Annotated in this window: 55 protein-coding genes, 1 pseudogene and 1 riboswitch (2 of these 57 only partly in view); of the genes and pseudogenes, 33 read left to right on the top strand and 23 right to left on the bottom strand. The window is 53.3% G+C overall.

Annotated elements, in window-relative coordinates:
• Positions 1–1684, top strand: the 3' portion of a protein-coding gene (gene ybiO / locus AC791_RS09065) for a mechanosensitive channel protein (protein WP_049840130.1). 560 nt of this gene lie to the left of the window's left edge; only the last 1684 of its 2244 coding nucleotides appear in the window; its start codon lies off the left edge, out of view; it ends in the stop codon at positions 1682–1684.
• On the opposite strand, the gene rlmF is transcribed toward ybiO, so the two are convergent.
• A complete protein-coding gene (rlmF, locus tag AC791_RS09060; protein ID WP_049840129.1) occupies positions 1681–2607 on the bottom strand; it encodes a 23S rRNA (adenine(1618)-N(6))-methyltransferase RlmF in 927 nt (308 codons plus the stop codon). The genes ybiO and rlmF overlap by 4 nt on opposite strands.
• Positions 2608–2702: 95 nt before the next feature.
• On the opposite strand from rlmF, the gene AC791_RS09055 reads away from it, so the two are divergent.
• The 3 genes from AC791_RS09055 (at position 2703) to ybiJ (ending at position 4278) form a co-directional block, all read left to right on the top strand.
• Positions 2703–3323 carry a flavin reductase family protein gene (locus tag AC791_RS09055; protein WP_049840128.1) on the top strand — a complete coding sequence of 207 codons (621 nt, stop codon included), beginning with the start codon at positions 2703–2705 and terminating at the stop codon, positions 3321–3323.
• Between the two features lie 142 nt (positions 3324–3465).
• Positions 3466–3732 carry a DksA/TraR family C4-type zinc finger protein gene (locus AC791_RS09050; RefSeq protein WP_049840127.1) on the top strand — a complete coding sequence of 89 codons (267 nt, stop codon included), beginning with the start codon at positions 3466–3468 and terminating at the stop codon, positions 3730–3732.
• A 285-nt stretch (positions 3733–4017) separates the two neighbouring features.
• On the top strand, positions 4018–4278 hold the full coding sequence (ybiJ, locus tag AC791_RS09045) for a DUF1471 family protein YbiJ (RefSeq protein ID WP_049840126.1): 261 nt from the start codon (positions 4018–4020) through the stop codon (positions 4276–4278).
• Positions 4279–4410: 132 nt separating this feature from the next.
• Here ybiJ and ybiB read toward each other — a convergent pair whose 3' ends face one another.
• From ybiB to rhlE, 3 genes are all read right to left on the bottom strand, one after another.
• On the bottom strand, positions 4411–5379 hold the full coding sequence (gene ybiB, locus AC791_RS09040) for a DNA-binding protein YbiB (protein ID WP_049840125.1): 969 nt from the start codon (positions 5377–5379) through the stop codon (positions 4411–4413).
• Between the two features lie 26 nt (positions 5380–5405).
• On the bottom strand, positions 5406–7553 hold the full coding sequence (gene dinG / locus AC791_RS09035) for an ATP-dependent DNA helicase DinG (protein ID WP_049840124.1): 2148 nt from the start codon (positions 7551–7553) through the stop codon (positions 5406–5408).
• 258 nt (positions 7554–7811) lie between these two features.
• Positions 7812–9149: an ATP-dependent RNA helicase RhlE gene (gene rhlE / locus AC791_RS09030; protein ID WP_049840123.1), complete on the bottom strand. Its 1338-nt coding sequence runs from the start codon at positions 9147–9149 to the stop codon at positions 7812–7814.
• A 277-nt stretch (positions 9150–9426) separates the two neighbouring features.
• On the opposite strand from rhlE, the gene cecR reads away from it, so the two are divergent.
• The 7 genes from cecR (at position 9427) to AC791_RS08995 (ending at position 18667) form a co-directional block, all read left to right on the top strand.
• Entirely contained in the window at positions 9427–10095 is a 669-nt protein-coding gene (gene cecR / locus AC791_RS09025) for a transcriptional regulator CecR (RefSeq protein ID WP_049840122.1), read from the top strand.
• A gap of 4 nt (positions 10096–10099) precedes the next feature.
• A complete protein-coding gene (gene hlyD, locus AC791_RS09020; RefSeq protein ID WP_049840121.1) occupies positions 10100–11095 on the top strand; it encodes a secretion protein HlyD in 996 nt (331 codons plus the stop codon).
• Positions 11088–12827, top strand: coding sequence for an ATP-binding cassette domain-containing protein (locus AC791_RS09015; RefSeq protein WP_049840120.1), 1740 nt, complete (start codon positions 11088–11090; stop codon positions 12825–12827). The genes hlyD and AC791_RS09015 overlap by 8 nt, the downstream gene beginning before the upstream one ends.
• Positions 12817–13950 carry an ABC transporter permease gene (locus AC791_RS09010; protein WP_049840119.1) on the top strand — a complete coding sequence of 378 codons (1134 nt, stop codon included), beginning with the start codon at positions 12817–12819 and terminating at the stop codon, positions 13948–13950. The genes AC791_RS09015 and AC791_RS09010 overlap by 11 nt, the downstream gene beginning before the upstream one ends.
• Positions 13951–14146: 196 nt before the next feature.
• A complete protein-coding gene (locus AC791_RS09005) occupies positions 14147–15577 on the top strand; it encodes a hypothetical protein (protein WP_049840118.1) in 1431 nt (476 codons plus the stop codon).
• A gap of 417 nt (positions 15578–15994) precedes the next feature.
• Positions 15995–17488, top strand: a complete 1494-nt coding sequence (locus AC791_RS09000; RefSeq protein ID WP_049840117.1) for a hypothetical protein — start codon at positions 15995–15997, stop codon at positions 17486–17488.
• A 72-nt stretch (positions 17489–17560) separates the two neighbouring features.
• Entirely contained in the window at positions 17561–18667 is a 1107-nt protein-coding gene (locus tag AC791_RS08995) for an ABC transporter permease (protein WP_049840116.1), read from the top strand.
• Here the strand turns inward: AC791_RS08995 and AC791_RS08990 are convergent.
• Positions 18629–19039, bottom strand: a complete 411-nt coding sequence (locus AC791_RS08990) for a YbhQ family protein (protein ID WP_049840115.1) — start codon at positions 19037–19039, stop codon at positions 18629–18631. The two genes, AC791_RS08995 and AC791_RS08990, sit on opposite strands and share 39 nt — an antisense overlap.
• 132 nt (positions 19040–19171) lie before the next feature.
• On the opposite strand from AC791_RS08990, the gene AC791_RS08985 reads away from it, so the two are divergent.
• Genes AC791_RS08985 through AC791_RS08975 form a run of 3 tightly spaced genes read left to right on the top strand, consistent with a single transcriptional unit; the run spans position 19172 to position 22136 of the window.
• Complete coding sequence (locus AC791_RS08985; RefSeq protein WP_049840114.1) at positions 19172–19933, top strand: endonuclease/exonuclease/phosphatase family protein; 762 nt, start codon at positions 19172–19174, stop codon at positions 19931–19933.
• A complete protein-coding gene (gene clsB, locus AC791_RS08980; RefSeq protein WP_049840113.1) occupies positions 19930–21171 on the top strand; it encodes a cardiolipin synthase ClsB in 1242 nt (413 codons plus the stop codon). The genes AC791_RS08985 and clsB overlap by 4 nt, the downstream gene beginning before the upstream one ends.
• The gene (locus AC791_RS08975) at positions 21171–22136 is read left to right on the top strand and encodes a lysylphosphatidylglycerol synthase transmembrane domain-containing protein (protein ID WP_049840112.1); all 966 of its coding nucleotides are present in this window, start codon (positions 21171–21173) and stop codon (positions 22134–22136) included. Before clsB ends, AC791_RS08975 begins: the two co-directional genes overlap by 1 nt.
• A gap of 153 nt (positions 22137–22289) precedes the next feature.
• Here AC791_RS08975 and AC791_RS08970 read toward each other — a convergent pair whose 3' ends face one another.
• The 6 genes from AC791_RS08970 to moaA all read right to left on the bottom strand — a co-directional run bounded on the left by AC791_RS08970 (position 22290) and on the right by moaA (position 25755).
• Positions 22290–22997 (bottom strand): Bax inhibitor-1 family protein, encoded by a 708-nt coding sequence (locus AC791_RS08970; RefSeq protein ID WP_049840111.1) that lies wholly within the window; start codon positions 22995–22997, stop codon positions 22290–22292.
• Positions 22998–23056: 59 nt separating this feature from the next.
• Positions 23057–23506 (bottom strand): molybdopterin synthase catalytic subunit MoaE, encoded by a 450-nt coding sequence (moaE, locus tag AC791_RS08965; RefSeq protein ID WP_049840110.1) that lies wholly within the window; start codon positions 23504–23506, stop codon positions 23057–23059.
• Between the two features lies 1 nt (position 23507).
• A complete protein-coding gene (gene moaD / locus AC791_RS08960) occupies positions 23508–23753 on the bottom strand; it encodes a molybdopterin synthase sulfur carrier subunit (RefSeq protein WP_049840109.1) in 246 nt (81 codons plus the stop codon).
• Positions 23746–24231, bottom strand: a complete 486-nt coding sequence (gene moaC / locus AC791_RS08955; RefSeq protein WP_049840108.1) for a cyclic pyranopterin monophosphate synthase MoaC — start codon at positions 24229–24231, stop codon at positions 23746–23748. Before moaC ends, moaD begins: the two co-directional genes overlap by 8 nt.
• Before the next feature lie 3 nt (positions 24232–24234).
• Positions 24235–24747, bottom strand: coding sequence for a molybdenum cofactor biosynthesis protein B (gene moaB / locus AC791_RS08950; protein WP_049840107.1), 513 nt, complete (start codon positions 24745–24747; stop codon positions 24235–24237).
• Positions 24748–24765: 18 nt separating this feature from the next.
• On the bottom strand, positions 24766–25755 hold the full coding sequence (gene moaA, locus AC791_RS08945) for a GTP 3',8-cyclase MoaA (RefSeq protein WP_049840106.1): 990 nt from the start codon (positions 25753–25755) through the stop codon (positions 24766–24768).
• Positions 25743–25874: riboswitch (molybdenum cofactor riboswitch) on the bottom strand. (Overlaps the previous gene by 13 nt.)
• A gap of 201 nt (positions 25875–26075) precedes the next feature.
• On the opposite strand from moaA, the gene yvcK reads away from it, so the two are divergent.
• The 4 genes from yvcK to pmrB all read left to right on the top strand — a co-directional run bounded on the left by yvcK (position 26076) and on the right by pmrB (position 30458).
• A complete protein-coding gene (yvcK, locus tag AC791_RS08940) occupies positions 26076–26984 on the top strand; it encodes a uridine diphosphate-N-acetylglucosamine-binding protein YvcK (protein ID WP_049840105.1) in 909 nt (302 codons plus the stop codon).
• An 82-nt stretch (positions 26985–27066) separates the two neighbouring features.
• On the top strand, positions 27067–28707 hold the full coding sequence (gene eptA / locus AC791_RS08935; protein WP_049840104.1) for a phosphoethanolamine transferase EptA: 1641 nt from the start codon (positions 27067–27069) through the stop codon (positions 28705–28707).
• Positions 28708–29373 (top strand): two-component system response regulator PmrA, encoded by a 666-nt coding sequence (gene pmrA, locus AC791_RS08930; protein ID WP_049840103.1) that lies wholly within the window; start codon positions 28708–28710, stop codon positions 29371–29373.
• Entirely contained in the window at positions 29373–30458 is a 1086-nt protein-coding gene (pmrB, locus tag AC791_RS08925; RefSeq protein WP_049840102.1) for a two-component system sensor histidine kinase PmrB, read from the top strand. Before pmrA ends, pmrB begins: the two co-directional genes overlap by 1 nt.
• Positions 30459–30590: 132 nt before the next feature.
• On the opposite strand, the gene uvrB is transcribed toward pmrB, so the two are convergent.
• Complete coding sequence (gene uvrB / locus AC791_RS08920) at positions 30591–32609, bottom strand: excinuclease ABC subunit UvrB (protein WP_049840101.1); 2019 nt, start codon at positions 32607–32609, stop codon at positions 30591–30593.
• A 729-nt stretch (positions 32610–33338) separates the two neighbouring features.
• Here uvrB and AC791_RS08910 point away from each other — a divergent pair.
• Positions 33339–34055: an ABC transporter ATP-binding protein gene (locus AC791_RS08910; RefSeq protein ID WP_049840099.1), complete on the top strand. Its 717-nt coding sequence runs from the start codon at positions 33339–33341 to the stop codon at positions 34053–34055.
• Here the strand turns inward: AC791_RS08910 and bioD are convergent.
• Genes bioD through bioB form a run of 4 tightly spaced genes read right to left on the bottom strand, consistent with a single transcriptional unit; the run spans position 34021 to position 37645 of the window.
• Positions 34021–34719 (bottom strand): dethiobiotin synthase, encoded by a 699-nt coding sequence (gene bioD / locus AC791_RS08905; RefSeq protein ID WP_049840098.1) that lies wholly within the window; start codon positions 34717–34719, stop codon positions 34021–34023. The genes AC791_RS08910 and bioD overlap by 35 nt on opposite strands.
• Positions 34712–35467: a malonyl-ACP O-methyltransferase BioC gene (gene bioC / locus AC791_RS08900; RefSeq protein WP_049840097.1), complete on the bottom strand. Its 756-nt coding sequence runs from the start codon at positions 35465–35467 to the stop codon at positions 34712–34714. Before bioC ends, bioD begins: the two co-directional genes overlap by 8 nt.
• Complete coding sequence (bioF, locus tag AC791_RS08895) at positions 35451–36608, bottom strand: 8-amino-7-oxononanoate synthase (RefSeq protein ID WP_049840096.1); 1158 nt, start codon at positions 36606–36608, stop codon at positions 35451–35453. The genes bioC and bioF overlap by 17 nt, the downstream gene beginning before the upstream one ends.
• On the bottom strand, positions 36605–37645 hold the full coding sequence (gene bioB / locus AC791_RS08890; RefSeq protein ID WP_049840095.1) for a biotin synthase BioB: 1041 nt from the start codon (positions 37643–37645) through the stop codon (positions 36605–36607). Before bioB ends, bioF begins: the two co-directional genes overlap by 4 nt.
• An 87-nt stretch (positions 37646–37732) precedes the next feature.
• Between bioB and bioA the strand changes: the two genes are divergently transcribed.
• The 4 genes and pseudogenes from bioA to AC791_RS08870 all read left to right on the top strand — a co-directional run bounded on the left by bioA (position 37733) and on the right by AC791_RS08870 (position 41580).
• Positions 37733–39022 carry an adenosylmethionine--8-amino-7-oxononanoate transaminase gene (bioA, locus tag AC791_RS08885; protein WP_049840094.1) on the top strand — a complete coding sequence of 430 codons (1290 nt, stop codon included), beginning with the start codon at positions 37733–37735 and terminating at the stop codon, positions 39020–39022.
• A 124-nt stretch (positions 39023–39146) separates the two neighbouring features.
• A complete protein-coding gene (locus AC791_RS08880) occupies positions 39147–39623 on the top strand; it encodes a kinase inhibitor (RefSeq protein WP_049840093.1) in 477 nt (158 codons plus the stop codon).
• Positions 39624–39641: 18 nt separating this feature from the next.
• A pseudogene (locus AC791_RS08875) lies at positions 39642–40127 on the top strand (AraC family ligand binding domain-containing protein); the annotation flags it as partial.
• A 169-nt stretch (positions 40128–40296) separates the two neighbouring features.
• Positions 40297–41580: a putative acyl-CoA thioester hydrolase gene (locus AC791_RS08870; protein WP_049840092.1), complete on the top strand. Its 1284-nt coding sequence runs from the start codon at positions 40297–40299 to the stop codon at positions 41578–41580.
• A gap of 53 nt (positions 41581–41633) precedes the next feature.
• Here AC791_RS08870 and pgl read toward each other — a convergent pair whose 3' ends face one another.
• Positions 41634–42629 carry a 6-phosphogluconolactonase gene (gene pgl / locus AC791_RS08865; RefSeq protein ID WP_049840091.1) on the bottom strand — a complete coding sequence of 332 codons (996 nt, stop codon included), beginning with the start codon at positions 42627–42629 and terminating at the stop codon, positions 41634–41636.
• 145 nt (positions 42630–42774) lie between these two features.
• Between pgl and AC791_RS08860 the strand changes: the two genes are divergently transcribed.
• Positions 42775–43593, top strand: a complete 819-nt coding sequence (locus AC791_RS08860) for a pyridoxal phosphatase (RefSeq protein WP_049840090.1) — start codon at positions 42775–42777, stop codon at positions 43591–43593.
• Here AC791_RS08860 and modC read toward each other — a convergent pair whose 3' ends face one another.
• The 4 genes from modC to AC791_RS19705 all read right to left on the bottom strand — a co-directional run bounded on the left by modC (position 43594) and on the right by AC791_RS19705 (position 46419).
• Positions 43594–44652, bottom strand: coding sequence for a molybdenum ABC transporter ATP-binding protein ModC (modC, locus tag AC791_RS08855; RefSeq protein WP_049840089.1), 1059 nt, complete (start codon positions 44650–44652; stop codon positions 43594–43596).
• Between the two features lie 2 nt (positions 44653–44654).
• Complete coding sequence (gene modB, locus AC791_RS08850; RefSeq protein ID WP_049840088.1) at positions 44655–45344, bottom strand: molybdate ABC transporter permease subunit; 690 nt, start codon at positions 45342–45344, stop codon at positions 44655–44657.
• Positions 45341–46114 carry a molybdate ABC transporter substrate-binding protein gene (gene modA / locus AC791_RS08845; protein WP_049840087.1) on the bottom strand — a complete coding sequence of 258 codons (774 nt, stop codon included), beginning with the start codon at positions 46112–46114 and terminating at the stop codon, positions 45341–45343. Before modA ends, modB begins: the two co-directional genes overlap by 4 nt.
• A gap of 155 nt (positions 46115–46269) precedes the next feature.
• Positions 46270–46419, bottom strand: a complete 150-nt coding sequence (locus AC791_RS19705) for an AcrZ family multidrug efflux pump-associated protein (protein WP_072094320.1) — start codon at positions 46417–46419, stop codon at positions 46270–46272.
• A 129-nt stretch (positions 46420–46548) separates the two neighbouring features.
• Here AC791_RS19705 and modE point away from each other — a divergent pair, with 129 nt between their 5' ends.
• From modE to gpmA, 7 genes are all read left to right on the top strand, one after another.
• Complete coding sequence (gene modE / locus AC791_RS08840) at positions 46549–47337, top strand: molybdenum-dependent transcriptional regulator (protein ID WP_049840086.1); 789 nt, start codon at positions 46549–46551, stop codon at positions 47335–47337.
• A 65-nt stretch (positions 47338–47402) separates the two neighbouring features.
• Entirely contained in the window at positions 47403–48872 is a 1470-nt protein-coding gene (gene modF, locus AC791_RS08835; protein ID WP_049840085.1) for a molybdate ABC transporter ATP-binding protein ModF, read from the top strand.
• A gap of 212 nt (positions 48873–49084) precedes the next feature.
• The gene (gene galE, locus AC791_RS08830) at positions 49085–50101 is read left to right on the top strand and encodes a UDP-glucose 4-epimerase GalE (RefSeq protein WP_049840084.1); all 1017 of its coding nucleotides are present in this window, start codon (positions 49085–49087) and stop codon (positions 50099–50101) included.
• Between the two features lie 9 nt (positions 50102–50110).
• Positions 50111–51157 (top strand): galactose-1-phosphate uridylyltransferase, encoded by a 1047-nt coding sequence (galT, locus tag AC791_RS08825; RefSeq protein ID WP_049840083.1) that lies wholly within the window; start codon positions 50111–50113, stop codon positions 51155–51157.
• 2 nt (positions 51158–51159) lie between these two features.
• A complete protein-coding gene (gene galK / locus AC791_RS08820; protein ID WP_049840082.1) occupies positions 51160–52308 on the top strand; it encodes a galactokinase in 1149 nt (382 codons plus the stop codon).
• Positions 52302–53342 (top strand): galactose-1-epimerase, encoded by a 1041-nt coding sequence (gene galM / locus AC791_RS08815; protein ID WP_049840081.1) that lies wholly within the window; start codon positions 52302–52304, stop codon positions 53340–53342. The genes galK and galM overlap by 7 nt, the downstream gene beginning before the upstream one ends.
• Positions 53343–53547: 205 nt before the next feature.
• Positions 53548–54300, top strand: coding sequence for a 2,3-diphosphoglycerate-dependent phosphoglycerate mutase (gene gpmA / locus AC791_RS08810; RefSeq protein WP_049840080.1), 753 nt, complete (start codon positions 53548–53550; stop codon positions 54298–54300).
• Between the two features lie 70 nt (positions 54301–54370).
• Here the strand turns inward: gpmA and aroG are convergent, their stop codons facing one another.
• Positions 54371–55423, bottom strand: coding sequence for a 3-deoxy-7-phosphoheptulonate synthase AroG (gene aroG, locus AC791_RS08805; RefSeq protein WP_049840079.1), 1053 nt, complete (start codon positions 55421–55423; stop codon positions 54371–54373).
• A 316-nt stretch (positions 55424–55739) separates the two neighbouring features.
• Between aroG and AC791_RS08800 the strand changes: the two genes are divergently transcribed.
• Complete coding sequence (locus AC791_RS08800) at positions 55740–56129, top strand: YbgS-like family protein (RefSeq protein WP_049840078.1); 390 nt, start codon at positions 55740–55742, stop codon at positions 56127–56129.
• A 116-nt stretch (positions 56130–56245) separates the two neighbouring features.
• Positions 56246–57178, top strand: a complete 933-nt coding sequence (gene zitB, locus AC791_RS08795) for a CDF family zinc transporter ZitB (RefSeq protein WP_049840077.1) — start codon at positions 56246–56248, stop codon at positions 57176–57178.
• Here zitB and pnuC read toward each other — a convergent pair.
• Positions 57175–57671, bottom strand: partial view of a nicotinamide riboside transporter PnuC gene (pnuC, locus tag AC791_RS08790; RefSeq protein WP_049840076.1) — the 3' portion only. Its footprint extends 223 nt past the window's final position; 497 of the gene's 720 nt are visible here — the last part of the coding sequence; the start codon falls outside the window, past its right edge — the gene reads right to left on this strand; it ends in the stop codon at positions 57175–57177. The genes zitB and pnuC overlap by 4 nt on opposite strands.

The raw sequence follows: 57671 nt of genomic DNA, 5'->3' as shown, positions 1-57671 counted from the left end.
GGCTTTTGTCATCGACTTGCTGTTGCTTACGCTAACTCTGTTCGTCGGGCAGATGCTGATTGATAACTTCAACTCCGGTAGCCAGACGATTGCCTTTCAACAAAGCCTGTTTCTCAGCGCCTTCGCGCTAATTGAATTTTTCAAGGCCATCCTGCGGCTGATATTTTGTCCCCGTGTGCCGGAGCTGCGGCCATTTTCAATCGCTGATGGCTCCGCTCGCTACTGGAATCTGCGCCTGAGCGCGCTCAGTAGCTTAATTGGCTATGGACTGATTGTGGCAGTGCCGATTATCTCTAATCAGGTCAACGTCCAGTTTGGCGCGCTGGCAAACGTGGCGATCATGCTGTGCATTACGCTGTGGGCGCTTTACCTTATCTTCCATAATAAACAGGCAATCACCGAAAACGTGCTGCATCTGGCTGAACGCTCGCTCAGCTTTTTCAGCCTGTTCATTCGCGCCTTTGCGTTAATATGGCACTGGCTGGCCACCACCTATTTTGTGGTTCTGTTCTTTTTCTCGCTGTTCGATCCGGGTAACAGCCTCAAGTTTATGATGGGTGCGACGGTGCGTAGCCTGGCGATTATCGGGCTGGCTGCTTTCGCCTCCGGCATTCTTTCCCGCTGGATAGCCAAGCGCATCACGCTCTCAGCTCATACTCAGCGCAACTATCCGGAACTGCAAAAACGGCTTAACGGCTGGCTCTCTACGGCCCTGAAAGCAGCCCGCATTTTGGTGGTCTGCGTGGCAATTATGCTGCTGCTCAGCGCCTGGGGACTGTTTGATTTCTGGAACTGGTTGCACAATGGTGCCGGGGAGAGAACCGTCGATATTCTGATCCGCATCGCGCTGATCCTGTTTTTCTCGGCAGTTGGCTGGACGGTCCTCGCCAGTCTGATTGAAAATCGATTGTCATCAGATATTCACGGTCGACCGCTGCCGAGCGCTCGAACCCGAACGCTACTGACGCTGTTTCGCAACGCGCTGGCGGTGGTTATCAGCACCATTACGATAATGATCGTACTTTCGGAAATCGGCGTTAACATCGCGCCGCTGCTGGCCGGTGCCGGGGCGCTGGGTCTGGCTATTTCCTTCGGTTCACAAACGCTGGTAAAGGATATTATCACCGGCGTCTTTATCCAGTTTGAAAACGGGATGAATACCGGCGATCTGGTAACTATTGGCCCGCTCACCGGCACCGTTGAGCGGATGTCGATTCGCTCGGTAGGCGTGCGTCAGGATACCGGCGCGTACCATATTATTCCGTGGTCTTCGATAACCACCTTCGCCAACTTCGTTCGCGGCATCGGATCGGTTGTCGCCAACTACGATGTCGATCGTCATGAAGACGCTGATAAAGCCAATCAGGCACTGAAAGAGGCAGTAGACGAATTGATGTCTATGCCGGAGATCCGGGGACTGGTGATTGGCGAACCGTCATTTGCCGGGATTGTAGGCCTGACTAACACCGCCTTCACTTTGCGGGTATCATTTACTACTCAGCCGTTAAAACAGTGGACGGTTCGCTTCGCGCTGGACAGCCAGGTGAAAAAACACTTCGATCGGGCCGGCGTCCGCGCCCCGGTACAGACCTGGCAAATTTTGCCCTCTCCCGGTACCGTTGCACAACCGCCGGGGACGATGCCGCAAACTGGTATCGTCCCGCCCCCTGAACCAACGCTTTAGCGAGCGCGGGCAGCAAAACGTCGACGCTGGTCCGCGTCGAGGAAGGTCCAGGCAATAAAGCGACTCTGCTTTTGCCCCTGGGCCATCTCTTTTTTGACCACGTTGACTGCGCCTGCCGCTGTCAACGCCCTGTACAGGGCTGGCAAATTTTCACCGCGAGACACCAGCGAGCTAAACCACATCACCTGGCGGGCAAACAGCTTACTTTCTTCTATCATTTGCTGAATAAAGCGCACTTCACCGCCTTCACACCATAGCTCCTGCTGCTGACCGCCGAAATTGCGGGCATCGGCTTCCTTTTGCCCCAGGTTACGTCGTTTCCGCTCATTGCCTGCCAGCGCTGCCTGCGCGGAATCATGGAAAGGCGGGTTACACAGCGTGGCATCGAATTGCTCGTTCTTGTGAATGATACCGCGGAAAATGTCGCCACCATTTTTTTGCCTGCGCAGGCGAATGCTGCGACTCATGCCCGGGTTACCATTGACGATAGCCTGCGCGCTGGCCAGCGCCGCCGCATTGACTTCAGTCCCGGTAAAGCGCCAGCCATATTCATACGCGCCGATCAACGGATAGATACAGTTTGCACCGACGCCGATGTCCAGAATACTGGCCAGGCGAGGAATTTCACCGCCGGTTTCCGACAGCAGATCGGCCAGATGGTGAATATAATCGGCTCGTCCCGGCACCGGCGGGCAAAGAAAGCCCTGCGGGATATCCCACTGTTGAACACCATAGAAGTGCGCCAGCAGCGCCTTGTTAAGCGCTTTAACCGCCTGCGGCTCAGCAAAGTTAATGGTCTCCTCGCCTGCCGGATTAGTGATAATAAATTCGGCAAGTTCCGGGCACGCCAGACACAGGGCGGGAAGATCGTAGCGGTTTCGATGGCGGTTACGCGGGTGTAAACCCGGTTTCTGGGCATTCATGGCATTCTCCTGTCAATTGCCGCGTAAGATACCCGTTGACGCGGAGCGGGTAAATAAGTGAGTCTGGGTAAATCCGTTTTTTATTGAGGAACGCTATGTATTTCTATCAGCCATCGCAGGGGCATGGCCTGCCTCACGATCCGCTTAATGCCATTATCGGTCCGCGTCCTATTGGCTGGATAGCCTCCCGGGATGCGCAAGGTCGCGACAATCTGGCGCCTTACAGTTTTTTTAACTGCTTTAATTATCGCCCACCCATTATTGGTTTTGCCAGCAGCGGCTGGAAAGACAGCGTGAAAAACATCATTGAAACGAAAGCGTTCGTCTGGAACCTTGCCACGCTGCCGCTGGCCAGACAAATGAATGAAACGTCAGCCACGCTCCCTTCTGGCGACAATGAGTTTTTACACGCCAGTTTAACTCCCGCGCCCAGCCGCATTGTTGACGTCCCGCGCGTGGCGGAAAGCCCGGTAAACTTCGAGTGCCGCCTCTCTCAATGCATTCAGTTAACCACCGCCAACGGCGCGGAGATAGAAACCTGGCTGGTGCTGGGCGAAGTGGTCGCCGTGCATATTGATGAATCACTGCTGGAAGACGGTATTTATCAGACGGCCAAAGCTCAGCCCATACTGCGTGCCGGTGGGCCGTCAGCGTATTACAGTATTGATGAGGCCAATCGTTTTGATTTAGTCCGCCCGGATGCCCGTCAGAACTGATATCGTAGCAAGGTCATATTGCCGCGTATCAGGCGGCTTTGCTGTCTGCCGCGAATGCTCTGAAAACCCTGCGCTACCGCCGTTTCCGCCTAAAATTTGAGTCTGTTTTGCTATAATAAAAGGGTAACCTCAGGAGGTAAAAATGGCATCAGGTTGGGCAAATGACGGTGCTGTGCAGGATCAAATTGACAGCACCATTGAAGATGCAGTCGCGCGTGCACGTCGCGACCTGCCAACGGGCGAAAGCGTCGAATTTTGTGAAGAATGCGATACCCCGATCCCCGAGGCACGGCGTAAAGCGATCCCTGGCGTGCGGCTATGCGTAAACTGCCAGCAGAAGAAAGACGTTAAAAATGCGAAATTCTCAGGATATAATCGCAGAGGGTCCAAGGACAGCCAGTTACGCTAACTATTTCTTGCCGATCATGACAGAATTTTAACGTAACTTTACGAGCACGGATTTCGGGATCCAGAGTGGCAAATCGTGCCATTAAACGGCTGATAACCGTGCTCACTTATTTCCCCATGCCGATAGCTGAAATAATTTATTAATAATCAATAAATTATTCATTCATCAGTTTTTTTGAACAACGTCGTCAATACTCTTCGATTTTATCTCTCGAAAAAAACAGTGATACTTATCACATCGACGGAACATCGTCACTTTAACAGAATAACCTGCGAGAGATTAAACATGAAAACCATCAAATATGCTGTTGCTGCAATTGCCCTTTCTACCCTTTCTTTTGGCGCTTTCGCTGTTGAGGCCGTGAATCCGGCTCAGGCGCAGAACATGAATAAAATCGGCGTGGTTTCCGCTGACGGCGCGACCACCCTCGACGGTCTGGAAGCACGTCTGGCAGAAAAAGCAGCCGCTGCGGGCGCAAAAGGCTACAGCATCACCTCTACCAACGGTAATAACAAAATGAGCGGCACGGCAGTTATTTATAACTAATCGCGGCTTGTGATGACCTGACCCGCCGGCCACCCTCCGGCGGGGCGCTTTAACCCTCATTAACCCTTATTGAATCTGTGTTGTTACCCTTTTTGCCCGTCCGGTCTGGACGGGCTTTTTTTTGCTCTGAATTCAGTAACTCCGGGCAACGCGGGTCATACCGGCCCCCAGCGAATCGACCTCTTCGGCTGCCAGCAGGCAGCAGGCGATCTGGATTTTGATTGAATGCGGCACGGGCTCAGTACCGCTGACGCAGCGCTCGATCCAGCGCGCGGTGACATCAGGATCTTTACTCTCCGGCAGAGATAGTTGATCGGTTGCAAATAATGCCTGGCGTTCATACAGAATTTGCATGCCGCGGGCATCTATCAGACTGATCTGTGGACAGCGCTGCGGGCTGGCATAAACTTCGCCTTCCGTACCGTGCATCAGCACGCCGCGCCCACCGATAGTGCTCAGGAATTTTGCCACCTTCGGAACATATTCCGGGTGCGAGACGCTGGATAACCGCAGCGCGGCATCTTCGGCAAACGGCGTCGCAAGCTTGGCCAGCGTATGGGCGCTGTTACGCACCCCCATTCTCCAGCGCAGCGCCAGCTGTTTTTCCAGCGGCGGGCAAAACGCGCTCACCGGGACATACACCGGCTGGGCACCGTCAAGTTTTGCCTGCGCCTGCCCGGCATGATGGGTAGGCTGAATGCCAAGCAGGGCAAAAATGGTTTCGGTGAGCACGCGACTCGGATCTTCGCTAACGCCGTGGACCAGTACCGGAAAGCCAAACTTATGCAGCAGGATGGCCAGCAGCGGGGTCAGATTAGCCTGCTTACGCGCCCCGTTATAGCTGGGAATAACGACCGGCATCGGCTTTGCCACCGGCGGCGTCAGGCGCATAGTGTGCTGCTGCATGGCCTGATAAAATCCCAGCATCTCTGCCTCGCCTTCTCCCTTAATACGCAGGGCAATCAGGATAGCCCCCATCTCCAGGTCATCTACTTCGCCGTTCAGCATTCGGCTGTACAGCTCCCGCGCGGTATCGAGATCCACATCGCGAGCGTGATTTTTTCCGCGTCCCACTTCTTTGATAATTTTGCGGTAATCCATTAAACATCCTCCGGCGGCTCACATCATTAACGTCGTTTACGACGCGCTGGTTTTGCTTTGGTTTTACTCACTATAACGTCAGGCACCGCAGGTTGGGAAATGGGAAACACCGGCAGCGCATCCAGCAGCCGTTTGCCGTAATTTTTGGTCAACAGGCGTTTGTCATAAATGACGATTTCACCCCAGCAGCTATGGCTACGGATCAAACGCCCCACCTGCTGAATAAGATTGAAAGAGGCACTGGGCAAACTTTGCACTTCGAAGGGATAACGTTTCAGGCTTTTCAGCCATTCGCCTTCGGTAACGACCACCGGGCTATCAACAGGCGGGAAGGCAATTTTGTGAATATGAACCTGACTTAACAGCTCGCCTTTGAGATCCAGCCCCTCGGCAAAAGATTGCAGCCCAACCAGCACGCTTCGTTCTCCTGCCTCTATGCGCTTGCGGTGATGTTCTACCAGCCGATAACGCGGCTGGTCGCCCTGCACCAGCAGCAGGAGTCTCAGGTCTGTGACATGCTCAAGAAAACGCTGCATAGCCCGGCCGCTGGCAAACAGCACCAGCATCCCACGATGCTTTTTGCTCTCCAGCTCCTGGCGGAAAAACGTCGCCATTTCAGCTACGTGCTGTTCTTCGTTTTCGATAAGCGGCTCAAACTGCATTTGCGGGATAATGATTTTGCCCTGCTCAATGTGGTTAAAGGGCGAATCCAGAGCCACGAAGCGATCGCCGGCTTTTTCCTTCAGGCCGCTCATTTCCTGTAAGCGCGAGAAACTGTTTAGCGAGCGCAACGTGGCTGAGGTCACGATGATATGTGGCACGCTACGCCAGAGCAGTTTTTCAAGCTGATCGCTGACCCGGATGCCAACGCAGTGGAAGAACATGTGCGTCTGGCCATCACGGATATCACGCGTTGCCCACTTTGAAACCGGTGCGCCAGAAGCCTGCGCCATTGACGCCAGTCGCCAGAGCTTGCTTTGCGCTTCAAACATCCCCAGTGCCCGGTTCATTTGCAGGATTGCCCGATGCAAACGCACCACGTCATGCGTGCCGGTTTTCTCACCCAGATCGTTCAGAAACGCCTCCGCCAGACTGCGCAGCAGTTCCGTTAGTTTTGCCAGCCGCTGGCAAATCGTCATCACCTCTTCCGGCAGCTCGCCCATAACAAAACGATGCTCGGCCTGCTGGGTTGCCGGGAGATAAAGCGTCAGGATGGCGTTAAGAGAAGCGATCAGCTCATAAAGTTCTTCGCAGTGGGCATTCAGACGCTCAGGCGTGGCCAGCGGCGGCAGCGTTTTCGGGCGAAACTGCTCAAGGCAGGTTGCCACCAGTTTAGTGAAAAGATCGAGCTGAAGCCGGTACCACGGCGCGGTAATTTCAGCGCTCATTTCCAGCGCGTCGCGCGCCACCTCCGGCAGGTGATGGCCCTCATCCAGTACCAGCAGCAAATTTTTAGCTTCTGGCAATACCGCATCGGTTTCCATTGCCGCCATTACCAGCGCGTGGTTTGCCACTACCACTTCCGCTTCCTGAATTTCCCGGCGGGCGACAAAGAAGGGGCATTCACGGTAGTAATGACAGTTGCGGTTCAGGCAGCTGGCTTTATCGGTACTGAGCCGCCGCCACAGATCGTCGCTAATGGCGCGGTCGGTATGATCGCGCAGCCCGTCCCACTTATAACTGTCGAGATCGCCCTTAAGCTTCGCGCAGTGCTGCTGTTCTTCTTTGTTATTGGGCGTCAGATCGTCGTCAAGAAATGCCAGCAGATCCTGCTGAGTCTCTTCGCTGCTGGCGAGCGCGGTCAGGTTACGCGTACACACGTAGCGACCACGGCCAAACGCCGCGGTAAAGCGCAGTTCAGGGATTATTTTTTTCAGCAGCGGGAGATCTTTGGTGTAGATCTGATCTTGTAAGGCGACATTGGCCGTGCTGATCACCAGCGTTTTTTGGTCTTCGCGCGCGATAGCTATGCCGGGGATTAAATAGGACAGCGTTTTTCCGACGCCGGTAGGCGCTTCAATCGCCAGATGACGCCCTTCTTCTCCGGCAAGGGTTTTCGCCACGTCAGCTATCATCTGTCGCTGCGGCAGACGGGAAATGAAATCCGGAATTTGCTGTTGTAGCGCCTTATACCAGGCGGCGATTTGCGCTTTTAACGCGGGAGTAAGGGTCATTGAACAACCTGAAATACTGTATAAACAGCCACTATTGTGACATTTTTCGCCGTGAGGGGGTATGGGTTTTTGGGATTATGGAAGGCAGCTCGCAAATTACGCAGTGTGCCCATTGCCGGGCACGAATACTGTTGCCTGAGAAATGACATCTCTGCGAATGTTGCCGGGTGGCGCTGCGCTTACCCGGCGTACAGACTTCTGCGATATCAGCAGGCTGCGCATGTTACGCAGGACCGGGCAAGCCCAGCAGCGCGCGCATTATGCTGCTGACGGTTTACGCGGACGCGGACGACGCGGCTTCTCTCCGGCCGGTTTACCCTCGCTGCTGCGTGGACTTCTGGCTTTCGGCGCGCCACCGTCAGTGCGACGAGGCTGCTGCTGACCACGACCGCCCTGACCACGACCACCGCCGCCGCCACGCTGCTGGCGACCGTTCTGGATCGGCTCAGCTTTAATTGACGGGTCAGGCTGATAACCGTCCAGCGCAATACGCGGGATCTCTTTTTTCAACAGGCGTTCAATATCGTGCAGCAACTTATGCTCATCGACGCACACCAGAGACAGCGCTTCACCGGTAGCGGCTGCGCGTCCGGTACGACCGATGCGGTGAACATAATCTTCCGGTACGTTCGGCAACTCATAGTTTACCACGTGCGGCAGCTCTTCGATGTCCAGACCGCGTGCCGCGATGTCGGTTGCCACCAGCACGCGAATGTCGCCGGATTTAAAATCGGCCAGGGCGCGGGTACGTGCGCCCTGACTTTTATTGCCGTGGATCGCCGCGCTGCGGATGCCGTCTTTGTTCAGCTGCTCTGCCAGATGGTTGGCGCCGTGCTTGGTACGGGTGAAAACCAGTACCTGCTGCCAGTTACCTTCGCCGATCATCTGTGACAGCAGTTCCCGCTTGCGTTTCTTATCAACGAAATGCACGTGCTGTGAAATTTGCTCGGAGGCAGTATTGCGGCGTGCCACTTCGATTTCCAGCGGATTGCGCAGCAGCTTTTCAGCCAGCGTTTTGATGTCGTCTGAGAAGGTCGCAGAGAACAGCAGGTTCTGACGCTTAGCCGGAAGTTTTGCCAGCACGCGGCGGATATCGTGAATAAAGCCCATATCCAGCATACGGTCGGCTTCATCCAGCACCAGCACTTCGATGTTGTCTAACTTCACTGCATTTTGATGTTCAAGATCCAGCAGACGACCGGGCGTGGCGACCAGGATATCGACGCCGCTGCGCAGTTTCATCATCTGCGGATTAATGCTTACGCCACCGAATACCACCAGTGAACGGATATTGAGATATTTGCTGTACTCACGAACATTTTCACCAATCTGAGCTGCCAGTTCACGGGTTGGCGTCAGGATCAGCGCGCGCACCGGGCGCTGACCTTTTACCGGCGCACGCTGAGAGAGATGCTGAAGCAGCGGCAGCGTAAATCCGGCGGTCTTACCGGTGCCGGTCTGGGCGCTGGCCATAATATCGCGGCCTTCCAGCACAGCGGGGATCGCTTGTTGCTGGATAGGGGTTGGCTCACGGTATCCCTGTTCCGCGACGGCGCGCAGGATTTCAGGACTCAGGCCAAGGGTATCAAAAGACATAACAACTCCACACCGCCCCGACCGTTACCGGTGTAGTTTTCAGGGAGATAGTAATAAGCAGATGACAAAAACCACAATGTCATGAAGGGGCGGAGTGTAGCAGTTTTTGTGACGCGGCGCATAAATATCCCACTGAAGCGGATAACAAAAAGCCGACGGTACACGCGGCAGAATGGGTTCCGAGCGCCGCACAGCAAAACCAGGCGCGAATAGTGGACAATGCTTAAATCTTCGCCATAATATTAATCAATCGATTGATTAATATTATGGGTGAATAATGAACATCACGCCCGCCACCAGTAAAGGCGAACAGGCTAAAAGCCAGCTCATTCATTCGGCGCTGGCCCAGTTTGGTGAGTACGGCATGAATGCCACCACCCGGGACATTGCCGCGCAGGCCGGACACAATATTGCGGCAATCGCCTACTATTTCGGATCGAAAGAGGATCTCTATCTCGCCTGTGCGCAGTGGATTGCCGATTTTATCGGCGAGCAGTTTCAGGCTCAGACCGATGCGGCAGAAAAACTGCTGGCGCAACCTGAACCGGATAAAACCGCGATTCGTGCTCTGATCCTCAATGCCTGCGAACATATGATTGCCCTACTGACCCGCGATGAAACGATGAGCCTGAGCAAGTTTATCTCCCGCGAGCAGCTCTCCCCCACGCCTGCCTATCGGTTGATTCACGACCGGGTCATTGCTCCGATGCATTCGCATTTAACGCAGCTTGTCGCCGCCTGGACCGGTCTTGATGCCACCGATACGCGGACCATTTTGCATACTCATGCGCTGCTGGGAGAAGTGCTGGCCTTCCGTCTGGGCAGGGAAACCATCCTGCTGCGCACCGGCTGGTCGCAGTTTGACGACGAAAAAACGGCGCTGATTTTCCAGACCGTCACCTGCCACATCGATCTTATTCTGCACGGATTATCGAAAGGAGCCTGAAGTCATGAAAAGAGCTGTCGTTATGGCGCTAATTATCGCAATTATACTGGTCGCATCAGGCGGCGGCTGGATGTGGTATCACAGCCGACAGAATCAGCCATTAACCCTTTACGGCAACGTCGATATTCGTACAGTGAATATGAGTTTTCGCGTGGGCGGCAGGCTGGCGAGTCTGACTGTCGATGAGGGTGACACCATTAAAGCCGGTCAGGTGCTGGGCGAACTGGATCGTGCCCCCTATCAAAACGCGCTGTTACAGGCCAAAGCCAATGTATCAACAGCGCAGGCTAAATATGAACTGGCGATGGCCGGTTATCGGGCAGAAGAGATTGCTCAGGCCACGGCGGCCGTAACGCAGGCGCAGGCCGCTTATGACTATGCGCAGAATTTTTATCAACGCCAGCAGGGATTGTGGAAAAGCCGTACCATTTCAGCTAACGATCTGGAAAATGCGCGTTCCGCGCGCGACCAGGCGCAGGCCAGTTTAAAGTCGGCCCAGGATAAACTCAGTCAGTTCCGCGCCGGTAATCGACCCCAGGAGATAGCCCAGGCCAAAGCCAGCGTTGAACAGGCCGAAGCGCAGCTGGCGCAGGCCGGGCTGGATTTGCAGGATACGACGCTTATCGCCCCGTCGGGCGGCATATTGCTGACCCGCGCCGTGGAGCCCGGCAGTATGTTGAACGCGGGCAGTACAGTGCTTACCCTCTCTTTGACCCGCCCGGTATGGGTGCGGGCGTACGTTGATGAGCGCAATCTGCACCTCGCACAACCGGGACGCGAAATCCTGCTCTACACCGACGGGCGCGCAGATAAGCCCTACCACGGTAAAATCGGCTTTGTTTCCCCCAGCGCAGAATTTACGCCAAAGACGGTTGAAACACCGGATCTGCGTACTGACCTGGTTTATCGAATGCGTATTATTGTCACCGACGCCGATGATGCGTTGCGCCAGGGAATGCCCGTTACGCTGAAATTTGACCAGGAACGTGCCGATGAGTGATACCACCATCACACTCAACGGGCTGGAGAAGCGCTTTGCCGGTATGAATAAGCCCGCCGTCGCCGCGCTGACGTGTACCATCGGCGCAGGCTATGTTACCGGGCTGGTCGGCCCGGACGGTGCCGGTAAAACAACCTTAATGCGTATGCTGGCCGGCCTGCTCAAACCCGATAGCGGTAGCGCCAGCGTACTGGGTTTCGATCCCATCACCGATGACAGCGCACTGCACGCGGTGCTCGGCTATATGCCGCAAAAATTCGGCTTATATGAAGATTTAACGGTGATGGAGAACCTGACGCTGTACGCCGATCTGCGCAGCGTTACGGGTGAGATCCGCAAGCAAACATTTGAACGTCTGCTGCAGTTTACCGCGCTCGGCCCCTTTACCACCCGGCTGGCCGGTAAGTTGTCCGGCGGTATGAAACAGAAACTGGGGTTGGCCTGTACGCTGGTCGGCGAACCAAAAGTGCTGCTGCTGGACGAGCCGGGTGTGGGCGTTGACCCTATCTCGCGCCGGGAGCTGTGGCAGATGGTGCATGAACTGGCAGGCGACGGGATGCTTATCCTCTGGAGCACATCGTATCTGGATGAAGCTGAGCAGTGTCGTGACGTACTGCTAATGAACGAGGGCCAGCTGCTTTATCAGGGAGAGCCCACGGCGCTCACGCATACCATGAACGGGCGCAGTTTTTTGCTGCACAGCCCGCAGGAGAATAACCGGCAATTACTCCAGCGCACGCTGAAACTGTCGCAGGTCAGCGATGGGATGATTCAGGGAAGTTCGGTACGGTTGATCCTGAAAAAAGAGGCGGTTGCCGATGATATCCGTAGTGCCGAAGGTATGCCAGAAGTGGAGATTGTCGAAACGGCGCCGCGTTTTGAAGATGCGTTTATCGATTTACTTGGCGGAGCTGCCACCTCTGAATCGCCGCTGGGGGCTATCCTGCACACGGTAGAAGGTACACCGGGCGAAACGGTCATTGAGGCCCAACGGCTGACCAAAAAATTTGGCGATTTTGCCGCCACCGATCGTGTGGATTTTACCGTTCAGCGCGGCGAAATATTTGGCCTCCTCGGGCCTAACGGTGCGGGAAAATCCACTACCTTTAAAATGATGTGCGGCCTGCTGGTGCCGACCTCGGGTAAAGCGCTGGTGCTTGATATGGATCTTAAAGTGAGTTCCGGCAAGGCGCGTCAGCATCTGGGCTACATGGCGCAAAAATTTTCACTGTACGGCAATCTGACCGTTGAGCAGAACCTGCGCTTTTTCTCTGGCGTATACGGTCTGCGGGGACGTGCGCAAAATGAGAAAATTGCGCGTATGAGTGAGGCTTTTGGTCTGAAAAAAATTGCCAGCCATGCCACCGATGCGCTACCGCTGGGCTTTAAACAGCGGCTCGCTCTTGCCTGCTCTCTCATGCATGAACCTGATATTTTGTTTCTTGATGAGCCGACCTCCGGCGTCGACCCCCTTACGCGTCGTGAATTCTGGCTGCATATCAATAGCATGGTGGAAAAAGGAGTGACGGTGATGGTGACGACCCACTTTATGGATGAAGCCGAATATTGTGACCGCATCGGGCTGGTGTATCGCGGTAAGCTTATTGCCCAGGGTACGCCGGATGATTTAAAAGCGCAGGCTGCCCGAGAGGGGCCGGTCGATCCCACTATGGAGCAGGCGTTTATCACGCTTATCAATAACTGGGATAAGGAGCACGCCAATGTCTCATAGCCTCTTTTCATGGCGACGCGTGCGCGCGCTTTGCATCAAAGAAACACGACAGATTGTCCGCGATCCCAGCAGCTGGCTTATTGCCGTACTGATCCCTTTACTCCTGCTGTTTATTTTTGGCTACGGCATCAACCTTGACTCCAGCAAACTGCGCGTCGGCATTTTACTTGAGCAGCGTAGCGAAGAGGCGCTGGACTTTACTCACGCCATGACCGGTTCGCCCTACATTGACGCCACCATTAGTGATAATCGCCAACAGCTTATTGAGATGATGCAGGCCGGGCGCATACGTGGGATGGTCGTGATTCCGACGGATTTTGCCCGTAAGATGGCACGCGATGGCGACACCGCGCCTGTCCAGGTCATCGCAGACGGGAGCGAGCCAAACACCGCTAATTTTGTCCAGGGCTATGTTGAAGGGATCTGGCAAGTCTGGCAAATGCAGCGGGCGGAAGATCGAGGCCAGACCTTTGAGCCGCTGATCGACGTACAGACACGCTACTGGTTTAATCCGGCGGCCATTAGCCAGCATTTTATTATCCCCGGTGCGGTAACCATCATTATGACCGTCATTGGCGCAATCCTCACCTCCCTGGTGGTCGCCCGTGAATGGGAGCGCGGTACAATGGAAGCGCTGCTGTCCACCGAGGTTACACGTACCGAACTGCTGCTGTGCAAGATTATTCCCTATTATTTTCTCGGTATGCTGGCAATGCTGCTCTGTATGCTGGTCTCCGTTTTTATTCTCGGCGTGCCCTATCGCGGCTCGCTGCTGATGCTGTTTTTTACTACCAGCCTTTTTCTTCTCAGCACTCTGGGTATGGGGTTATTGATTTCTACCATTACGCGCAACCAGTTTAATGCCGCCCAGGTGGCGCTGAATGCCGCATTTTTACCGTCAATTATGCTGTCAGGATTTATATTCCAGATCGACAGTATGCCTGCGGCAATCAGGGTGGTGACATATATCATTCCGGCACGTTACTTCGTCAACACCTTACAGAGCCTGTTTTTAGCAGGAAATATTCCGACGGTACTGGTTATAAACGTGCTGTTTTTAATCGCTTCAGCGGTCGTCTTTATTGGGCTTACGTGGATGAAAACCCGGCGGCGACTTGACTGAGTAATATACTTTTAAAATGAATGACCATTTATTGTTGTTCACGTTGCAAAACTTAAAATAGTATAAATTCATTTTTTTGTGACAACTCGAAATGCCAGTTAAATTAACCAAATATAATACCTATTACAATGTCTATCAGCAGGACACTGTTTCCAGCAATGCAGACACGAAACGGCAACCTTCTAAGGTTGCATCCATGCTCGTTAATTTAAAAAATACCTTTGACTTTTCAGGGGGTAATATAAGTAAAAAAACCAGCGATACAAAATCTGACCAGGCATTTAAGCAGGGCATCATCAGCAATAAAATCACTCCTGAAATAAAGGTTCCTGGTAGTAAAATTAATAGGCAAATTAACCTCCTGCAGCAATCAATGGTGGAATTAAAAAATAAACTGGAATCACTTTCCACAAAACTGGAATCGATGCCTACAAAAGTGAACGCACCAGTTTTAAGCGATAAATTAAAATATGCTACAAATAAAGCGTTAAAGGCATCCTGCACTGAAGATAACGCGCTGGGTAAATTATATCTTTCTGTTCTGAATGAAGAGGTAGAGATACTCTCAGCCGGTAAGAAAATCCTCCATTACCCTAATTCTTATAATTCGCTGACACCAGATGAAACGTTAATTGTAACAAAAAACGTTTTGGAAAAGAAGCTGGCCATTATGGACTTTTGCCTAAAAATATTATGTCTGTATGAACAAGCTGGCTGGGTATCATCCATTGAATCCCACATGCATACTTCTCCATGTCATTCCGTTGATAAAATGCTGGATGAAAACATCAAACTTTCTGCGGAGAAACCGATATTAACCAGTAAGCGAGGCAAAGACCCGTCATCAGAGTTGTATCATGAGAGACAATTTTACCTGTCAGGGACCTGTGCGCTTCATGCGAATAATCATTACCTGGCTTCATGGTGTGAGAGAGAGGGTGTGCCTTTTCTGCCACTAACACCACGTCGGCTTGAGATGATACTTTCTGGCCTGCAGCAAAGACTGGTAGCAGAATCAAAAGAGCTGATGATCATGGATCGGCAAGCCAATATCATTCCTGACGATCTGACTAATCCCCTATCGCCGCATCTTAACGACAATGAAAGATATATTATTAATCATAGAAATGATGTTATTAAATATGATATAGAGGCACACAAAAATAAGATTATTGACGTTATAACAACAGGATTCATCCTTAGCTCGAAAGTTAATGAGAAGATAAACCAATTATATGGTATGCCAGCGCAGATATTTGAGGGCGCGAAAAAATTTTCTGACTGGAACAAAGACCTTACAAAAATAAAAAAATTAGAACAGCAACAAGATAGTCTTATCTGCGTACTTGAGTCAGAGCTTGAGGATTATGGTCACGCCATATGCTTTACTAAGAAAAATAATGAATGGTATCTTCAGGATTCCAACTTACGAAAACCTATTAAATGTCAGCCCAGTCAATTCATCCGTTTTATTAACAACAAAGAAACTAATCCTCTGATTAGAGAGAGACTGGATTCTTGTGATTACAAGCAAGATAATAAATTATCTAAAGACTCAATCCTGGCATTTTACCATTATGAACCACAGAGGAGCCAGGAAAACGTAAGCACACAGGTAGTTAACTGACTATAGATTTCAATGCATTATAGTTAAATCGCATAGCGAGGCCCACTGCCGAATGGTAGCATTTCAGGTACCCGTAGTGGGCGAGTAACATTAAATATTTTCACAGTAACGATACTCATGAGCTTATAAGTACGTAAACTACCAGGCCACTTAAAGACATCACCATAATCCATTAATATTCAGGCTAAGTGCATAGAAAATGTTATCACTAAGGCAGGTGAAGCAGCCGAAAAAGAAAAACGCAAGGAAATAAATAACAGACAACGCAAAAAGCAAAATTTATTGACAGCATAATAATTCATACGACCTGACCACTAATCTCAGACATACAGTTTTATGACTAAATGAGTTTTTATGGATTTCCTTATTTTGCGTTCTAGAATAGTATATAATTTAAACTTGCTGCAGGAAGCTATTATGCTAGTTCGTTCGCCTGGCCACAACCATTTACCTGATATTACCCCTTCCACTTATGATACTGTAAATATCATCGAAAACCATCAACCTAAGAATGCATTTACCTATTTATGCAAAAGCGTGAAAAACAGTCTGATCAGTGCTGGCCGTGACAAGATTGAAAATACAGAAGCGCAAAATACAGCGCGCCTACAGGACGACATTGCCAGAAACAGGATTACAGACGTAAATCAGAAACCTGAAACCATAATAGGAAAGCAAACGAATCTTTTGCAGAGTAGAATAAAAGGCTTACAAGGTGATCTGGAATTTATTTCCGCTAAAGTTGACACCAGCACAGAAAAACCAGTACTGAGCGATAAGGTAACCCGTGCGCTAACTCAGTCGCTGAAAGAATCTGCTGTCCATGATGCAGAATTAGGGCGACTCTATTTATCGATATTAAATGAAGAAATAGCGATCGCCGCTAATACTTGCCACTCCTCACCCGAAGACGATAACCGATCATTTTTACTCACACCAGAAGAGGCGCTACTGGTAAAAAAATGTACTCTGGAGAAAAAGCTGGCGGTAATGGATTTTTGCCTAAAAATACTGCGTATACATGCTCAGGCGGACTGGGCGTCATCAGCACGATTTACTGACCTGCCTCCTGTTGATGAAATGCTGAATAACAGTCTCGATTACGCTAATACGATCCCTTTATTTGTCGGCGAACAGGGCCGGGACCCTGAGAGCGGTTTGTATCACGAAATGCAGTATGAAGCTTCTGGAACCTGTACTGTGCATGCTAATAATCATTATCTTGCTTCATGGTGTGAGAGAGAAAAAAGACCCTTTTTGCCGCTGACACCGCGTCGCCTGGAGCTTCTTTTTTGTGGTATAAAGTATCGACTTGAAACTGAAATAAAAGAAATGAGCAAGATGTCAGCGCAGTGTGGAGGCCAACCGGGATCGGTAAAAGATAAATCCCATATCATCCCTAAATTAGGGGAATTCACCATATTGTTATATAAAAGCAATATTATTGATTATAACAAAAAGCTTTGTGATGGCAGTTTTGTTGCTTCAGCCCTATCCAGCAATTTTCTTACACTGGGAGTCATTGATATTGTAAACCAGCTCTATTCGTTGCCGAAGCGGATTTCAAGCGAGGATAAATCGTTTAAAAAATGGGAGACTGATAGCAAACAAATTAGAGAAATAGAGCAGCAGGACAGCCTTATTTGCACCTTTGATGCCTCGGAAGCTAGCCAACAGAGCGGGCATGCCGTGTGCTTTACGAAAAAGAACAATATATGGTATCTGCAGGATTCAAATTTTCCCGAACCCATTCAATGCAGCCCCGGAGATTTTATTCAACACGCCATGCATCCAGAGAGGGTAGAAAATCTGCAAGAGCTGAGTACTGATTCTGAAAATTATGCGCAGATCTATGATTTAGATAAACATTGCGAAGTCCAGTTTCATCATTTTGAACCTAAGATGAAATAGATATATTCTTTACGTCATGCTATAAGTCCTTGACCGGATATCCCGGCGCGGCAGGATGTTACGGGAGATGCTATGTTTTATCGTTTATGGACGTTAATTCGTAAAGAGCTTCAGTCGCTATTGCGCGAGCCACAAACCCGCGCCATTCTGGTCCTTCCGGTATTGATTCAGGTACTGCTCTTTCCATTTGCAGCTACGCTGGAAGTCAGCAATGCAACAATCGCTATTTATAATGAAGATAATGGCAGACATGCGGTTGAGCTAACCCAGCGATTTGCCCGCGCAAAGGCCTTCACCCACGTTCTGCTGCTCAGAAGTCCGCAGGAGATCAGACCCACGCTGGACCAGCAAAAAGCGCTACTACTAGTGCGCTTTCCGGCCGATTTTTCGCGTAATCTCGACGCCCTTCAGCCCGCCACAGTTCAGCTGATCCTCGACGGGCGAAACTCGAACAGCGCGCAAATTGCGGCGAATTATCTGCAGCAAATGGTAAAAAACTATCAACTGGAACTGACGCAAAACCAGCCAAAGCCTAATAATAGTGAGCTGATAGTTCGCAACTGGTATAACCCAAATCTGGATTACAAGTGGTTTATCGTGCCGTCGTTGATTGCCATGATTACCACTATTGGCGTGATGATTGTCACTTCGCTTTCCGTCGCCCGGGAACGTGAGCAGGGCACCCTGGATCAGCTACTGGTGTCACCCTTAGCAACCTGGCAAATTTTTGTCGGTAAGGCTGTGCCGGCGCTGATTGTCGCCATGTTTCAGGCCACGGTTGTACTGGCGGTCGGGATCTGGGCTTATCATATTCCCTTTGCCGGATCGCTGGGGCTGTTTTACTTTACGATGATAATTTATGGCTTGTCGCTGGTAGGCTTCGGGCTGTTGATTTCGTCGCTGTGCTCGACCCAGCAGCAGGCGTTTATCGGGGTTTTTGTCTTTATGATGCCGGCGATCCTGCTCTCAGGCTACGTGTCGCCGGTAGAAAACATGCCGGTATGGTTGCAGAACCTGACGTGGGTGAATCCGATTCGCCACTTTACCGATATTACCAAGCAGATCTATTTGAAGGATGCGAGTCTGGAGATTGTCTGGGGAAGCCTGTGGCCGCTACTGGCGATAGCGGTCACCACAGGATCAGTGGCGTATATGATGTTTCGCCGTAAGATTGCTTAATTTTTTGTCTTTCGCCAGTAATGACATAATTGCGGGCCCGGCAAGGATAGCCAGCCCGGCCAGCGCCAGCAGCAGGTTATTTTGCAGTACGCGAGACATAAGCCACAGGACGATCATCGCGGTGCCAAAATACCAGGTCGTGGTTAGCTCTTCCAGTACGTCGGCCACGTCACGCCAGCGCCTGTCATGATGCCGCTGAAGCCCCAGCATCAGTAATACTGTGACGCTATAAACCGCGCATAGCCCCACGCCAATATGCACTAATACGCCGCTCATCCAGCCTGCGATCAATAACGCCGCAATCAGCAAATGCAACATAATCTGCCAGCAACAGAGACCTGTTGCGACACGAACACGTTGTCGCCACTTCATGGCATTTCTCCCGAAGAATTTTTAACTGATATCTCAGACTACCGGACTTTACGGAAAATTCCGTAACAACGCACCTTTTTGTGACGCCGACTACACTATTTTAAACAGGATAGTGACGCTGGCAGGAGAATCATGACCCAACATGCGCAACATTTTTCATTAAAAGTACTCACCATTAACACACATAAAGGATTCACTGCATTCAACCGACGCTTTATTTTGCCCGAGTTGCGTGATGCAGTGCGCACTGTTGGCGCAGATATCGTGTGTCTTCAGGAAGTTATGGGGGCGCACGAAGTGCATCCTCTGCACGTAGAGAACTGGCCGGATATGACCCACTACGAATTTCTGGCGGACACCATGTGGAGTGACTTCGCTTATGGCCGCAATGCGGTGTACCCGGAAGGGCATCATGGTAATGCGGTGCTATCACGTTATCCTATCGAACACTACGAGAACCGTGACGTTTCCGTCGACGGCAGCGAAAAACGCGGCCTGCTCTATTGTCGTATTGCGCCGCCTGGGGTCGATTATCGTATTCATGTCATCTGCGTTCACCTCGGATTACGCGAGGCGCACCGTCAGGCCCAGTTAGCCATGCTGGCCGACTGGGTCAACAGCTTTCCCGACGGCGAGCCGGTAGTGGTGGCAGGCGATTTTAATGACTGGCGACAGAAAGCGAATTACCCCCTGAAATCAAAAGCGGGTCTGGAAGAGATCTTTACACGTGCCAAAGGCCGTCCTGCGCGCACATTTCCCGTCAGTTTTCCCCTGCTACGACTGGACCGGATCTATGTTAAGAATGCCCATGCCAGTAGCCCATCGGCGCTGGTACTGCGCAACTGGCGTCATCTGTCCGACCATGCCCCATTAAGTGCGGAGATCCACCTATGAAGTGTGACTGGCGAGAAGGAAACCGCATCCAGTTACTGGAGAACGGCGAGCAATTTTATCCGGCGGTCCATGCGGCCATTGATGAGGCTAAAAGCCGGGTTATCCTCGAAACTTTTATCTGGTTTGAGGATGAGGTTGGTAAAGCGCTGCACGCAGTATTGTTACGTGCGGCCCAGCGCGGCGTGAAGATTGATGTTCTGCTGGACGGGTATGGCTCACCGGATCTTAGTGATGATTTTGTTAATGAGCTAACGGCCGCCGGCGTCATCTTCCGTTATTACGATCCGCGTCCGCGTACAATGGGAATGCGCACTAACGTCTTTCGCCGGATGCACCGCAAGATCGTGGTTATTGATACCGATGTCGCCTTTGTGGGCGGTATTAATTACTCCGCTGAGCACATGTCCAGCTATGGTCCACAGGCCAAACAAGATTATGCCATCCGCATTGAAGGCCCGGTCGTTCAGGATATCCTGCAATTTGAGGTTGAAAATCTGCCGGGTAATGCGTCGGTGCGGCGCTGGTGGCGACGCCATCATCGGGCGGTTGAGAATACTAAACCGGGCAACGCCCAGGCGTTGTTTATCTGGCGCGATAACGATGAACATCGTGATGATATTGAACGCCACTATTTGAAGATGCTGGCGAATGCGCGTCGTGAAGTGATCATTGCTAACGCCTATTTTTTCCCCGGCTATCGTTTGCTGCATGCGATGCGTAATGCCGCCCGCCGCGGCGTGAAAGTGAAGCTGATTGTCCAGGGCGAACCGGATATGCCGATTGTGAAGGTCGGGGCCAGGCTGCTGTACAACTACCTGATCAAAGGTGGTGTCAGTGTTTACGAGTACCGCCGTCGTCCGCTGCATGGCAAGGTTGCGCTGATGGACGATCGCTGGGCCACGGTAGGCTCCAGCAATCTCGATCCGCTGAGCCTGTCTCTTAATCTTGAGGCCAATTTGATCATTCACGATCAGGAGTTCAACCAGACGCTGCGGGAAAATCTGAACGCCATTATCAGTAAGGACTGCATGCTGGTGGATGAAACGATGATGCCCAAACGCACCTGGTGGAACCTCGGTAAAAGCGTGGTGGCGTTCCACTTTCTGCGCCATTTCCCGGCGCTGGTCGGCTGGCTTCCCGCGCACACGCCGCTTGTGGCCGAGGTCGATCCTCCAGTGCAACCGGAGCTTGAAACTCAGGATCGCATTAATACCGAAAATTCCGGAGTAAAATCCTGATGGCTAAACCACATCCTCGCTGGCGGCTGGCGAAAAAAATCCTTACCTGGCTGTTTTTTATTGCCGTAACGGTCCTGCTGGTAGTGTATGCCAAAAAGGTGAACTGGGAAGACGTGTGGAATGTGATCCGCGACTATAACCGTCTGGCGTTGTTAAGTGCCGTCGGGCTGGTGATCCTCAGCTATGTGATGTACGGCTTTTACGATTTACTGGGACGGGCATACTGCGGACATAAGCTGGCGAAGCGGCAGGTTATGCTGGTATCGTTTATCTGCTACGCCTTTAACCTGACCCTGAGTACCTGGGTGGGCGGCATTGGGATGCGCTATCGACTGTATTCGCGGCTGGGCCTGCCGAGCAGCACTATCACGCGAATTTTCTCATTAAGTATTACCACTAACTGGCTGGGCTATATTCTGCTTGGTGGTCTGATCTTTACTTTTGGCGTTGTCCAGCTTCCGTCCCACTGGTATATCGACCAGGGCACGCTGCGCATTGTTGGGGTGATCCTGCTGCTGCTGGTGGCGGTGTATATGTGGGGCTGCGCGTTTGCGAAGCGTCGGCATATTACGATTAAAGGCCAGAAGCTGGTACTACCGTCATGGAAGTTCGCCATCGCGCAGATGGTCATTTCCAGCATCAACTGGATGGTGATGGGGCTGATTATCTGGCTGCTACTAGGCCAGGATGTGAACTATTTCTTTGTACTGGGCGTATTGCTGGTCAGTAGTATCGCGGGGGTCATTGTGCATATTCCGGCGGGTATTGGCGTGCTGGAAGCGGTCTTTATTGCGCTGCTGGCGGGTGAACACACCTCACAAGGAACAATTATTGCCGCGCTCCTGGCTTATCGAATGCTGTACTACATCGCCCCGCTTCTGCTGGCGCTGGTGTGTTATTTGCTTCTGGAAAGCCGGGCGAAAAAGCTCAGAGCAAAAAACGAGCAGGACATGGCGAAGTCGTGAGACGCGAATGCCCGACGGCGCTGCGCTTGCACGGGCCTGGGGTCATCAGCAAGTGTATGGTTATTGTCTGAAGTACAGGCCGGGTGGCGCAACGCCACCCGGCCTGTTGACGGAAATGCCTCCTGAAAGAGGTTGATATCAACCTCTTAACCACTAACGGCGATTGCCGAAGATCCGCAGCAGCATCAGGAACAGATTAATAAAGTCGAGATACAGCGTCAGCGCACCGAGAATAGAGTACTTACGCAGCATACTGCTGTCACGGGTATCGATCTGCTCGCCAATACGCTTGAGCTTTTGCGTATCGTAGGCCGTCAGACCAACGAAAATGACCACGCCGATATAGGTCACTGCCCACATCAACGCCTCACTCTTCAGCCAGAAATTTACCAGCGACGCGAGAATAATGCCGATCAGGCCCATAAACAGCATATTGCCGAGGCCGCTGAGATCGCGTTTAGTGGTATAGCCATAAAGACTCATGGCACCAAACATCCCGGCCGTCACGACAAAGGTGCTGGCGATTGACGAATAGGTATACACCACAAAAATGCTGGAAAGCGTCAGCCCGGTGAGCGCCGAATAGAGCATAAACAGCGTGGTTGCCATCGCGGCGCTAAGTTTGTGCACCAGTCCGGAGAGCACAAAAACCAGCGCCAGCTGAGCGATAATCAGGCCAAAAAAAGTGATCTTGCTGGAGAAAACGAACATCAGCACGGCGGGGGTATTAGCAGAATACCAGGCGACAAACGCCGTCAGCAGCAGGCCGCAGGTCATCCAGCCGTAGACCTGCGCCATGTAGGTTTGCAGGCCGGTACGGGATCGTTGAACCAGTGAATCTGAACGCGGATATCGTTCCATGAAAAACTCCTTATAAGTTGAGTACTCAAGTAAGACTACTACATCTTAAGAAAGTCGCCTTACCAGCGTTGCGCCGCCTGCTTGTCACTGTCCCGGGCATCAACCCAACGCTCGCCTTCCGGCGTAGCTTCACGCTTCCAGAAGGGAGCACGGGTTTTCAGGTAGTCCATAATAAATTCCCCGGCGTCAAAGGCGCTACCGCGATGGGCGCTGGTCACGCCGACAAAGACGATTTCCTCGCCCGGCCACATCTCGCCGATGCGGTGGATCACCGTAACGCGACCTAACGGCCAGCGTGCACGGGCTTCATCAACAATTTCCGCCAGCGCTTTTTCGGTCATCCCCGGATAATGTTCGAGCGTCAGCGCTTTTACGCTGTCGCCGAGATTATGATTGCGGACTTTACCGGTAAACGTCACTACGGCACCGTCTTCGTCTCGCTCTGCCAGCCACGGATATTCGTCACCCACGCGAAACGGCGCATGGCCAACACAAATACGGGTTTCCATTTCAGCCTCCGGTTACCGGTGGGAAAAATGCCACTTCATCACCATCGGTCAGCGGCTGGTCGAATGCCACCAGCGTCTGATTGACCGCAGCCAGCAGCTTGCCTTCTTCCAGCGCCAGTGCCCAGCGATCGCTTTGGGCGGCGAGATGCTGGCGCAACGCGCCAACCGTGGTAAATTCAGCGGCCACCGTCAGCTGGTCGGTGCCGACCAGTTCACGAACCTGGGCGAAAAAGAGAACATTAATCATGTGAGTTCACCGTAAAATCACCCGACTTGCCGCCGCTTTTTGCCAGCAGGCGCACCGGACCGATTACCATGTCTTTTTGTACTGCCTTACACATATCGTAGATAGTCAGTGCAGCCACCGAGGCCGCGGTCAGGGCCTCCATCTCAACGCCGGTTTTGCCGGTCAGCCGACAGCACGTTTCAATACGCACCCGGCTGCGATCGGTTTGGGCCTCAAGCTGGACGTCAACTTTACTCAGCAGCAGCGGATGGCACAGCGGGATCAGTTCCCAGGTCCGTTTCGCTGCCTGAATACCGGCAATCCGCGCAGTAGCAAATACATCACCTTTGTGATGGCTACCGTCAACAATCATCGCCAGCGTCTCCGGCAGCATAGTTACAAAGGCTTCTGCGCGGGCCTCACGCACCGTCTCGGCTTTGGCCGAGACATCTACCATATGCGCTTCGCCTGCGGCGTTGAGATGGGTCAGCTGTGACATAATCTATTTCTTCAAGTGAGGATAAAAGTTGCAGGGACGGGTTCGGGTATCAAGCTGTGGAGCAATGATATTTTCCCATGCCGTACGGCAGGCTTTAGGTGAGCCGGGCATTGCAAAAATCAGGGTGTTATTCGCGATGCCTGCGACCGCACGTGATTGCAGCGTCGAGGTACCAATCTCTTCGAACGAGAGCATACGAAATACCTCGCCAAAGCCTTCAATCTCGCGGTCAAACAGTGGCAATAGCGCTTCAGGCGTCTGATCGCCTGCGGTAAATCCGGTGCCGCCGTTTATCAGGATCGCCTGCACTTCATCATGGGCGATCCATGCAGAAACCTGAGCGCGGATCGCATAGCGGTTTTCTTTTACGATAGCCTTATCAACTACCTGATGACCAGCTTCACTGGCCGCATCGCGCAGATAATGCCCGGAAGTGTCGTCTTCTTCGCTACGGCGACTGGATACGGTAAGGACCGCGATACGCACTGGCGCAAATTCAGCACTGACCTGACTCATTAAAATCTCCTGAGCGGGCTATCCGCCAATATAAGAAAGGTTCTGAGTAATGCCCGTATTTCCTTCATGCAGGAAGTGGGTCTGTTTTTTATGGGCAAGGGCCGCCGCAATACGTGACTCCAGCGCCGCCTGCTGATCATCATCCGCCAGCAAATCGCGCAGGTCGACGCCACCGTCACCAAACAGGCATAAATGCAGCTTGCCGATCGAGGAGACACGCAGGCGGTTACAGCTGGCGCAAAAATCTTTTTCATACGGCATAATGAGGCCGATTTCGCCGTCATAGTCGGGATGGCAGAATACCTGAGCCGGGCCGTCGCTACGCTGACGGATCTGGTGAAGCCAGCCGCGTCTGAGCAGTTCATCGCGCAGCACCATGCCAGAAATATGATGTTTACGGAACAGCTCGCTGCCCTCCCCGGTTTCCATCAGTTCGATAAAACGCAGCTGAATGCGCCGGGGTTTGATCCAGGCGAGGAACGTATCAAGCTGATGATGATTGACGTCGCGCATCAGCACGGTATTAACCTTAACGCGCTCGAATCCGGCGTCAAAGGCAGCATCAATACCCGCCATGACCTGATGAAACTTGTCCTGGCCAGTAATCGCATGAAACTGGCGGGCGTCGAGGCTATCGACGCTGACGTTAACATTGGTTAACCCGGCATCGCGCCAGCTGGCAATATCACGCGCCATCCGGTAACCATTAGTGGTGACCGCAATCTGACGGATCGCCGGGTTTTCGCGCACGGTGGCGATAATGTCGGTAAAGTCACGACGCAGAGAGGGTTCTCCGCCGGTGAGGCGCACTTTTTCAGTGCCGAGCGCCGTGAAAGCACGCGTGATGCGGCGAACTTCATCAATGCTCAGGAAGCCTTTATTGGAAACGCCGCTGGGGCGGTAGCCGTCCGGCAGACAGTACGTGCAACGGAAGTTACACACATCGGTGATCGACAAACGCAGATAGTAAAACCTGCGGGCGAACGCATCGGTAAGTTGTGAAGCCATATACACCTTTCCAGTTCGGGAGGCACAGTCATTTCTTCCTGTACCCTGGTGGCTTATGCCACGGCTACTGCACCATATCCTGAGACACAGGCACAGAAGCTAGAGTGATTATGCCGATAGTAGCGCGTCAAACCCATTTTCGCCACTCGCGCAAAACGCTGTATAATTACGTACATAGCGTTAAGATCGTGCAATTTCGCTACAGAATACGCCTAAATCACGCTTTTGCATTGATATGCATCAGTTTAGCGCAGTGAGCCCATCGTCTTTTAGGGGTAGTTACGTTACTGTTACGCGGAATGATTAAATAAGGGAAAGCTATGCGTAATCGCACGTTTGCGGATCTGGACAGAGTAGTGGCATTAGGCGGCGGGCACGGACTGGGACGCGTCATGTCTTCGCTATCATCCGTTGGCTCACGGCTAACCGGCATTGTGACCACCACCGACAACGGCGGTTCAACCGGGCGTATTCGCCGCGCTGAAGGCGGAATTGCGTGGGGTGATATGCGCAACTGTCTCAATCAACTGATCGCGGAACCCAGCGTGGCCTCCGCCATGTTTGAATATCGTTTCGGCGGCAACGGCGAACTTTCCGGACATAATCTCGGCAACTTGATGTTAAAAGCGCTGGATCACCTGAGCGTGCGGCCGCTTGAGGCCATTAATTTAATTCGCAATCTGTTAAAGGTAGATGCGCTGCTGATCCCGATGTCCGAAGTGCCGGTAGATTTAATGGCGGTAGACAGCGAAGGTCATGAAGTTTACGGCGAAGTGAACATTGACCAGCTTAAGCAGCCTCCGGCTGAGCTATTGCTTTCCCCCAATGTCCCCGCCACGCGGGAAGCGGTACAGGCCATTGCCGAAGCCGATCTCATTCTGATTGGCCCCGGCAGCTTTTATACTAGCCTGATGCCTATTTTGCTACTGTCGGATATCGCTCAGGCGCTACGACGCTCGCCGGCACCAATGATTTATATTGGTAATTTGGGGCGCGAAGTGAGCCTGCCGGCGGCAGAGCTTGAGGTAACGGATAAGCTCGGCCTGATGGAGCGCGCGATTGGCAAACGCGTGATTGATGCGGTGGTTATCGGCCCCGATACCGCCATCCACGGTTTAGAGGACCGGGCTGTGGTGCAGCAGCCCCTTGCCGCCGATGACGTTCCTTACCGACACGATCGGCATTTATTACGTAGCGCGCTGGAGCGGGCAGTTCAGGCTCTGGGGTAATATTTTTAAGCCATTTCAATCTTAAGGTTGGCTTAATCCTTCTCTGCGAGGATGGCGTTCTCTTTTCTAATGAGAACACATTATGCGGGCGTTACATCTGCGCAGACCGACCATCGGTCTGCTGGCTTATCTGCTTCTCTTTGCACTCTACATTGCCCTCTTTTTGAACATTGCCTTCTGGCATCAGGCATTCAAATTACTCCCGGTCAACTCGTTGCATTCGGTATGGGTATTTGTTTCGATGCCGGTGGTCGGTTTTGCCGTAATCAATATTCTGTTAACCCTGGCATCTTTTCTGCGCCTGCATCGCCTGGCCGTCGCTGTTTTCGTGCTACCGGGCGCAGCGGTACAATATTTTATTCTTAATTTTGGCATCGTGATGGATCGCTCAATGATCGATAACATTCTCGATACCACACCGGCGGAAAGTTTTGCCCTGCTCTCCGTACGTCTGGTGCTGTCGATACTGTTTTCCGGAGTACTGATGGCCGCGCTGGCCTGGTGGGTGAAAATCCGCTATCCCGCCACGCTGAGCCGCGGCGTACTGCTGCGAACGGTTAATATCACGCTTTCGGTACTGGCTATTCTGCTGGTGGCCCTCCTGTTCTATAAAGATTACGCGTCGCTTTTTCGCAATAATAAACAGCTGGTCAAATCGCTTAGCCCATCCAATAGCCTTGTAGCAAGCTGGTCCTGGTACACCCATAACCGGATGGATAATTTACCGCTGGTGAGGATTGGCGAGGATGCACAGCGCGATCCGCGCATGACGCAGGGTGCGCATAAAAATCTGACTATCCTGATTGTGGGTGAAACGTCGCGCGCCGCCAACTTCTCACTGGGCGGCTACGCTCGTGAGACCAACCCGCGCCTGAAACACGATAACGTTGTTTACTTCCCGCAAACGACCTCCTGCGGCACCGCAACGGCCGTATCCGTACCGTGCATGTTTTCCGGAATGCCGCGTGCGCATTATGATGCCCAGCTGGCACACCATCAGGAGGGGTTGCTGGATGTCATCCAGCGTGCCGGTATCCAGGTTCTGTGGAATGAAAACGACGGAGGCTGCAAAGGCGCCTGTACACGCGTACCAACCCAGGATAAGACCGCGCAAAAACTGCCCCGTCAGTGTATGAATGGCGAATGCTACGATGAGGTTTTATTCGATGGTCTGGAACGATATATCGACACCCTTCAGGGCGATGGGGTGATTGTTTTACATACTATCGGCAGCCACGGCCCGACCTATTATCGTCGCTATCCGCCACAGTTCCGTAAATTTACCCCCACCTGCGACACCAATGAGATCCAAACCTGTAGTCAGGCACAACTGATGAATACCTATGATAATACGGTTCTGTACGTGGATTATATTGTCGATAAGGCGATCAAGCTGCTGCAACGTAAACAGGATAAATTTACCACCAGCCTGGTCTATCTTTCCGATCACGGTGAATCTCTGGGTGAAGATGGCATTTATCTCCACGGTTTGCCGTGGTCGGTGGCCCCGCAGATGCAAAAACACATTCCGATGCTGATTTGGCTTTCAGCGGATTATCAGAAGCGTTATGACATTAATCAGCAGTGTCTGGAAAAAAACGCTGACACACAATCCTACTCACAGGATAATCTTTTCTCGACCATGCTGGGATTAGTCGGTGTTAATACGCACGTTTATCAGGAAAAAGACGACATTTTACTGCCGTGCAGAGGAGCTAACTAAGTGAAAATATTAGTTATAGAGGATGACGCTTTATTATTGCAGGGATTGATTCTCGCAATGCAAAACGAGGGATATGTCTGCGACGGCGTAACAACGGCCCGGGATGCCAAAATTTGCCTGGCCAATGCCTATTACAGCTTAGTGGTACTGGATCTGGGCCTGCCGGATCAAGATGGTTTGCAGCTGCTGGCGAATCTGCGCCGGGAGAAATTCACCCAGCCGGTTCTGATCCTGACCGCACGCGATACCGTTAACGATCGCATCTCAGGCCTGGATACCGGCGCGGATGATTATCTTATTAAGCCTTTCGCCCTCGACGAGCTGAATGCGCGTATTCGCGCCCTGCTGCGCCGTCATCATAATCAGGGTGATAACGAAATAACTATTGAGGATCTCACGCTGAATGTCACGCGTCGTCAGGTCCTGCTTGCCGGTGAACAGCTGGATTTAACGCCAAAAGAGTATGCGCTACTGTCCCGACTGATGTTAAAGGCGGGCAGCCCGGTCCACCGTGAAATTTTATATAACGATATCTACAGCTGGGAAAACGAACCGTCCACCAATACTCTTGAGGTGCACATGCATAATCTGCGGGAAAAAATTGGCAAAACGCGGATACGCACGGTGCGCGGTTTCGGCTATACAATGCCAGTGCAGGGTAAATAATGGCGCTATTGCGTAAACGGAAAACCACCATGCGCTTTCAGCTGCTGCTGACCATCGGTGCCATTCTTGTGGTGTGCCAGATATTCAGCGTGTTATGGCTGTGGCATGAGAGTAAAGAGCAGATCCAGCTGCTGGTTGAGAGTGCCATCCACAATCACAATAACAGCAAACACGTTGAGCATGAAGTTCACGAGGCGGTAGCCAGCCTGCTGGTCCCGAGCATGTTAATTATTGGCCTGGCGTTAATTATTAGCTTTCACGCGGTGAAAAAGATCACTCGTCCACTGGCTGAACTGCAGCGTGAGCTGGGTACCCGCACGCCAGATAATCTTCAGCCTATCAATATTGCTGCCCCGGTGAGCGAAGTGGAAGCGGTAACCTCGGCCATTAATCAGCTGGTGTCGCGGCTGACCGTCACGCTTGAGCGCGAACGGCTTTTTACTGCCGATGTGGCGCACGAATTGCGTACGCCGCTGGCCGGGCTGCGTTTGCACCTGGAGTTGATTGGCCGGGCCGGCACGGCCAACGTGGAGCCGCTGCTACAGCGTCTCGATCAGATGACAAACAGTATTGCTCAGCTTCTCCAGCTTGCCCGCGTCGGGCAATCCTTTTCCGCCGGGAGTTACCAGCGGGTTGAGCTATATTCGGATGTGATCCTGCCCCTGCAGGATGAGCTTGAAACCATGCTGGCGCCGCGCCAGCAGCGGCTGGTGCTGCCTGCTGAATGTCAGGCTGCGGTGTCAGGAGATGCCACGTTATTACGCTTCCTGCTGCGAAATCTGGTGGAGAATGCCTATCGCTACAGCCCGGTCGGTTCGGCTATCAGCATTTATCTTGAGTCAGAAAACGGGCCGCTGCTGGTGGTCGAAGATGAGGGTCCGGGCATTGATGAGTCAAAAAGCGGCGAGTTGAGTAAGGCATTTGTGCGTATGGACAGCCGATACGGGGGAATTGGCCTCGGATTAAGCATCGTAACGCGAATTGCACAGTTACATGACGCGCAGTTCTTTTTGCATAACCGACAAGCACAGCCAGGCGCACGAGCGTGGGTAAAATTCAAAGCCCTGCACAGCCCGCACGTATAAGCGTACTAACGGTCATGGCGGCTGCGCTTTATCCGGCCTGCCAGAACTAAGCGTTATCAGGCCGGTCTTCCCACAGGCCTGATAAACCCAGCGCCACCGGGCATGGAACCCGCCGTCCCGGTCGTTATTCCACTAGGATGCCGCGATGAACAGATCGCGTAACTGGTGAAGCTGATCGCGCGTTTGTGCGGCTTCCTCAAATTCAAGATCCCGGGCGTGCTGCATCATCTTCGCTTCCAGCTCGTGAATTTTCTGCTGTAGCGCTTTCGGCGTCAGCGGCAGTGCGGCATCGTCCTCAACCGGATGACGCGCTTTACCACGGCCTTTGGCTTTGGTCTTCGCAATGTTCTCACCCAGCGCCAGGATGTCGACGACTTTCTTATTCAGGCCCTGCGGCACAATGCCATGTTCTTCGTTGTACTGCTGCTGCTTCTCGCGGCGACGCTCCGTTTCACCGATCGCTTTTTCCATCGACGCCGTGATCTTATCGCCGTACAGAATCGCTTTACCGTTGATGTTACGTGCCGCACGACCAATGGTCTGGATAAGTGAACGCTCGGAACGCAGGAAGCCTTCTTTGTCGGCATCAAGGATAGCGACCAGCGAAACTTCCGGCATATCCAGCCCCTCTCGCAGCAGGTTGATACCGACCAGCACGTCAAACTCACCGAGGCGCAGGTCGCGAATGATCTCCATACGCTCCACAGTGTCGATGTCCGAGTGGAGATAGCGAACCTTCTCGCCGTGTTCGGTCAGATATTCGGTTAAGTCTTCCGCCATACGTTTGGTCAGGGTGGTTACCAGAACGCGCTCATTTATGGCTACCCGCGCGCGGATTTCCGAGAGCAAATCGTCCACCTGGGTGCCGACCGGACGCACTTCAATAATGGGGTCCAGAAGGCCGGTAGGACGAACGACTTGATCGACAATGTCGTCACCCGACTTTTCCAGCTCATACTTGCCCGGCGTCGCGGAAACGTAAATGGTTTGTGGCGCCAGGCCTTCAAACTCTTCAAACTTCATCGGACGGTTATCCAGCGCCGACGGCAGGCGAAAACCATATTCCACCAGGGTCTCTTTACGCGCCCGGTCGCCACGATACATGCCTCCAATTTGTGGAATAGTCACGTGCGACTCATCGATAACCAGCAGACCGTCGGCGGGCAAATAGTCGAACAGCGTCGGCGGCGCTTCACCCGGCCCACGCGCGGAAAGATAGCGCGAGTAGTTTTCGATACCGGAGCAGTAGCCCAGTTCGTTCATCATTTCGAGGTCGAACTGAGTGCGCTGGGTAATACGCTGTTCTTCAAGTAACTTGTTGTTCGCCATCAGCGTTTTGCGCCGGTCAGCCAGCTCAACTTTGATGTCTTCCATCGCCTGCACAATACGTTCGCGCGGCGTGACGTAGTGCGTTTTGGGATAGACGGTAAAACGCTGAATGGTGGATTCAATGTGTCCGGTAAGCGGATCGAATAACGACAGGCGTTCGACTTCTTCGTCAAATAACTCAACGCGCAGCGCCGTATCGTCAGACTCTGCCGGGAAAATATCAATCACCTCTCCGCGCACGCGAAACGTTCCGCGCTGGAACGCCTGATCGTTGCGGGCGTATTGCAGCTCTGCCAGGCGGCGCAGGATATCGCGCTGATTAATGATCATGCCGATGGATAAGTGCAGCATCATTTTCAGGTACAAATCGGGGTCGCCCAGGCCGTAAATTGCCGAAACGGACGCCACCACGACGACATCCCGACGCTCCAGCAGCGCTTTGGTAGCCGACAGACGCATTTGCTCGATATGCTCGTTGACCGACGCGTCTTTCTCAATGAAGGTGTCGGAACTGGGGACATACGCTTCCGGCTGGTAATAGTCGTAGTAGGAGACGAAATACTCTACGGCGTTATCCGGGAAGAACTCTTTCATTTCGCCGTACAGCTGCGCTGCCAGCGTTTTGTTAGGCGCCAGCACCATGGTTGGCCGCTGAAGATCGGCAATGACATTCGCGACGGTAAACGTCTTCCCTGACCCGGTTACGCCAAGCAGCGTCTGATGGGCCAGGCCATCTTCAAGACCTATTTTAAGACGACGAATCGCCTCAGGCTGATCGCCAGATGGACGAAATGCGGAATTCAGTTTGAACGGTTTACTCATTAATGGCTACCTGAAAGGAATGAAGCGGGCAGGAGCATAATTTTACGCGCCGCTGGTGATTTTGCCAACAGCTAATACTGGATAAAAAAACAGTAAGCGTAAAATTCTCCCCGTTATTGATGTAAACATCAGCAAAAGCGTAGCGCCAGGCCGGGAAAATGCCACCTGAAACGGGTTATCCCCAGAAAAATTCGTTTATTAACTTTGTCAAGTAACGTCATGACGGTTTAATGGCAACAGATGACACTTTTCTTGCACCGCTTGCTTTTATTTAACTGTTTGTATTTTATGTAAATATTATAAAAGCCGCGTTTGCCGCCAATTCAGGCGCAGGCCGCGTATTTACTCGTTTACCGCATCTTTTCTAACTCTAATACACAAGGTTATCCACAGGAATAGTGGATAACTCACGCCAGCCCTTTGCCGCCGCTCCCTGGCAAAAAACGAAGCGGCGGGTAAGTTGCGTGAATAAAAAATATTTACTGCTTTTTTTTACCGATTCGCGATTAAAGAGCGCTGATAAAACGCACTTTACCGCCTGGCTTTTGCACTACATCTTACTGCGCTGGCACCGACAACGTGCAGTGGGCAATAGCAGGATGCACCATTTGCGTATTAATCTCAGGCGCTATCTGAAATAAGCATCTTTTTTACCGATTCTACTGTCTCTGGCAAGCCTTTTGCAGCATCAGCCTGTCGAACTGCAGGTGCTGAATTGAGGAGATACCGATGTTGAGTCTGCGCGCTGTGAATCATTTTTATGGCAGTCAGCATACGCTGTGGAATATTACGCTTGAGCTACAGGCGGGAAAATGTACCAGCGTAGTGGGGCTACCTGGTATGGGAAAGTCTACGCTGTTTAATTGTATCACCGGCTTTTTACCGGTCGAGAGCGGGAGTATTGTCTGGCACGGTAATAATGCGCCGCCCTGCGATCTGCTGCCGCTTTCGGCGCTGAATCGTAGTGCACTGGGGATTGGCTATGTCCCCCAGGACCGGCGCATTTTCTCGCAGTTGACCGTGGAGGAGAATCTGCATATTGCCCATGCTGCCAGTGGCGATGGCGAGGTCAAAAGTACAATATATGATTTATTCCCGGAGCTGTGCACGCTGCGTCAGGCGAAGGCCGCCACCTTGTCAGACGATAATCAGTATCAGCTGGCACTGGCAAATGCGCTAATCGCCCGGCCCCGGCTGTTGATCCTTGATGAACCTACGCGCGGCGCGGGCCAGGCATTTTTACATAAGCTGGGCGAGATTATCCTGCGCCTGAAACGCGAACTGGGGTTAACGATCCTGCTGGCAGAACAGCATTTGTCGTTTATCCATCACGTTTCAGATCGTTTTTTTCTGCTGCACCAGGGCCGTAACGTTGCGCAGGGACAAGTTAATCAGCTTGACCAGCAACTTTTCACGCAGTGGATGACGCCGGTACCAGCGCGCTAAGATCAAGATACTGCCCGAGATCGCATGCTTGCGGGGGAGCATCGAGAAAAGGGATCTCGCCCAACAATGGCGCAGGTAATACGCGCCTGAGGGTGGCGAGATACTCCTGATGGCGACGACCCGGCGGGATAATATCGTTGGCGATCCAGCCTGCGAACGTTAATCCTGCCTGCTGAATAGCCAGCGCGGTCAGCATGGCGTGGTTAATACACCCCAGTTTTATGCCGACCACCAGGATAACCGGCAATTTCTCCGTTTTTACCCAGTCGGCAAAGGTGAGTGTCGATGACAGCGGCGTAAACCAGCCCCCCGCCCCTTCGACCAGTACCCATTCAGCCAGCGTTTCAAGCTGCCGGAGTCCGGCAGAGAGGACTGCAGCTTCAACAGGGCGTCTCTCATCAGCGCTGACAATGTGCGGCGACGTCGGTTCGGCAAAGGTATAGGGATTCACCTGATGATAGCCCAGCGGCAGGCTGCTGTTGCGCTGAAGCGCCAGCGCATCACTGTTACGTAAACCTTCAGCAGTGGTGTCGCTGCCGGATGCAACAGGTTTATACCCGGCGACAATCGTGCCCTGCCGTCGCGCGGCCTGAAGCAGCGCACAACTGGCCACGGTTTTACCGACTTCAGTGTCGGTGCCGGTGACGAAAAATCGGTTAGTCACGTTGAATAATTCCTGCAAAAAGATGATAGGTCAGTGGACAATGCCCCTGGTGTTGCGGCCACGCCAGTTGAAGCTCGCGCAGCTGGCTGCGGGTCAGCGGCCGATGTGTCCGCCCGTCATGCAGATGGCTTGCACCAGTGCCTTTGAGCGAGCGCATGGCGCTAAGCGCATCCGGGAACGACAGGCTGATTGACGGCTCATGAGCACGATAGCGCCAGCCGGATAATGCCTCGTGAATAGCCTCGCGGGTCAGAAAGCGATTCACGTGCCTGCCGCCGTCAACCGCCTGCCAGGCCTGAGTCACTTCAGGCAGCGAGCCGCTCACCAGCGTGGTAAAAGCCACATAGCCGCCGGGACGCGTGACGCGATACAGCTCTGCAATAGCCGTCGGCAAGTGCTCACACCACTGTACGGCGAGATTACTCCACGTAAGATCAAATTGTGCCTGCGCCAGCGGGATCGCCTCAATATCGGCCAGCACATAGTGATGGGCAGTTTCCTGCTGCTGCGCTTCAGCCAGCATCTGCGCGGAGAGATCCAGCGCGGTAACCTGACTGCCGCGCCCGCGCCAGTAGCGGCTCATCGCGCCCGGTCCGCATCCGGCATCAAGCACGTGTGGAAACGGCTGTTCAGGCAAGGCAGATAACAGCGCGGCGGCGCTTTGTCGCTGGAGTTCATCATGCTGCTGGTAGACGGCAGCGGCACGGCCAAAGGTGGCGGCAACCGCCTGTTTATTCACCGATGGCATGCAACACCTCCAGTAATCGTGTGATGTCTTCCGCGCTGTGCGCCGCCGTCAGGGTTAAACGCAATCGGGCCGTACCTTCAGGCACCGTGGGGGGGCGGATCGCTGTTACCCAGCATCCCTGCTCGCGAAGTGCGCCAGCCATGTGTAATGCCCGCGCATTATCACCGACAATCAGCGGCTGGATGGCACTGGCAGAGTCAGTCATAACGACGCTTAGCGCATCCGCGCCACGGCGAAAAAGCGCGATATGCTGCTGAAGCTTTTCGCGCTGCTGCTGGCCTTCGTCGCTGCGGATAACCTCTAGCGCCGCCTGAAGCGCCATCGCCTGCGCGGGAGGCATCGAGGTGCTGTAAATCAGATGGCGGGCAAATTGCAGCAGATACCCGGCCACCATGTCGCTGCATAAGACCGCGGCACCACTAATGCCAACGCCTTTGCCGAAGGTCACAATCAGCAGATCCGGCTGCACCTGTTGCACATCGCAACTGCCGCGCCCCTCATGGCCGCTGACCGCGATACCGTGGGCATCATCCACCATCAGCCACGCCCCGGCCTCATGCGCGGCACGATGGATATCGGCAAGCGGAGCGCTGTCGCCATCCATGCTGAAAATACCTTCCGTCACCACCAGCTGTTGTCCGCGCAGGGGCTTCGCCAGTAGCGTGCGTACATGAAGCGGATCGTTATGATGGAAGCGGCGCAATTGTGCCGGGCTAAGGCTTGCCGCTTCCAGCAGTGAGGCATGACTCAGCCGATCGGCGATAATGCGATCGTCTTTACCGGCCAGCGCCGTAATGACCGCCTGATTCGCGGCAAAGCCGGAGATGAACAGCAGCGCGCGTGAATATCCCAGCCACCCGGCCAGCATCTCCTCAAGCTGCTGATGCGCACAGGTATAACCGCTGACGTGACCCGAGCCGCCGCTGCCAACGCCGAAACGGGCTGCGCCCTCCTGCCAGGCGGCAATAACCGCCGGATGCTGGCTTAGCCCAAGATAGTCATTGCTGGAAAAATTCAGGTAGCGCTTACCGTCAGCGCTCAGCCAGCGTCCGGCCCCCTGCCCGACAACCTGACGGCTGCGCAGGGCGCTGGCCGCCCGGCGGTCGTCCAGTTCGCGCGCGATCCGCTGCTCCCAGCTCATACTGTCGCCGCGTTGTAATACACGTCGGTGTCCGGGGTACGCAGCACCTGCTCCAGACGCTGCTGCTGTTCGTTATCCCCTTCCAGCACCTGAGTCTGCTGCGGGTTCAACCCCAGTTTGCGAAAGAGCTGGAGATCCTTATCTTCTTCCGGATTTGCGGTCGTCAGCAGTTTGCAGCCGTAGAAAATCGAGTTTGCCCCGGCCATAAAGCACATCGCCTGCGTCTGCTCATTCATCTGTTCGCGACCTGCGGAGAGGCGAACGTGCGAGGTCGGCATCATGATCCGCGCCACGGCGATGGTGCGGATAAAATCAAACGCATCGACATCGTCATTATCCGCCAGCGGCGTGCCTTTGACCTTCACCAGCATGTTGATAGGCACGCTTTCCGGCGGCGTCGGCAAATTCGCCAGTTGCAGCAGTAATCCGGCGCGGTCGTTGACCGTTTCACCCAGCCCGACAATCCCGCCAGAGCACACTTTGATCCCGGCATCGCGAACTTTTCCCAGCGTATCAAGACGCTCCTGATAGGTGCGCGTGGTGATGATGTTGCCGTAGAATTCCGGGGAGGTATCGAGGTTATGGTTATAGTAATCCAGCCCGGCCGAGGCCAGCCGCTGCGCCTGGGTTTCATCGAGCGTGCCGAGGGTCATGCAGGCTTCAAGCCCCATCTCTTTAACACCCTGCACCATCTGCTCCAGGTAAGGCATGTCACGTTCATGCGGATTTTTCCACGCCGCGCCCATACAAAAACGGGTAGAGCCTGCCCGTTTGGCCTTGCGCGCGGACTCCAGCACCTGCTCCACTTCCATGAGCCGTTCAGATTCAAGACCCGTTTTATAGCGCGAGCTCTGCGGACAATATTTACAGTCCTCCGGGCAGGCTCCCGTTTTGATCGACAGCAACGTACTGACCTGCACCTGCTGTGGGTCAAAATGCTGACGATGGATTTGTTGTGCCTCGAACAGCAGTTCAAGCAGCGGTTTATTAAATAGTTCAGTAACTTGCGACATTTTCCAGCGCGAATGGTGAGCCATCTGGCCTCTCCAAAAAGGTTTAGTTAATTATGACTTCGGTGTAGACTCGTAAACCTAAAACTTTTTCAAATGGTTTACAAGTCGATTATGACCCCGGACGATCTCGCCTTCGATAAACGCCATATCTGGCATCCCTACACCTCCATGACCGCGCCACTGCCGGTCTACCCAATTGTCAGCGCCGGGGGCTGTGAATTACAGCTTGCCAGCGGCGAGCGCCTGGTTGACGGGATGTCATCCTGGTGGGCTGCAATCCACGGCTATAACCATCCGCGCCTCAACGCGGCGCTGCATACCCAGATTGACCAGATGTCTCATGTGATGTTTGGCGGCATTACCCATCCTTCAGCAGTGGCGCTGTGCCGGAAGCTGGTGGCGATGACGCCCGAACCGCTGGAGTGCGTGTTCCTCGCAGATTCTGGCTCGGTCGCCGTCGAAGTGGCCATGAAAATGGCGCTACAGTACTGGCATGCCAAAGGCCAACCGCGTCAGCGCTTTCTGACCTTTCGTAACGGCTACCACGGCGATACCTTCGGGGCGATGTCAGTTTGCGATCCGCAGAATTCGATGCACAGCCTGTGGCAGGGCTATTTGCCGCAGCATCTGTTTGCCCCGGCGCCGCAAAGCCGCTTTGACGGTGACTGGGACGAGCGGGATATGGTGGCGTTTGCTCGTCTGATGGCCGCACACCGCGATGAAATCGCAGCGGTGATCCTCGAACCCGTGGTACAGGGCGCGGGCGGAATGCGGATGTATCATCCTGAATGGCTGCGCCGTATCCGCAAAATGTGTGACCGTGAAGGGATTTTGCTGATTGCAGATGAAATTGCCACCGGCTTCGGCCGGACCGGTAAACTGTTCGCCTGTGAACATGCGGGCATTACCGCTGACATTCTCTGCCTCGGGAAAGCACTTACCGGCGGCACGATGACCCTGTCGGCTACGCTGACGACTCGCCCGGTGGCGGAAACCATTAGCAACGGCGAGGCAGGCTGTTTTATGCATGGCCCGACGTTTATGGGCAATCCACTGGCCTGCGCGGTGGCAGCAGAAAGTCTTGCGCTGCTGGAGGAAAACGACTGGCAGGCGCAGGTGGCGCGCATTGAGGCCCAGTTGAAAGAGGAGCTGGCGCCCGCCCGCACGTCTGCACAAGTGGCCGATGTCCGGGTGCTCGGCGCAATCGGCGTCGTTGAGACCACGCGACCGGTGAATATGGCGGCGTTACAGCGCTTCTTCGTGGAACAGCAGGTGTGGATCCGTCCTTTCGGCAAGCTGATTTATCTGATGCCCCCTTATCCCATCAGCCGGGAACAGCTGACACGGTTAACCCGGGCGGTGAATCTGGCGGTGCAGGACGATAGTCTTTTCAACCACTGATAACCGATCGTCTGCGGGTAAACATGCCCGGCGGCAGAGTTTGCCCTATGAAACGGTTTTAGCGTTGACTGGCGCAGTGCTACACTTTCACACAGAATATCAGCGCAGGCCAGAAGGAGCCCCCATGAAATTACTGAGTAAAGATTTTCAGGATGGTGACAAATTACATAACCGCTATGTTTTTAACGGCATGGGTTATGAAGGCGATAATATCTCTCCTCATCTTGCCTGGGATGACGTCCCGGCGGGAACGAAAAGCTTTGTTGTCACCTGCTACGATCCCGATGCGCCGACCGGCTCCGGCTGGTGGCACTGGGTGGTGGCCAATCTGCCGGCAGACACCCGCGTGCTGCCGCAAGGCTCCGGCTCCGGCCTGGCCTCTCTGCCGGATGGCGCAATCCAGACCCGTACCGATTTCGGTAAAACCGGCTACAACGGCGCAGCGCCGCCAAAAGGTGAATCTCATCGCTATATTTTTACTGTCCACGCCTTAAATGTGGATCATATTGAGGTCGATGAAGGTGCCAGCGGCGCAATGGTCGGTTTCAACGTCCACTTTCATACGCTCGGTAGTGCATCGCTTACGACCTGGTATATCTGAGGCGATTAACGGGCAACGATGAGCGACATTAAAGGCCGCGACTGGATCGATTTTCGCCGTGAGAGTGAAAGCGGTATTGAAAGCGTTAGCGCCCATTTTAGTGGCCATGCTTATGACCCACACGATCATGATGAAGTTCTGGTGGGTTTTACCCATCAGGGCGTGCAGCGTTTTCGTTGTCATCGCGCGCTGCACACCAGCCATCCGGGAGGCGCTATCCTGATTGAGCCTGGCGCAGTTCACGACGGACACGCGCCGCAGGCGGAAGGGTTCACCTACTCCATGCTGTACCTGCCGCAGGCGTGGCTTTCCGCCAGGCTGGCGCTGCGCGGACTGGCGAATATTTCCCTGATTGAAACCGCATTTAGCACTACGCTAAGTAACGATGAAGCGCTGTTACAGGCTATCCAGCAGGAAGACGTTAATGCAATGAATCTGTTGGGTCTGGCGCTGCGCGGGCCGAAAAAAGCCGTCGATAAAGTGATAAAAGGGTTATCGTTACATCCTTGATGATTAACGCTTAGCTGGCGGGAGGACGCTCTCGATCTTCCCGCCTGTGTAAATCCCCGCTCGTCATTGTATTTTTTGCGTAATTTGGCTTCCCGTTTCGCTCAACTTAGTATAAAACAGCAGGCTTTGACGACCCTTAACCCTAAAAAGTCTGGAGCATCTTTTGAACACATTTTCGGTTTCCCGCCTGACTCTGGCACTGCTTATGGGCGCGACGCTGACCGCCTGTAGCTCTACCCCTGCCGATGAGCAGCCTTCCACTCAGGCCGCGCCCGGCACTGCCGCACGTCCAGTATTGACGGCGGGAGAAGCGAAGAACTTTGTTGCAGAAAGCTATTTTCTGTCTCTGGATCCAAAAGCGGCACCGTGGAAACCTTCAGCAATTCGCTTACCGGCCGAGCCTGATTTCGTCGTGGGACCAGCGGGTACAGCGGGCGTAACCCATACGACTATCCAGGCCGCCGTGGATGCCGCTATTGCACGTCACACCAGCAATCGTCAGTACATCGCGATCATGCCCGGTGAGTACGTGGGTACCGTATTTATTCCGATCTCTTCCAGCAGCTTTACCCTGTACGGCACCGGCGATAAAGCGATTGATGTAAAAATCAGCGCTGCAATTGACTCGGAAATCGATCCGGCCGCCTGGCGTCGTCTGGTCAATCCGTCGGGTAAATATATGCCGGGTAAACCTGCGTGGTACATGTTCGATAAATGCCAGAGCAAACGCGCGGCAACGGTTGGCGTGATGTGTTCCGCCGTCATGTGGTCACAGAATAATGGTCTGCAATTACAAAACCTGACCATTGAAAATAATCTGGGTGACAGCGTTGATGCCGGAACCCACCAGGCCGTGGCGCTGCGCAGCGACGGCGACCAGGTACAGATCAATAACGTCAACATCCTGGGCCGCCAGAATACGTTTTTCGTGACCAACAGCGGCATCCAGAATGCGCTGCAAAACGATCGTCAGACCCGTACGCTTGTCACCAACAGCTATGTTGAAGGTGATGTCGACCTGGTTTCCGGTCGTGGTGCAGTGGTGTTCGACAATACTGATTTCCGGATCGTGAATTCCCGCACTCAGCAGGAAGGCTACGTATTCGCACCGGCAACACTGTCTAACGTCTACTACGGATTCCTCGCTACCAACAGCCGTTTTAACGCCGCCGGTGACGGCGTCGCGCAGCTTGGACGCTCGCTGGATGCAGGCAGCAATGTGAATGGTCAGGTGGTGATCCGCGACAGCGTGATCAATCAGGGCTTTAATATGGCGCATCCGTGGGCCGATGCGGCCCTGTCTAAACGTCCATTTAGCGGAAATACCGGGACGCAAAATGAAAAAGGCGAGATCCAGCGCGATCTAAATGACAGCCAGTTCAACCGCATGTGGGAATTTAATAACCGCGGCGTGGGCAGTCAGATTGTAGTAGAGGCGAAGCAGTAATCGCTCAGCGGTGAAATAAAAAACCTCGCTACTGCGAGGTTTTTTTATTGCTGTCAACAGGCGTTAATCACTACCCACATCGGACCTTGTCCCACGGCATAGCGGCCTTTTTCTTCCAGCAGCCCTTGCTTACCCTGGATTTCATACAGCGCAATATGGTGGGATTTCTGCCCCGCCGCCACGAGATATTTCCCGCTGTGATCGAGGTTGAAACCACGCGGCTGCGCTTCGGTTGGCTGATGGCCTTCAACGGCCAGCACGCTACCATCTTCGGAAACGCTAAAAATAGTGATGGTACTTGAGGTGCGATCGCAGGTGTAAAGATGACGTCCATCCGGCGTAATATGGATATCCGCCGCCCAGCGCGTGTCGGCAAAGCCTTCAGGCATCATATCCAGCGTCTGAATGCATTCTACCTGCTGATGGGCGTTGCTTATCTGCCAGACATCGACCGAGCTGTTAAGCTCATTGACGCAATAAGCGTACTGTTGATTCGAATGGAATGCCATATGGCGGGGTCCGGCCCCTTCAACCGTTTTAACATCTTCCGGCGTTTGAGCGACCAGTTTACCGTCATCACTGAGCGTAAATAGGCAGATACGATCCTGCTTGAGGGCAGGCACCCACAGTGTGCGATTGTCCGGAGAAATGTTCGCTGAATGACAGCCTTCTAGTCCCTCAACCACGTCAACGGTCCCGACCGGCAGGCCATCTTCCACACGGACTACGCTCACACTTCCCGCATTATAAGATGCGCTAAAAATGAAACGGCCGCTGTGGTCGGTAGAGATATGCGTCGGGCTTCCCGGTAAGGCGGTCTGCGCCGCAAAGGTCAGCGCGCCGTTGTCCGCCGCAATGCGATAGGCCAGGACGCGAAACTCAGGACGTACGCCAACGTAAAGGTAACGTTTATCCGGGCTTACAACCATCGGCTGAACCTGGCCCGGTACGTCAACCACCTGAACCAGGGTTAATGTACCTTCAGGATTAAGATTCCAGACGTGGATCTGCTGGCTTTCCGGGCTGGCGGTATAAACGGTTTGTCTCATGAATACTCCTTTCTTTACAACAAAGTGGAAGTAAATAACCAGGATAGTCGTTTTTGACTGTAAATGCTTAACTTATTTATCCTGTCCGCGCTGCGGTGTACCATCACAACAGACGCTTATCTTAACTCTGCAACAGGAAAATCGAATGACCCTCCGTGTTATCGCCCTGGATTTAGACGGTACATTATTGACCCCGCAAAAAACCTTTCTACCCTCTTCTCTTGACGCGCTGATGCGCGCGAAAGAGGCAGGCTACCAGCTGATTATTGTCACCGGACGACATCACGTTGCCATACATCCTTTCTATCAGGCGCTGGCCCTCGATACACCTGCTATCTGTTGTAACGGCACCTATCTGTATGACTACCATGCTAAAAAAGTGATTGAGTCCGATCCTATGCCGGTATCGAAAGCACGGCAATTAATCGACATGCTTGATGACTACGACATTCATGGACTGATGTACGTTGATAACGCCATGCTGTATCAGCGCCCGACCGGGCATGTGATGCGCATGAGCAAATGGGCACAAACGCTGCCCGAAGCGCAGCGCCCGGTCTTTGCCCAGGTGGATTCGCTGCGTCAGGCGGCACAGGAGGTTGAGGCGGTATGGAAGTTTGCCCTCACCGATGAGAACACCCGCAAGCTTCAGGATTTTGCTCTCAACGTGAGCAACACACTGGCGCTGGAGTGCGAGTGGTCATGGCAGGATCAGGTCGACGTGGCCCGTCAGGGTAACAGCAAGGGCAAGCGCCTGACCCGGTGGGTAGAGGCCCAGGGCGGGTCAATGAAAGATGTGATTGCATTTGGCGACAATCAGAACGATATCAGCATGCTGGAAGCGGCAGGCACGGGCGTGGCAATGGGTAATGCCATTGATGAGGTGAAAGCGCGAGCCAACGTGGTGATCGGCGAAAACACCGAAGATAGCATCGCACAGTTTATTTATACTCACCTGCTGTGATCAGGCGGTTATCGACACGCTTTTGATTTGCGCATAAAGCCACAGGCCGGGTTTGATCCCCAGTTCATCTCTGGCCCACGGACTGATCCGTGCCCACAGCGTGCGGCTGCCAATCTCCAGTTTTACCTCGACCTGACCGTTGTCATCCAGACAGTGGGCCACTTTGGCGCGCAGAATATTACGGATGCTGGTGTGCTGCGGCGGTTGTAGCACCAGTGAGACGTCCGAAGCCTGAATACGAATGCGCAGCGCGGACTGTACCGGCCGGTCGATTTTATTGACCCACAGATGCTGATCGCCCAGCGCCAGCGCGGTCATTGCATAATGTGGATGGTGCTCCAGCACGCTGACTTTCAGGATGCTGCTCTGCTGCTCCTGCGGCAGCCACGGATGCATTACGCTACTGCCCCAGACGTCTTCCAGCGGACCAAACGCTTTTACCTGTCCGCTTTCCAGCACCAGCACGTTATCAGCAAGATGCAGGATCTCATCCAGCGAGTGGCTGACATAGAGCATCGGGATATGAATTTCCCGCGCCAGGCGTTGCAGATAAGGCAGCAGTTCACGCTTGCGGGGAATGTCGAGCGAGGCCAGCGGCTCATCCAGCAGCAGCAATTCCGGCGCGGTTAACAGCGCACGACCAATGGCCACCCGCTGCTTTTCACCGCCGGACAAGCTTCCCGGCAGACGCTCAAGCAGCGCCTCAATGCCCAACAGCGCGACCAGTTTGTCGAACTGACCGGACATGCTTTTCGCCATCCCGTAGCGCAAATTTCCGCGCACCTTATAGTGAGGAAACAGTCGCGCATCCTGAAAAACGTAGCCTACGCGGCGCTTGTTTGGTGCCAGACAAATGCCGTTTTGCGCATCATTAAGCACCCGATTATTGAGGACAATGCGCCCCTGCTGCGGGCGCGTCAGGCCGCTAATCGCATTGATCAGCGAGGTCTTACCGGCCCCCGACACGCCAAAAACAGCGGTGATCCCCTGCGCAGGCAGCGTTTCATCAATCGTCAGGCAATGATCGCCCAGCGTCTGGGTAAAATGAAGTTCCAGCATAATTATTTTCCCGTTCGCGCACGGCTGATCCGCGCCAGCCATTCTGCAATAAGCAGAGAAATCATTGCCAGGACAATGGAGATGATGCACAGGCGAGCGGCGGCGCTTTCGCCTCCGGGCATCTGGATCAGCGTGTACATGGCCGAGGGTAGCGTGCGCGTCTCTCCGGGGATGTTAGAAACAAAGGTGATAGTGGCGCCAAACTCACCCAGTGAACGGGCAAACGCCAGCACGGTACCGGCAATAATACCCGGCAGCATCAGCGGCAGGGTGATCGTAAAAAACACGCGCAAACGCCCTGCGCCGAGGGTACAGGCCGCCTGCTCCAGCTTGACGTCTACCCCTTCCAGCGCCAGGCGAATGGCGCGGACCATCAGCGGGAACGACATCACTGCCGCCGCCAGCACCGCGCCCCGCCAGCTAAACGCCAGGGTCAGACCAAACCAGTCATAAAGCCACGCGCCGATGACTCCGCGGCGTCCCATGGTTACCAGCAGCAGATATCCCACGACCACCGGCGGCAGCACCAGCGGCAGGTGAAGCAGGCTGTCCAGCAGCGCCTTGCCCGGAAAGTGGCGTCGTACCAGCAGCCAGGCGAAAAAAATCCCAAAGGGCAAACTGAATACTACCGCGAGAGTAGAAACTTTAAGGCTCAGCAGCACGGCCTGCCATTCAGGATCGGTCAGTATCATTGTTGCGTGGTAAATCCGTAACGTTTAAAAATCGCCGAGGCCTGCGGGCCTTGTAGATAAGTGTAAAACGCGCTGACGGTCGCATTATTGTGTCCGTCAATAATTGCCAGCGGATATTCCACTTTTTGATGGGAATCTTCCGGGAAAGTCCCGACCACTTTCACCCCTTTACTGGCCACTGCATCAGAGCCGTAGACAATACCCAGCGGCGCTTCATTGCGCTCCACCAGCGCCAGCGCGCCGCGCACATCTTCAGCCGGGGCCATTTTTGGCGAAAGCGTCGCCCACGCGCCCAGTTTTTGCAGCGCTTCTTTGGCATAAATGCCGGCCGGAACGTGGTCAGGATCGCCTACCGCCAGACGCCCACCGTCCAGCAAACGCGTCCAGTCTGTTTTGGCATCAATCGCCACGTTATCAAGCTTGCTGGTTTCAGGCGCAACTACAACCAGACTATTCCCCAGCAGCGTCTTGCGGCTGGCCGTATCGATGGCTTTTTTATCTGCGGCGTAATCCATCCATTTCTGATCGGCAGAAATAAACAGATCCGCAGGCGCGCCTGCTTCAATTTGCCGGGCCAGGGTGGAAGAAGAAGCAAAGGAAGAAACCACCTCAACATGTTTTTCTTTTTTATATTCCGCCGCGATGTCCTGCATCGCGTTAGTCAGAGACGCGGCAGCAAAAACGGTAACTTTACCGTCATCCGCCAGCGCGTGACCGGTGACTGTCAGTGTTAACGCTGCTGCAAAAGTATAATCCCATGAACGTGCCATCTTTAACTCCTGTGAGTATCGTTATATACATAATAATATAACGAAACCTCAGATTTTTCCCAGCGTTAATTGCTACCGCGCAATGGGTAGTCTATCGGCATTAATGAGGAAAACTTCAGAAAGAAACGCCCGTTGAAAAACGGGCGTTGGGGGAATTAGCGGCGCTGCGCAGAGCGATCTTTGTGACCGACTCCGGAGAAAATGTTAAACACTTCACCCAGGCCATAAATTAATCCCAGGATGACAGCCATCACCACTGGGACCATGACCACGGCAAAAACCAGACTTTTCAACAGCTCTAACATGGCAAACTCCAGACATTGTGAAGAGTCTTATTCTAACCTGATTTGGCAGAAAAGTACTGTCGATTTGTGCGATGTGGTTGGCGTCCTCTGCCGTTTGCGTCACAATGCCCTTTTTGCCAGGACACTGTTATGCAGGCTGAAATTCTTCTCACTTTGAAACTCCAGCAGCGCCTTTTTGCCGATCCGCGCCGTATTAGCCTGCTCAAACATATCGGGCAAACTGGCTCCATCAGCCAGGGCGCAAAAGAGGCCGGTATCAGCTATAAGAGCGCCTGGGATGCCATTAATGAAATGAATCAGTTAAGCGAGCAGCCGCTGGTCGATCGCGCTACCGGTGGTAAGGGCGGCGGCGGCGCGCAGCTGACCCGCTACGGTCAACGGTTGATTGAACTGTACGATTTACTGGCGCAAATTCAGCAAAAAGCGTTTGACGTATTAAGCCTGGACGACGGCCTGCCGTTGAATAGCCTGCTGGCGGCTATTTCGCGTTTCTCCCTGCAAACCAGCGCTCGTAATCAGTGGTTTGGCACGGTTACCGCACGCGACCGTGACAGCATTCAACAGCATGTTGACGTTTTACTGGCCGACGGTGAAACCCGCCTGAAAGTGGCGATTACCGCCCAGAGCGGCGAGCGCCTTGGTCTGGAAGAAGGGAAAGAGGTGCTGGTGCTGCTTAAAGCACCGTGGGTCAATATTACTCAGGATCGAAATGAAGCCGCCACGGCAGATAATCAGCTTGCAGGCGTTATCAGCCATATTGAACGCGGAAGTGAGCAGTGCGAAGTGCTGATGAAACTGCCTGACGGGCAGACCCTGTGCGCCACGCTTCCTGTCGGGCAGGCGGCTCATCTGGAAGAAGGCAGCCCGGTAATTGCCTGGTTTAATGCCGATCGGGTGATTGTCGCCACGCTGTGTTGAGTGATTGACAATCTGCACCGGAGATCGTATCCCTGTTTAAAACCTCGCAAAAAACGGGATAACCAATGTCATTATTGCATATTTCGCAAGGCACGTTTCATCTGAGCGCTACCCGCGTGCTGACAATCAACGAGTTGACGGTGCAGACGGGTGAAAGCTGGGCGTTTGTCGGCACTAACGGTAGCGGCAAATCAGCCCTCGCCAGAGCGCTGTCAGGCGAGTTATCACTGAGTAAAGGCGTGCAGCAAAACCGCTTTTCGCGTCCCGTCCGCCTCTCCTTTGAACAGTTACAAAAACTGGTGAGTGACGAATGGCAACGCAATAATACCGATTTACTGAGTCCGGACGAGGATGATACCGGGCGGACTACGGCGGAGATTATCCAGGCGAGCGTGCACGATCCGCAGCGCTGCGCGCAGCTGGCCGCTCGCTTTGGCATCTCTGCCCTGCTTCAACGCCGCTTTAAATATCTTTCCACCGGCGAAACGCGTAAAACGCTTCTCTGTCAGGCTCTGATGACCGAACCCGATCTGCTGATCCTCGATGAGCCATTTGATGGACTGGACGTTGACTCTCGCCAACAGCTGGCGATTTTACTCGAATCGCTCAACCGTAACGGCTTAACCGTAGTGCTGGTGCTTAACCGCTTTGATGAAATCCCGGCGTTCGTGCAGCAAGCCGGGGTGCTGGCTGACTGTACGCTTATCGAAACCGGACAAAAAGAGCAATTGTTGCAGCAGGCGCTAATAAGCCAACTGGCGCATAGCGAGCGCCTGCAAACTATCCGGCTGCCCGATGCTGATGAACCGCCGGTAAGCCTGACGCTTGACGCCGATGTGCCGCGTATTGTGCTTAAGGATGGCGTTGTCTCGTATAATGACCGCCCGATCCTCAATCACCTCAACTGGACGGTAAAACCGGGGGAACACTGGCAGATTATCGGTCCAAACGGTGCGGGAAAATCAACCCTGTTAAGTTTGATTACCGGCGATCATCCCCAGGGCTACAGCAACGATCTGACGCTTTTTGGCCGTCGTCGGGGAAGCGGAGAAACTATCTGGGACATTAAAAAGCATATTGGCTATGTCAGTAGCAGTTTGCATCTGGAGTATCGCGTCAGCACCACTATGCGCAACGTGATCCTGTCCGGCTATTTTGATTCTATCGGGATTTATCAGGCGGTATCCGATCGCCAGCAGCATCTTGTGCAGCAGTGGCTGGATCTTCTTGGTATCGATAATCGGCTTGCCAATGCGCCGTTCCACAGCCTGTCCTGGGGTCAGCAGCGGCTGGCGCTGATTGCTCGCGCGCTGGTGAAGCACCCTACATTACTGATCCTTGATGAGCCGTTACAGGGTCTGGACCCGCTTAACCGTCAGTTGGTTCGCCGGTTTATCGATATCCTGATGAAGCAAGGTACCACCCAGCTACTTTTCGTCTCTCATCACGCACAGGACGCACCAGACTGCATCACTCACCGGCTCACCTTTGTGCCTGAGGGTAGCACTTACCGCTACGCCCTGGACGCGTGCTGACGAGAAATGCGGCGATCGGGCGGACCTGCGCGTAACGCGGTTTTAGGATTTATCATACCCGTCCTGAAGCCGCTGATTTTCATCTCTTTTTACACGTGACATTAGGTTATCCGTTATGGTGTAAACGATTCCACAAACTTATTCCATGTCACACTTTTCGCAACTTTGTTATGCTATCTTTATGACATATCATAAGCATGATGGAGCGAAAAATGAGAGTTCTGGTTACAGGTGGTAGCGGTTACATTGGAAGTCATACCTGTGTGCAGCTGCTGCAAAACGGCCACGATGTCATCATTCTGGACAATTTGTGTAACAGCAAGCGCAGCGTGATGCCAGTTATCGAACGTCTCGGCGGCAAGCATCCGACGTTTGTCGAAGGCGATATTCGTAATGAAGCGCTGATGACGGAAATCCTCCACGATCACGCTATCGAAACGGTTATCCATTTTGCCGGTTTGAAAGCCGTGGGTGAGTCGGTCGCTAAACCGCTTGAGTACTACGATAACAACGTTAACGGTACGCTACGTCTGATCTCCGCGATGCGGGCAGCTAACGTCAAAAACTTTATTTTCAGCTCCTCTGCAACCGTTTATGGCGATCAGCCGAAAATCCCCTACGTTGAAAGCTTTCCAACCGGGACTCCACAAAGCCCCTACGGCAAAAGTAAGCTGATGGTCGAACAGATCCTTACCGACTTACAAAAAGCCCAGCCGGAATGGAGCATCGCTCTGCTGCGCTATTTCAATCCGGTCGGTGCCCACCCGTCGGGCGATATGGGTGAAGATCCGCAAGGTATCCCTAACAACCTGATGCCGTATATTGCTCAGGTTGCGGTAGGCCGTCGTGAATCACTGGCTATTTTTGGCAATGACTATCCGACCGAAGACGGCACCGGCGTGCGTGACTATATACACGTGATGGACCTGGCTGACGGTCATGTTGCAGCAATGCAAAAACTGGCTGATAAACCCGGCGTCCACGTTTATAACCTCGGCGCAGGCATCGGCAGCAGCGTGCTGGACGTGGTGAACGCGTTCAGTAAAGCCTGCGGTAAACCGGTCAATTACCACTTTGCCCCGCGGCGCGACGGCGATCTTCCCGCCTACTGGGCTGATGCCAGCAAAGCCGATAAAGAACTTAACTGGCGCGTCTCCCGTACGCTTGATCAAATGGCGCAGGATACCTGGCACTGGCAGTCCCGCCATCCGCAGGGTTATGCAGACTAAGGAACAGTGATGACACAATTTAACCCGGTCGATCATCCGCATCGCCGTTATAACCCGTTAACCGGACAGTGGATCCTGGTTTCCCCGCATCGCGCCAAACGTCCGTGGCAGGGCGCGCAGGAGACGCCGTCTCAGCAAACGCTGCCCGCGCACGATCCGGACTGCTTTTTGTGTCCGGGGAACACTCGCGTAACGGGTGACACTAATCCGAACTACACGGGTACTTACGTGTTTACCAATGACTTTGCCGCGCTGATGACCGATACGCCGGATGCGCCGGAAAGCGACGATCCCCTGATGCGCTGTCAGAGTGCTCGCGGTACCAGCCGGGTTATCTGCTTCTCGCCGGATCACAGTAAAACGCTGCCAGAACTGAGCGTGGCCGCGCTGGCGGAAATTGTCAGCACCTGGCAGCAGCAAACCGCAGATCTGGGGCAACATTATCCCTGGGTTCAGGTGTTTGAAAACAAAGGCGCGGCGATGGGCTGCTCCAATCCGCATCCACACGGCCAGGTATGGGCCAACAGCTTTCTGCCTAATGAGATAGAACGCGAAGATCGCCTGCAAAAAAGCTATTTTGACGAACAGCATTCTCCGATGCTGGTGGATTATGTACAGCGTGAGCTGGCAGACGGTAGCCGTACGGTCGTTGAAACCGATCACTGGCTGGCCGTGGTCCCCTACTGGGCTGCCTGGCCATTTGAAACGCTGTTGCTGCCTAAAACTCACGTATTGCGTATCACCGATCTTACTGACGAACAACGCCAGGATCTGGCGCTGGCGTTGAAAAAACTGACCAGCCGTTACGACAATCTTTTCCAGTGCTCCTTCCCGTATTCTATGGGCTGGCACGGTGCACCGTTTAACGGTGAAGATGGTCAGCACTGGCAGCTGCACGCCCATTTTTATCCGCCGCTGCTGCGCTCCGCGACGGTACGTAAGTTCATGGTCGGCTACGAAATGCTGGCAGAGACCCAGCGCGATCTTACCGCAGAGCAGGCCGCAGAGCGCCTGCGGGCCGTCAGCGACGTCCATTTTCGCGAATCCGGAGAATAATCATGAGTCTGAAAGAAAAAACCCAATCCCTGTTTGCTGAAAAATTCGGCTATCCTGCCACGCATGCGATTCAGGCACCCGGCCGCGTCAATCTGATTGGTGAACATACCGACTACAACGATGGCTTCGTACTGCCCTGCGCGATCGATTATCAAACCGTCATTAGCTGTGCGCCGCGAAGCGATCGTACCGTACGCGTCATTGCCGCCGACTATGACAATCAAATTGACGAATTCTCACTGGATGCGCCCATCGTGGCTCATGACACCCAGCAGTGGTCTAACTATGTACGCGGGGTGGTTAAACATCTTCAGCAGCGCAACGCCGGTTTTGACGGTGCGGATTTAGTGATTAGCGGCAACGTTCCGCAGGGTGCGGGTCTTAGCTCTTCAGCGTCTCTGGAAGTCGCGGTCGGGACCGTATTTCAGCAGCTGTATCATTTGCCGCTGGACGGGGCGCAAATCGCGCTTAACGGTCAGGAAGCCGAGAACCAGTTTGTCGGCTGTAACTGCGGCATTATGGATCAGCTGATCTCTGCGCTCGGTAAGAAAGACCATGCCCTTCTGCTTGACTGCCGCACGCTGGGCACCAAAGCAGTGTCGATGCCCGAGGGCGTGGCGGTTGTTATTATTAACAGCAATTTCAAACGCACTTTGGTGGGCAGTGAATACAACACGCGCCGTGAACAGTGTGAAACCGGCGCGCGTTTCTTCCAGCAGCCTGCCCTGCGCGATGTGAAGCTGGACGAGTTTAATAAAGTGGCCAACAATCTGGACCCGACAGTGGCGAAACGCGTACGCCACGTGCTGACAGAAAATATTCGCACGGTTGAAGCGGCTGAGGCGCTGGAGCGCGGCGACCTGCAACGTATGGGTACCCTGATGGCTGAATCTCACGCTTCAATGCGCGATGACTTTGAAATCACCGTCCCGCAAATCGATACCCTGGTTGAAATTGTTAAAGCCACCATTGGTGACCAGGGGGGCGTGCGTATGACCGGCGGTGGCTTTGGCGGCTGCATTGTTGCGCTCATTCCACAAGCGCTGGTTGAACGCGTTGAAAAAGCCGTTGCAGAACAATACGAAGCAAAAACCGGTATCAAAGAGACGTTCTACGTTTGTAAACCATCACAAGGAGCAGGTCAGTGCTAAAAAATACGCCCGCTAGCGCCCCTGATGGGCTGCCGTTTCGGTTAATTACCCTGCGCAATGGTGCAGGGTTGGTTGTCACGCTAATGGACTGGGGCGCGACGCTACTTTCCGCCCGCGTCACGCTTTCGGACAGCACGGTGCGCGAAGCGATCCTCGGCTGCGCCGGTCCCGAGCAGTATCCGCAGCATGAAGCCTTTTTTGGCGCATCGATTGGTCGCTATGCTAACCGTATCGCCGATAGCCGTTTTGAACTGGATGGCAACGTCTTTAATGTGGTGCCAAGTCAGGGCGTGAATCAGCTGCATGGCGGGCCGGAAGGTTTTGATAAGCGACGCTGGACCTATCAGCATCAAAGCGAGCATGAAGTGATTTTCTCGCTGGAATCTGCCGATGGCGACCAGGGCTTTCCTGGCGATCTGAGTGCTACCGTGCGCTACACGCTGACTGACGACAATCGCATCGTGATTGAATACCGCGCCACGGTAACTAAACCGTGTCCGGTGAATCTGACTAATCATGTCTATTTCAACCTTAACGGTGAACGCTCAGACGTGCGTAATCATACGCTGCAAATTCTGGCCGATGCTTACTTACCGGTCGATGAAGGTGGCATACCGCGCAGCGGATTAAAAAACGTAGACAGTACCAGCTTTGACTTTCGTCAGCCGAAACCGATTGCCGCTGATTTCCTGAGTGACGACGATCAGCGCAAGGTCAACGGCTATGATCATGCGTTTCTGCTACAGGCGAAAGGCGATGCGACCGTTCCTGCGGCGTACCTGTGGTCTGATGACAAGAAATTGCAGATGGCGGTCTATACCTCGGCCCCTGCCCTGCAATTTTATTCGGGCAATTTTCTGGAGGGCACCTCCTCCCGGGAGCCGGGCACTTATCAGGCCTGGCAGGGGCTGGCACTGGAAAGCGAATTTTTACCTGATTCCCCTAACCATCCGGAATGGCCGCAGCCGAGCTGCATCCTGCGCCCGGGCGACGAATACGTCAGCCTGACGGAATATCATTTCATACCTGCCTGAAACCATGCCCTCTGCCAGGAGGGCTTTTTTTATCCAGTTTGCTGAAATTAACGCCACTCAGAGACAAAATAATAACTGCAAATTCACAAGCACCTTACACTTACCGCCTATTTTCGCTATGGTTAGGGGTAAACGTTGCCGCTGACCGGGTCATGGCAATATAATGAGAATTATTATCATTCAATGAAGCTTGAGGAGTACGCGTATGGCTGTAACTAAGCTGGTTCTGGTTCGTCACGGTGAAAGTCAGTGGAACAACGAAAACCGTTTTACCGGTTGGTACGATGTTGATCTTTCTGAAAAAGGCGTTTCTGAAGCTAAAGCGGCAGGCAAACTGCTGAAGGACGAAGGCTATAGCTTCGACTTCGCCTATACCTCGGTGCTAAAACGTGCGATCCATACCCTGTGGAATATCCTGGACGGTGTTGATCAGGCATGGTTACCGGTTGAAAAATCGTGGAAGCTGAATGAACGTCACTACGGTGCGTTGCAGGGTCTAAACAAAGCGGAAACCGCTGAGAAATATGGCGACGAGCAGGTTAAACAGTGGCGTCGTGGTTTTGCAGTAACGCCGCCAGCATTGACCAAAGAAGATGAGCGTTTTCCGGGCCACGATCCGCGTTATGCATCGCTGACCGCAGAGGAACTGCCGCTGACCGAAAGTCTGGCGCTGACCATTGACCGCGTGATCCCTTACTGGAATGAAAGCATTTTACCGCGCCTGAAAAGCGGCGAGCGCGTGATCATCGCCGCTCACGGTAACTCCCTGCGTGCGCTGGTAAAATACCTCGACGATATGGGCGAAGATGAGATCCTCGAACTGAACATCCCGACCGGCGTACCGCTGGTATATGAGTTCGACGAGAACTTCAAACCGATCAAACATTACTACCTGGGTAACGCCGACGAAATCGCTGCGAAAGCCGCGGCCGTGGCTAATCAGGGTAAAGCGAAATAACCAATATGCCTGCCCGGCAGGCATAAACGCGAAATATAACAGGCCGAATAGCGATATTCGGCCTTTTTCATCAGCCGCGGCGAGCTTTTACCGCGTCTGCCAGCTGGCGCAATAGTGCGTCAGTGTCTTCCCAGCCAATACAGGCGTCAGTGATGCTTTTACCGTAAGTCAGCGGCTCGCCGCCTTCAAGATTCTGATTACCTTCAACCAGATGACTTTCGATCATCACGCCAATAATCGCTTTTTCGCCGTTCGCCATCTGCTGGCAAACATCTGCGCCCACTTCCATCTGCTTTTTAAACTGCTTGCTGGAGTTTGCGTGGCTGAAATCGATCATGACCTGCGGCGCAAGATTGGCGTTGGCCAGCCCTTCTTTAACGTCCGCCACATGCTGCGCGCTGTAGTTCGGCATTTTGCCGCCGCGCAGAATGATATGGCAGTCGCCGTTACCGCTGGTGTTAACAATGGCTGAATGCCCCCACTTGGTGACGGACAGAAAACAGTGCGGGGCACCGGCAGCATTGATCGCATCGATAGCCACTTTGATGGTGCCATCGGTACCATTTTTAAAGCCTACCGGGCAGGAAAGGCCGGAGGCCAGCTCGCGGTGAACCTGAGATTCGGTAGTACGCGCGCCGATTGCGCCCCAGCTCATGAGATCGGCCAGATACTGCGGCGTGATCATATCGAGAAACTCACCGGCGGCGGGTAAACCGCTGTCGTTGATATCAAGCAACAGTTTACGGGCAATACGCAGACCATCGTTAATCTGGTAGCTGCTGTCCATGTGCGGATCGTTAATCAGCCCTTTCCAGCCCACAGTAGTACGCGGTTTTTCAAAATAGACACGCATCACGATTTCCAGCTCATTGCTCAATTCCTGACGCAACGTCAGCAGCCGTGCGGCATATTCTTTCGCGGCCGCAGGATCGTGAATAGAACAAGGTCCGATAACCACCAGCAGACGATCATCATTACCATTAAGAATTTTATGGATCGCTTTACGAGCGTGCGCAACGGTGTTCGCTGCGTTCTCAGTGGCGGGAAATTTTTCCAGCAGTGCTACAGGAGGCAGTAATTCGTTAATCTCTTTAATACGCAAATCGTCATTCTGATAATTCATCTTTGTTCCAGCCGTGCCATACTTATGAGTGTGAATGCAATGCTTCCAATTTATCTCTTCAGCTTATTACTGTAAACGCGCTTTTACACTTCAGGCAGAATATTCCTGGAATGCGTTAAAAAAACATCAAAAAGTAGCGCTGAACGAGATCTAATCTACACTTTTTAAATGTAACTACTGTATTTATTTTTAATTACCAGATTCTCTGCTGGCATATTTATTTGTCACAGAATCTTTCACTACTGAGCAGACGATTTTTACTATTGTATTGTTGGATGACATTGTCCGACATCACGAGCAGAACAGGAGCAGCATGATGAAAATGACTAAACTGGCTACACTTTTTCTGGCAGCAACCCTCTCTATGACCAGCGGTGCGGTACTGGCTGCTAACTCGTCAAATAACGGTACATCGAATGCAGCGGCTGACGCAGGTCAGGTTGCCCCGGGCGCTAAACAAAACGTAGCGCCAAACAATGTTGGTAACGATGACATCAACACGGGTCACACCAATACCAACGGCGCGGCAACCGGTACGACGCATTCTGATAAGTCCTCTACCGATGCGAATGGTATGACCAAAGAAGACATTCACAAAAATACCATGTGTAAAGACGGTCGCTGCCCGGACATCAATAAAAAAGTTGAAACTGGCGACGGCGTAAATAACGACGTTGATACCAAAACCGATGGCACTACCCACTAATCTGGGGCAAGAACATCCTTAAAAAAGAGAGCTTCGGCTCTCTTTTTTTATGCGCACGCTGCCCCTGTCCCGATATGATGTAGTGACTTAATTATGTGAAGGTGTATGACGATATTATGACGCGTTCCTCTTCCCTGCTGCCGCAAGACAGCAACGCCCGCCGCCTGCTTTTGGCCTTTAGCGTTACGGCCGGATTTATGCTTGTCGAAGTCGTGGGCGGCCTGATGGCAAACTCCCTTGCGCTGCTGGCTGATGCCGGTCACATGCTGACGGATGCGGCGGCCCTGCTGTTTGCATTTCTGGCGGTGCAATTCTCAAGGCGCCCGGCCAATGCTCGCCATACTTTTGGCTGGCTCCGCCTGACTACCCTCGCCGCGTTTGTGAATGCGATTGCGCTGGTGGCAATTACCTTTTTAATTGTCTGGGAAGCGGTTCAGCGTCTTTATCAACCCCGCCCGGTTGCGGGAAATACGATGCTGATTATTGCCATCGCGGGGCTGCTGGCCAATATAGCCGCCTTCTGGATACTGCATCGCGGCGGCGAAGAAAAAAATCTTAACGTGCGTGCTGCCATGCTGCATGTTATGGGCGATTTACTGGGCTCTGTTGGCGCAATTGCTGCCGCAGTGATCATTATGACTACGGGCTGGATGCCCATCGATCCTATACTCTCCGTGCTGGTCTCCTGTCTCATCTTACGCAGCGCCTGGCGGCTGCTTAAAGAAAGTGTCAATGAGCTGCTGGAAGGTGCGCCAGTGGCGCTGGACATCGCAGCGTTAAAGCGAAAACTGCGTCGTGAAATTCCGGAAGTGCGCGATGCCCACCATATCCATGTCTGGCTGGTGGGCGAAAAGCCGGTAATGACCCTGCATGTGCAGGTGATTCCCCCGCACGACCATGACGCGCTGCTGGATCGAATTCATCACTTCCTTGAGCATCATTATCAGGTGGCGCATGCAACCATTCAGATGGAGTATCGTCCCTGTAGCGGACCGGAATGCCACCTTAACGAGGCGCAAACCGGTCACGCTCATCATCATCACCATTAATGCGCCAGCGCGCGTGAGCCTCTTTCACGTGCGCTGTTAATCCACATCCGCGTACCGTTTAGCGCGATAAAGGTCAGGATTAAATATTCCAGCGACATTGCATACACCCCTTGCAGGGCAAAGATAACCACGCTTATTACATTAATGATGACCCACAGTATCCAGTTTTCAACATACTTGCGGGTCATTAAAATCATCGCCACGATCGACAGAACCATCATGCAGGAATCCCAGAACGGGAATGCATCCGGCTGCAATACTGGCATGGTGACGTTAAGGCCCAGCGCTGACATGACATTCACCGCCACGCGGGTCAGGAACGCAAATACCGGATTAATAAATACCGTCATCAGGCCAATGGCGACCACGCTGATGGCCAGCCACAACAGCGCTTTGGGCAGCGGCAACCAGCGGATTTGCAGCGCAGCTTCGTTATGCGTATTTTGCCGCGACCAGGCGTACCAGCCGTAAATATTGGCGGCAAAGAAAAACA

The sequence above is a fragment of the Klebsiella sp. RIT-PI-d genome (assembly GCF_001187865.1).
Classification (GTDB): Bacteria; Pseudomonadota; Gammaproteobacteria; order Enterobacterales; family Enterobacteriaceae; genus Superficieibacter.
The sequence above is the reverse complement of the archived record's forward strand: the minus strand, read 5'-3'. Positions and strand labels throughout refer to the sequence as shown.

Bases quoted from the DNA above. Each gene is read 5' to 3' on its own strand.
- hlyD (WP_049840121.1), top strand. From the start codon at position 10,100: ATGAAAAGAGCTGTCGTTATGGCGCTAATTATCGCAATTATACTGGTC.
- AC791_RS19705 (WP_072094320.1), bottom strand. From the start codon at position 46,419: ATGTTAGAGCTGTTGAAAAGTCTGGTTTTTGCCGTGGTCATGGTCCCA.
- eptA (WP_049840104.1), top strand. From the start codon at position 27,067: ATGCGGGCGTTACATCTGCGCAGACCGACCATCGGTCTGCTGGCTTAT.
- gpmA (WP_049840080.1), top strand. From the start codon at position 53,548: ATGGCTGTAACTAAGCTGGTTCTGGTTCGTCACGGTGAAAGTCAGTGG.
- AC791_RS09015 (WP_049840120.1), top strand. From the start codon at position 11,088: ATGAGTGATACCACCATCACACTCAACGGGCTGGAGAAGCGCTTTGCC.
- ybiJ (WP_049840126.1), top strand. From the start codon at position 4,018: ATGAAAACCATCAAATATGCTGTTGCTGCAATTGCCCTTTCTACCCTT.
- galK (WP_049840082.1), top strand. From the start codon at position 51,160: ATGAGTCTGAAAGAAAAAACCCAATCCCTGTTTGCTGAAAAATTCGGC.
- modF (WP_049840085.1), top strand. From the start codon at position 47,403: ATGTCATTATTGCATATTTCGCAAGGCACGTTTCATCTGAGCGCTACC.
- AC791_RS09005 (WP_049840118.1), top strand. From the start codon at position 14,147: ATGCTCGTTAATTTAAAAAATACCTTTGACTTTTCAGGGGGTAATATA.
- modB (WP_049840088.1), bottom strand. From the start codon at position 45,344: ATGATACTGACCGATCCTGAATGGCAGGCCGTGCTGCTGAGCCTTAAA.
- yvcK (WP_049840105.1), top strand. From the start codon at position 26,076: ATGCGTAATCGCACGTTTGCGGATCTGGACAGAGTAGTGGCATTAGGC.
- bioC (WP_049840097.1), bottom strand. From the start codon at position 35,467: ATGCCATCGGTGAATAAACAGGCGGTTGCCGCCACCTTTGGCCGTGCC.
- moaD (WP_049840109.1), bottom strand. From the start codon at position 23,753: ATGATTAATGTTCTCTTTTTCGCCCAGGTTCGTGAACTGGTCGGCACC.
- AC791_RS09010 (WP_049840119.1), top strand. From the start codon at position 12,817: ATGTCTCATAGCCTCTTTTCATGGCGACGCGTGCGCGCGCTTTGCATC.
- AC791_RS08860 (WP_049840090.1), top strand. From the start codon at position 42,775: ATGACCCTCCGTGTTATCGCCCTGGATTTAGACGGTACATTATTGACC.
- pmrB (WP_049840102.1), top strand. From the start codon at position 29,373: ATGGCGCTATTGCGTAAACGGAAAACCACCATGCGCTTTCAGCTGCTG.
- bioF (WP_049840096.1), bottom strand. From the start codon at position 36,608: ATGAGCTGGGAGCAGCGGATCGCGCGCGAACTGGACGACCGCCGGGCG.
- AC791_RS08880 (WP_049840093.1), top strand. From the start codon at position 39,147: ATGAAATTACTGAGTAAAGATTTTCAGGATGGTGACAAATTACATAAC.
- moaA (WP_049840106.1), bottom strand. From the start codon at position 25,755: ATGGCTTCACAACTTACCGATGCGTTCGCCCGCAGGTTTTACTATCTG.
- moaE (WP_049840110.1), bottom strand. From the start codon at position 23,506: ATGGAAACCCGTATTTGTGTTGGCCATGCGCCGTTTCGCGTGGGTGAC.
- AC791_RS09050 (WP_049840127.1), top strand. From the start codon at position 3,466: ATGGCATCAGGTTGGGCAAATGACGGTGCTGTGCAGGATCAAATTGAC.
- dinG (WP_049840124.1), bottom strand. From the start codon at position 7,553: ATGACCCTTACTCCCGCGTTAAAAGCGCAAATCGCCGCCTGGTATAAG.
- cecR (WP_049840122.1), top strand. From the start codon at position 9,427: ATGAACATCACGCCCGCCACCAGTAAAGGCGAACAGGCTAAAAGCCAG.
- uvrB (WP_049840101.1), bottom strand. From the start codon at position 32,609: ATGAGTAAACCGTTCAAACTGAATTCCGCATTTCGTCCATCTGGCGAT.
- bioA (WP_049840094.1), top strand. From the start codon at position 37,733: ATGACCCCGGACGATCTCGCCTTCGATAAACGCCATATCTGGCATCCC.
- AC791_RS08970 (WP_049840111.1), bottom strand. From the start codon at position 22,997: ATGGAACGATATCCGCGTTCAGATTCACTGGTTCAACGATCCCGTACC.
- AC791_RS08995 (WP_049840116.1), top strand. From the start codon at position 17,561: ATGTTTTATCGTTTATGGACGTTAATTCGTAAAGAGCTTCAGTCGCTA.
- ybiB (WP_049840125.1), bottom strand. From the start codon at position 5,379: ATGGATTACCGCAAAATTATCAAAGAAGTGGGACGCGGAAAAAATCAC.
- moaB (WP_049840107.1), bottom strand. From the start codon at position 24,747: ATGAGTCAGGTCAGTGCTGAATTTGCGCCAGTGCGTATCGCGGTCCTT.
- galT (WP_049840083.1), top strand. From the start codon at position 50,111: ATGACACAATTTAACCCGGTCGATCATCCGCATCGCCGTTATAACCCG.
- AC791_RS08975 (WP_049840112.1), top strand. From the start codon at position 21,171: ATGGCTAAACCACATCCTCGCTGGCGGCTGGCGAAAAAAATCCTTACC.
- AC791_RS08910 (WP_049840099.1), top strand. From the start codon at position 33,339: ATGTTGAGTCTGCGCGCTGTGAATCATTTTTATGGCAGTCAGCATACG.
- rlmF (WP_049840129.1), bottom strand. From the start codon at position 2,607: ATGAATGCCCAGAAACCGGGTTTACACCCGCGTAACCGCCATCGAAAC.
- AC791_RS09000 (WP_049840117.1), top strand. From the start codon at position 15,995: ATGCTAGTTCGTTCGCCTGGCCACAACCATTTACCTGATATTACCCCT.
- AC791_RS08985 (WP_049840114.1), top strand. From the start codon at position 19,172: ATGACCCAACATGCGCAACATTTTTCATTAAAAGTACTCACCATTAAC.
- AC791_RS09055 (WP_049840128.1), top strand. From the start codon at position 2,703: ATGTATTTCTATCAGCCATCGCAGGGGCATGGCCTGCCTCACGATCCG.
- AC791_RS08990 (WP_049840115.1), bottom strand. From the start codon at position 19,039: ATGAAGTGGCGACAACGTGTTCGTGTCGCAACAGGTCTCTGTTGCTGG.
- rhlE (WP_049840123.1), bottom strand. From the start codon at position 9,149: ATGTCTTTTGATACCCTTGGCCTGAGTCCTGAAATCCTGCGCGCCGTC.
- modC (WP_049840089.1), bottom strand. From the start codon at position 44,652: ATGCTGGAACTTCATTTTACCCAGACGCTGGGCGATCATTGCCTGACG.
- aroG (WP_049840079.1), bottom strand. From the start codon at position 55,423: ATGAATTATCAGAATGACGATTTGCGTATTAAAGAGATTAACGAATTA.
- moaC (WP_049840108.1), bottom strand. From the start codon at position 24,231: ATGTCACAGCTGACCCATCTCAACGCCGCAGGCGAAGCGCATATGGTA.
- modE (WP_049840086.1), top strand. From the start codon at position 46,549: ATGCAGGCTGAAATTCTTCTCACTTTGAAACTCCAGCAGCGCCTTTTT.
- modA (WP_049840087.1), bottom strand. From the start codon at position 46,114: ATGGCACGTTCATGGGATTATACTTTTGCAGCAGCGTTAACACTGACA.
- pgl (WP_049840091.1), bottom strand. From the start codon at position 42,629: ATGAGACAAACCGTTTATACCGCCAGCCCGGAAAGCCAGCAGATCCAC.
- bioB (WP_049840095.1), bottom strand. From the start codon at position 37,645: ATGGCTCACCATTCGCGCTGGAAAATGTCGCAAGTTACTGAACTATTT.
- clsB (WP_049840113.1), top strand. From the start codon at position 19,930: ATGAAGTGTGACTGGCGAGAAGGAAACCGCATCCAGTTACTGGAGAAC.
- galE (WP_049840084.1), top strand. From the start codon at position 49,085: ATGAGAGTTCTGGTTACAGGTGGTAGCGGTTACATTGGAAGTCATACC.
- AC791_RS08800 (WP_049840078.1), top strand. From the start codon at position 55,740: ATGAAAATGACTAAACTGGCTACACTTTTTCTGGCAGCAACCCTCTCT.
- zitB (WP_049840077.1), top strand. From the start codon at position 56,246: ATGACGCGTTCCTCTTCCCTGCTGCCGCAAGACAGCAACGCCCGCCGC.